Below are 57671 nucleotides of genomic sequence, written 5' to 3' on the forward strand. Positions count from 1 at the left end.
AGAGGAATTGCCACAAGATACGATAAGCTAAAACGTAACTATCAAAGCGCTGTTGCTTTAGCTTGTATATTTATATGGTTGCCTCTTTAGCTCAATTTATCGGCTGTAAATGTCAACACACCCTAATTTAAAAAGACTTATATCTAATTTTTGTAAAAAATTAACATCATAAAATCAACTCCATTGTTAATTACACTTGTCTATATAACTAGTATTTATAAGACTGCTTGTAGATAAAAAAAGCCGATCTAATGATCGGCTTTTTTAAATACTGTATAAACTTAAGCGGCTTTCGCTTTCGCCATCAGCGCTTCAATCTCTTCTACAGATTTCACCACTGCAGCGGTTAAAACACGTGGACCATTTTGAGTTGCTACAACATCATCTTCAATACGGATACCAATACCACGCCATTTTTCATCAACAGTTTCATCATCTGGCGCAATATAAAGCCCCGGCTCAACAGTCACGACCATACCTTCTTCATAGGCACGCCATTCACCGTCTTGTTTATATGAACCAACGTCATGCACGTCCATACCGAGCCAGTGGCCTGTGCCATGCATATAGAACTGACGATAACCTTCTTTTGCGATGATTTCGTCAATATCTCCCTGCATGATGCCCAAATCAAGCAAACCTTGAACTAAAATACGCACTGCAACGTTATGCGGTTCTTTATACGAGTTGCCGATACGCACAGCATCAATCGCCGCAATTTGCGAATCGAGCACGACATTATAAAGTGCTTTTTGTTCAGGGCTGAATTTACCGTTAACAGGGAAAGTACGGGTAATGTCTGAGGCATACAGTTGATATTCACACGCTGCATCAATCAGTACCAAATCACCATCTTTCAATTCTTTGTCATTTTCCACATAGTGCAAAATACAGCCATTTTCACCACCACCAACGATGCTGTTATAGGACGGTACACAGCCATTTATACCAAAGACATAATTCAGTTCTGCTTCTAGTGCATATTCCATCATGCCCGGTTTGACTGTTTGCATGGCGCGGGTATGCGCTTCTGCTGAAATATCCGAAGCAATCTGCATCAATTCGAGTTCATCATCAGACTTATGCAAACGCATTTCATCGATAATGCGGTCCAGTTGAATGACTTGTGCAGGCGCACTTGCACCCTTACGTGATTCACCGCTTGCAGCTGCAATCCACTGCGCCACACGAGCATCAAAATTTGCTTGCTGCCCGATACGGTAAAATAATTTATCTTTATTTTGTAATTTTTCTAAAATTTCTTCGTCTAATAAATCGATAGCAAAGGCTTCATCCGCGTCATAGTCATCAATCGCGCCATCAATACCCGCACGGTAACCATTCCAAATTTCCATTTCACGGTCACGTTCACGGCAGAACAAACTATAGCTATAACCTTCTTCTTCGCTATCAAAGGTTTCAATCACTGCAACCGCTTCAGGTTCAGCAAAACCTGTTAAATAAAAGAAACTACTATCAGCACGGAATTTATAGTCGGCATCACGGTTTCGCATGGCTTCTTTGCTCGTGGCAATAATTGCGATGCTGCGTAAGCCCATTTCACCTGCAAGGATGTCACGACGTTCCTGAAAATCTGCTTGAGTTAATTTCTTCATGGATATGCTTCTTATACGTTTGGACTATGATTGATTTAATAGGATGATGAACTCCTTAGATAGAGTCCATCATCTATTAATTATTAATGCAAAAAGAATGCCTTAACTTGGACGGTGTGGAGTGAACATTTCAACCACATTGCCCGCTTGAGCCGATGAATTTTTAGCACTCAGTTGTAGCAACGGTGTTTCTGAAACATCAACTTTGGTACGTCCCATAGACAGGCTTACTGGGATTAAACGAACAAATTCGTATAATTCCTGATAGCTTTCTTCACCTTCTTCATCATCATCTGAATCTTCAAACTCAACTGAAGCGACATCTTGTAAATGCTCAATCAATTCTTGTTCATTGGTACGCAGATGTCCTGCCGCCAAACCAAAACCAAGAACCACACCTGCACACCAGTCTGCCAAGGCTTGCACACGCTCACCCAGTAAGTGATCATCATCTGGTAATAAAGAAAGATAGTCGAGTTCATCATCTGAAAGTGAATGAGCTACATCTTCTGCTTCTTCAGTTAACAATGCCAATGCATCTTCGTCTAATTCAGCAACATCAAGCGTTGCTAAAATTTGTTGCCACTCTTCACGACTCGGTGGTTGTGACACACAAACTATACCGGTGAGTAGACCATGTAACTCACTTGGGCTTGAAATTTCTTCAATTTTAGAAAAATTCTGGGACCAATCTGACCAACCTGAAATATCGTCTTGCATTCGCTTATCCAATCTCTATACTTCGTATATATTACCTTTGTTTGCAAGACTGTGCGACTACGTTATGTTAGAAGAATTACAGCGTCTCCAAGCGCATATTAGCGTTTTAAAAACGCGACTGGCGCAATTTGAAAGCGAAAATGGTGCCTTACAAGATGAGAAAAACTCATCTAATGAGCAGCATCATGCTCAAATTGTACATAAGAACGGCATTATCACCTCGAAACAAGAAGAAATTGAAACACTGAATGAGCAATTAACTGATTCACGTGCTCAACTTCAACAGCTCAATACTGATGCAACTGCTTTGGCTGACCGATACAGCCGCCTCGAAAAAAGCTGTACTGATCTAAAAAATCGTTTTCAGGAAATTTTGGCAGAGCGTAATGAGTTACGTATCGTCAAAGAAAAAATGCAAAATGAACAACGTCATGCTCAGCAAGAAATTCAAGGTTTAAAGCAAGAACGTGAACGTCTGCTACAAAAAAATGAACATGCCAAGGCCAAAGTTGAAGCGATTATTCAACGTTTAGCAATTTTAGGTACTGCTCAAGATCAACATGCACAAGAAATTCAACAATTGGCACATCCGGCTGAAAGTAATGAGGAAGTTTGATCATGAGTGAACAAATTGCAGTTGATTTAAAAGTTCTAGGTCATAGTTTCCGTTTAGCAACGACTTCTGACCAACAAGCAGATTTAGAACGTGCAGCGCAGCTGCTGAATGACAAATACGATGAATTTCGTCGTAAAGCGCCACGTATGGAACCAAGCAAGTTGATCATTATGGTCGCACTTGAGTTAATGCAAGAAGTCCTGTCGATGAATAAGAGTTTGCAAGAATATGCAAACTGCGAACTTTTGTTGCAAAATATTTTGGAACAAGTTGAAGAATTGACTGATTAATCGGTGGTTTAGTGATTATACTTTGCCCGATTGCTTCATTTTAAACACTTTGTCAGTGTTTGGTGATTTGCCAATAACGCTGAATTCGTTATACTGAGCACATCTCTGAGGTGTTCGCCAGCTAGGTCTAATCCCCTGCCGATACTTAAACTTATGGATGTGTTCTGTATATTCTGAGCGTATGCCCTCCTCGAGTGGGAAACCCAGCGAGTGTACGTCGCGTCCACCTTGAACTCATCGGGTTCAGGGTCACGACATTTGCAGCGGCATCTTCGGAGTGTTTATCTTCCAAGTCATTAAATGAATTTTCAGCATTCAACTCAATTCAAAAATATTCTAAAAAATTCACTATTCTATTTCTGCGCTATTCGACTCCTGTTCTTTTCTTAAAAACTGATGTTACGCACATAAAAGTAATTTCGCATTTTTAAAATAATTTTAAGCCTATTCGACGGAGTCTTACATCTAAGGATTAAATAAAGAGATTAGCCTTCGGCTGGAGATACTTTTGTTTCGGCAAAAGTACCCAAAACCATTGTCATCCGCAAAACTCGTTCACTACCGTCAAATTATTCAAAGCATCACAAAAACATTTTTGATTAGAAGTAGTCCTGTCTTAAACACTTGCGGATGACGTTACCGCGTATCGTTGTTTTATTTGAAGCAAATTGCGCTTTGATGTTACTGCGTAACATCAGTTAAAAATTTTTATTCAAGTTTGTTCACCTTCAAAAGCTGATTTAATCCGCCTTATTCAATTTTTGAGTTGTTCCAATTTAGCTTGCTGCCCATCTAAAAATCGATCCATTTCGGGAAGTATTTGGCGTAAATATTGAATAGATGAAATAGCTTCATCCACGTTCACGACGCCTTTTTCAACCAATCTGTATTGCTGCTCGAGTAAAGCGAGTACTTGATTTTGATTCGGCTGCTGCCCCTGACTCATCTGTGTGTTTATTTGCTGAAATTGTTGAAATACCTGTTCACGTTGCTGTAATAACTGGGTGTGCGTTTCATTATCTTGTCTTTCTTGTTTGGGTTTGGAACTTGAATGCTGTAAAACATTTTCCGTGGTTTGATCTGAATGTGTTTCGGACACTTTTTGCTGATCTAAAGGTAGCTGTTCATGAACCTCCTGCTGCCGTGGTTTTAAAAACTGAATCATCAACCATAAAATTAAACTAAACGTCAAACCTAAAACAATCCATTTTTTATTCATGATGCAGTCTCTAGACACCTTCTGATATTTAAAAAATTCAGAGCCGATTTGACTCTGAATTTACCTTTTTATTTAATTTTATCTAAATTATTAGTTGCCCCATCCTGCTGGCGCATAACCCAAACGAACACGCTGTGGGTGATTGCCAACTGGAACTGTGATGACTTTTTCACCTGTTGCAAAATCAATCACGGTTACTGCATCTGTCGCACTTTCAGAAATTACACAGCGTTTACCATCTGGGCTTTGCGTTGCCCAATACGGTTTGCCTGCAGCAATCAATTTGGCTGCAGTCAAAGTTTTACGATCGACGATAGTGGCATAATCATCCATGGTTCCTGCGACACATAGTTTTTCACCATCTCCACTGATGGAAAGCCCATGATGGCGTGAGTCATTCACCCATTTCGTGCGATCTGAGGGAATCGTTGTACTTCCCGGAAGCTGTGCAATGCGCGTGACTTTGTCTTGATTGAGATCATATTCGACCAGACCATTAAAAAATGAGACCTGCGCATAGATTTTGGATTCATCTTTACTAAATACAATCGGTCGAACTGAGTTTGATAAGTCTTTGCGTCCTACGGCATCTAAAGCAGGTCTAAAATCTATTTTTTTGAGGACTTTATAGTTTTGAGCATCTGCTATCGTGATGTAGCGTTTGCCTTTGGTAAAGTCTTGCCAAGAAGCATCCATGGCTGTTTCGACATTACCAATGGCTGAATTTAGGATTTTAGTACCGTTGGCAAAATAGATATTTTCATGTGGTTTATCGCCCGTCGCAAAACGTCCCAGTTCTTTGCCTGTGTTGATATCGAATATATGTACGACATTACCTGAAGATGCTGAAACAGCAACTTGTTGTCCATCGGGTGAAACCGCCATATGGTCTGCTCGAAATCCTTCAACGGGTGTGCGCCAATTGATTTTCCCCGTTGCTATGTTAATCGAGACTACATCTGCAAAACTTGGGCGTGATGCAACTACCGATTTGCCATCTGGTGTGGAATACATGTCATCGACCAATTGATCATTTCCCTCTCCTGCCGTATTACGAATATAGCTATAAGCGATTAATTTTACTGGGTTGAGGTAAATTTCAGTGAGGCGTTGTTTTTTGTCGGGCACCATATTGATGACACCAACTTTCTGATAGTTTTTTGCAGGATTGATCACTGTAACCGTACCATCCCAATTATTGCCGACAAAAAAGACTTGCTGGCTATTGGGTGGAACGGGTGCAGTGGTTGTCGCTGCGAAAATAAGTGGCGACACCGTAACTGTCATACAAAGAAGTGTCCTGATCCAGAGATTTTTTTCCATTTTTATTGTCCATTCATTTGTTTTTATGCATACCTTTTGACCAAAGCCATCAGATAAGTGTCGCTTTTTTAGCGCAAAGAAAGCTTATTAAATATACAAGTGTAGATATAGCGTATTTGTTTTAATTCCGATGAGTTGTTGATTAAAACCAAGTCTTCAATCTGCATTCACTTTTTTGGAAGCAAAAAAAAGCACCCGAAGGTGCTTTTTTTAGTTCATCAAATGATTAGTAAATAATTTGATTATTGTTGATTAGGTCATCTAGTTCGACTTTGCTCGTTTGATTGAGTAAGACCACGAGATCTTGTGATTCGTATTTCAGACCTGATGTGCCATCACGGTCAATTGAAATCACAGCTGAATCAGTTTCTTCGTCATATTCTACTGTTACAAACTCTGCGAGATTCGCTTCAGTTGCATCGTCAGAAAGTAATGAAGAGATATCGATTTGGTCAGCAATAGAAAAATCATTTACTGTTGTTAATGTATTACCGCCCAAATTGTCATCTGCAAGAAGGTCAAAAACAATATCATCACCAATAAGTAAACTTTCACTTTCTAATGAGAACATCGCAAACGATGCTGTCGCAGTCACTGTTTCCTGAATAGGAAGCACATTGTTACTGTTTCCTAACTCTGTTTCGAGCTGGGTTGTAAGTACATTTACATCTTGAATTGAGGTTTCAGGGACTGTAACTTTCACTACAAAATCTTCAACTTGACTACTTGAAGTGCCTTGATAAGCATAATACCCATCTGAATCTTTGCTTACTGATATATCATTTACCGAAACTTTGGCATCAACTAAAGCATCAAGAGCAGCAGATTTAAATTTCACACCATTTACATTCACATTTTCCTCTGCATCATTTAAAACTTCTGCATGTAAAGTAAATTGTAAAACTTTCTTTGGAGCGTCTGCTTCCGGAGCTACTACACCAAGTTGATCCTGTCCATTTTGATTTTTCTCACCTGTCTTAGCAATTTGAGTTCCATCCGTAAATAGTACACCTTCCAACATATTAATTTGGAAACCACTTACATTTTGGACACCCGTAATACTTAAGTTAAAACCATCAATATAGTTGGTTGTATCAGAGTTGTTTAAAATCATTGAATTGACAGGATATTTTTCACCTGAATACGCTTCATCAAATACAATCCAATCACTCGGAGTACCTTTTTGACCTCCAAAGTCTTTAGGGAAACTATTTGAGAAATTAAGCCCAAGCTCATTCTGAGTCAGAACTTTGTTAATTTTCTCCCAATTGATAATAATAATTTCAGAAACGTTAATTTCACTTTTCAAATTAGTAAAGATTCTTAGCGCATCGTTAATTTTATTGAAATCATTACCATACTGTGGATCATTGATAATAGCTTGCATCTGTGCAGCAATATCTACAATTTTCGCACCCGCAACAAGATCATTAGAAACATAATTACCTTGTGCATCTTTATAAATCGTGCCTAGGTTTGGAACGTTAATCACTGAACTTGACGCACCACCACCAGTTCCACCTGATGTTGAAGTTGATACCGAAATTTCACTTGTTAATGTTGCTTTTAACTCAATGAGTTCAGCATTGCCAGTTACAGGAGTTGTAACCTTACCATCAGTAACTTGAAGACTTATCGAAGGTAGTGCAGCACCTGAATTTAACTGATCCGCACCTTTCTGAGTTAAGGTTACAGATTGATCAGCCACTGATAATTGATAGAAACCGTCGGCACTAACTGTCGAGCCATTAGCAAATGTCACAGTCAGACTATCATTATCTGCATCCGATGCAGCATAAGCAGCAATTTTTTGACCGGCAACAGCTGCACCAACTGTGACTACTTCTGGTTCAATATTTCAATTTCAGGTGCAGCGTTTGTTACAGAAGCAGGATACAAAATTACACCGAACTCTAATTCTGAACTTGCAGTTGAACCATTCGATTTTTCAGTTGCAACAGATTCAAGCTTCACATTCAACTGTAAAGAATTACCTGTAACAACCAAACTTGGTGGTGCAATCGCCACTAAGCTTGAACCTTCGATAATCATGCCATCAGCGACAAAACTTAAATTACCATTTGTATCTGCAGTTCCGAGTAATACTCGAGTTCCATCTATAGTAACAGCGTAAATTTGCATTCCTTCAACCAAGCCTGAGAAATTCAGTGTTAAGTTTTAAGAACCATCTTGGTCATTCAATTTCGTATTAAGTAATCCTAGAGAGATATCCTCTCCAACTTCACCACTTAGGTTGAAATATGATCTATGGAAACCATTTTGATCTTTATCGCTACTACTTCCTTGAATCAAATCAGATACTTGCCATTCCACAGAAGAATTAGTCTGTTGATAAAAATTATTCAGATCTGATACAGCAGCATCAAGACTAGGATAATAACTTATCTTATCACCATGTGACTGATCGATTAATTGGAAATCATAGTTACCCTGACCTGCTTGGTTATGCATGTAGAAATCAAAGGTATAGAACCCTGACTCTTTAGCGGTAAAGCTAAGGTCTACCGATTGGCTCAAGCCTCCCCAACTCACAAATACAGGATCTTGGTTTCCAATAATCAACATACCACTATCATCTGCTTTACCTTTATAGCTATAAGTATGCCCAGCTTCCAAATACACATAACCTGTAATTGCAACGCCTTCATAGGTTGCTACACTTGAATCAACCAAACTTGTAGTTTCACTCGTGCTTGCAGGTGGAAGAGTTGTATTTTTCGAACTGGTTAAGTATTCAAAAACCGTTCTCAAGGTATCTGCTGGCATGCCATTACCATTACCTTGCAATAAATTATAAGATTTTCCATCAACAGTAACAGTTTTAAGATTATTCCAAGTTTGAATATTTAAATTAACTGCCGTTGGGCTCCAATCTAATAAATCTAATGTTAAAGAAGGCTTATCTGCCACTGCATCAACAACAATTTCCAATTCACCTGAAGTCACATGTTTACCATCAGAAACATTAAATTCTAGGCCTGCATATACTCCGCCGTCAGTTGCTGAAGCTTCGTTAGCATCTGGCGCAAATACAACTTTTCCGGCATTAATATCAGCATAAGATAGTGTTTGACCCACGATGATTGGTGTTTTATTCCCAGCAGCATCTACGATTGTCAATACACCGTCTTTTGGCAGATTTGTTACCGTAATAACAAGCTGATCATTTGCTGTATTTGCATCTGAAATACCAAAATGCGCCCATGTTAATGTCACACTTTGATCTTCTATCGTACCACTTGGGTTGTCTCAACTTCAGGAGCGATATTGTCCACTGGGACAGTTTTATCTACTTCCTCACCTGGACTACCTGATTTATCTTCATAACTATCTGTAGGGACAGTTACCGTAACGTTACCATCAACACCCGGAGGTACTTCACCAGTCACCACATATGAGCCATCTGGTTGTTCCACTGGCGGCGTAAATGGTACTTCGATTGGACCATTTGGACCTTCAGCAATGATTTTATCTTCTGTAATTGTCGATGGATCAACATCATCAGGATAAGTCACAGTGATGTTACCATCTGGTGTAATCGTCACTTCTGCTACAGGCGGAACCATATTGATGTTTTCGTTGCCTGTACCTGGTAGACCCAGGTTACCCGAAGTGTCTTCATATGAACCTTCTGGTACATTAACCGTAACTTTGCCTTCAACGTCCTCTGGCACTTTACCCGTTACCGTGATTGAACCGTCTGGTTGAGTCTCAGGTGTACCAAACTCAACCACGATGTCTTTGCCATTTGGATCTTTAACCGTAATTTGGTCAGGCGTAATTGTGGATGGATCGGTGTCATCAGGGTAAGTCTGTACGATGTCACCATTCGGTGTCACAGTCACTTCAACTTGTGGACGCTCAGTTGTCGCATGTTCAACTTTTCCTGGCGTAAATAAGTATGCAAAACCAGATAATTTGTTGTTTCAAAACAATACTATTGATGCATACAAAATACATGTGCAACGTGATGAAAAATTATGCGCAGATGATCAAGCTAAAGACCAAAAATGTGCAACTAAACTCTATATAGATGACTTTAAAGCGGGAGATTTTTATATTAATAATTCTGCTGATTTTTATTTAAAAGAAGGCGAATACCAATTTAAATTGAAAAATTGTACAAATCATTGTGAAAATTATTCAGTTAGCTATTGTGTAAACGAAAAGTCACTTTTGAATAACTTATTACTTACAGTTGATAATAAAGGCAAACCCGTTATATTGAATAATGATGGCACTAGGATTAATAATTGCCCGATTAGAGAAAATGCTCTAAAAAATGTGATAAAACCAATTGAACCAAGTTTAGATAATATAAATTTAGCTGCCGATTCTTTATTTAAATTTAATGGTGGCAAACTAAATGATTTACTTCCTGCAGGTAAATCAAGCTTGAATGAACTAGCAACTAAACTTAATAACCAATATGCACGTATTGATATGATTAAGCTTACCGGACATACCGACCGTTTAGGCAGTGAAAAATATAATCAGCAACTTGCATTGCAACGTGCACTAACTGTCAAAAATTACTTAATGAACCAAGGGATTGCTGCTGACAAATTAAGTTTCGCTTCAGCAGGTGAAACTCAGCCTGTAACCAATGGTTGTTTTGATGTGCAAGATCGAAATGCCTTAAAAGCTTGCTTACAAGCAGACCGCCGTGTTGATGTGCAAATTCTTGGTATAAAAAAACCTTAAATAAGTATGCGTTCCTTAAGCTAACTAGTGTTTAAGGAACGCTTTATATAAAAAAGATAAAACCTATTTTTTCGGACTTTTAAGCTTGAACGCGTTAAAATGCCTTAAGAATTTTGTGCTACTTTGAAATGAATCATGACTTTGAGCACCACCAGCCTTCGTAAACAACTCCGCAAGCAGCGTCGTAGCCTAAACCTATGGACCCAACGACAAGCTGAACAACAAGTCCTCCAGCGTTTAGTCAGACTCAGTCATTTTCAGCGCAGTCAGCATATAGGCGTGTATTTACATGCATTCGGTGAAATTCACACTCAAAAGATCATCCACTATTGTTTTGCGCATCAAAAACACGTGTATTTACCCATGATTTGCAACATGAATCAGCAACTGGTTTGGGTTGAAATCTCACGACATCAATACATCAACAAACGTTTTTCTCATCACCCACTCGGCATGAAAGAGCCTATGGCGAGTCGTGGGAAGCATGTTTCTCATCTTGACCTTTTAATCATGCCCTTGCTCGCTTGCGACAAGTACGGCACACGTATTGGCATGGGGGGTGGCTTCTACGATAAAACATTAGCAACAGCTCACTCTATACCCTACCGTTTAGGACTTGGTCACGATTTTCAACTCATCCAAGACCCCTTAGTCCGAGAAGCATGGGATCAACCGCTAGATGGCTTTATCAGCCCATCTCAAACTTTAAGTTTCAAACGTTAATTTGATATTTTTGACGCTGAGTTACACTTAAAAATCACATATTTAGTCATTTTTTATACATTTTAATTGGCATGACCCTTGTAATTTAAAAAATACACATCACTATAAAAAACATGGCAACACCGTTGTCACTCATTAGGAGTGCCCATGTCTGAGATTATTATGAATGAAGAAAGCTTGGAAACTACAATTCCGAGCGTATTACCGCTTTTAGCGCTACGAGATGTGGTTGTATATCCTCACATGCAAATTGCACTGTTTGTGGGTCGTGAAAAGTCGATCAATGCAGTCAATGTCGCACGTGACAGTGACAATCTTGTATTCGTAGTTGCACAAAAAGATTCGCTTACAGAAGAAATTGATCACGACAATTTATATCAATACGGTACTGTCGCGAAGATTGTGCAAGTTGTGAATCATGAGAATGATGAAAACTGTATAAAAGTACTGATTGAAGGCTTATATCGTGCCAAGCTAGAAAAAATTATCGATGCCGATGATTACCTGACTGCCGAGCATTCATTAAGCCCAATGACGGTTTCTGTAGACTCAGAAACTCAGAATAACCGTGTCGAAGAATTACGTACCTTATTTGCTCAATATGCAGAAGCAAAACTGCGTAATGCACGTGAATTGATTGCAGCAGCCAATAAAATTGATGATTTACTGCAATTATTATTCTTCGTAGCAACACGCGTGCCTTTGAATATTGATGTCAAACAAAAATTCTTAGAGCATGATGAATTTGAAGCACATTTAGCTGAACTCATGACCTACTTATTACAACAGTCAGAAGAACAGCAAATTGAGCAAACCTTACATGATTCTGTAAAACGCCAAATGGAAAAGAATCAGCGTGAATACTTCTTAAATGAAAAAATGAAGGTCATTCAACGCGAACTTTCTGACATGAATGGCGGTGCTGAAGATGACGTTGCAGAAATTGAAAAACGTCTAGCTGAAGCCGATTTACCTGAACATGTACGTAAAAAAGCTGAAAATGAGTTCCGCAAGCTAAAAGCGATGCAACCTGCTTCAAGCGAAGCTGCTGTCGTGCGTAACTACCTAGAAGTTATTTTAGATACGCCTTGGAACAAAGCCAGCAAAGTCAGCATTAACCTTGCGAAAGCTCAAGATATTCTTGATGCCGATCACTATGGTTTAGACGACGTGAAAGACCGCATCGTGGAATACCTTGCTGTTCAATCACGTGTGAAAAAACTTCGTGGTCCAATCCTGTGCTTAGTTGGTCCTCCAGGTGTTGGTAAAACTTCACTCGGTGAATCTGTTGCCAAAGCGACTGGTCGTGAATTTGTCCGTATGGCGCTTGGCGGCGTGCGTGACGAAGCTGAAATTCGTGGTCACCGTCGTACATATATCGGTGCGATGCCCGGTAAAATTGTGCAGTCTTTGACAAAAGTTGGCGTAAAGAACCCACTGTTCTTACTCGATGAAATCGACAAGATGGCGCAAGACTACCGTGGTGACCCTGCTTCAGCATTGCTTGAAGTCCTCGATCCATCACAAAACAGTAAGTTCAATGATCACTATTTAGATCTTGATCTAGACCTTTCTGAAGTGATGTTCATCTGCACTGCAAACAGCATGAATATTCCAGAAGCTTTGCTTGACCGTATGGAAGTGATTCGTCTACCGGGTTATACCGAAGATGAAAAAGTGAATATTGCTGAACGTTACCTTGTTCCAAAAGCCATCAAGAACAACGGTCTACGTGCGAAAGAATTAACCGTTCACGAAGAAGCCATCCGCGATATCGTACAACGTTATACACGTGAAGCCGGTGTCCGTAGCTTAGAACGTGAAGTGTCTAAAATTGCACGTAAAGTGGTAAAAGAAGCAGTGAGCAAGAAAGCGAAAAATCTTCAAATTGAAGTGAATTCGAAAAATCTTCCTGACTACTTAGGTCCACACAAATTCGACTTCGGTATGGCCGAAGAAGAAGCTGAAGTGGGTCGTGTAAACGGCTTGGCGTGGACATCTGTTGGTGGTGAACTACTAACAATTGAAGTTGCAGCAGTGAAAGGTAAAGGCAAGTTCATTACCACCGGTTCTCTTGGCGATGTCATGAAAGAATCGATCACAACAGCGATGACCGTTGTACGTACCCGTGCAGATGAACTGGGTATTGAAGCGATTCGCTTTGAAGAAACAGATGTGCATGTGCATTTACCAGAAGGTGCAACACCGAAAGATGGTCCATCTGCTGGTTTAGCCCTAACTACCGCTCTTGTTTCAGCTTTTACAGGCATTGCAATTCGTCCAGATATCGCAATGACTGGTGAAACCAGTCTGGGTGGCCGTGCAATGCGCATTGGTGGTTTAAAAGAGAAACTTCTCGCTGCTCACCGTGGTGGCATTAAGCTTGTCTTTATCCCACAAGATAACGTTCGTGACTTGACTGAGATTCCAGACAATGTCAAAGAAGGTCTAGAAATTAAACCAGTGAAATCGATTGATGAGATTTTACCTCTAGCCTTAGTTGATATGCCTAAACCTCTTGCAAAGACACCGATTGTCAAAGCAACTGAAGGTGGAAAAGCTGCTCGTCACTAAGCGCTAGCAACTCGCAATAAAAGAAAAAAGCCCTGTTTCGACAGGGCTTTTTTTCATTCATGCTTTCAACTAAATATTCGAAAAATTTCATTCAAATCCTTCGCTATGACAAGACTCAAGACAACAGCTACAACTTTTGATTGGATTACTATTTCAAATTCGACATCAAGATTAAGAATAGTCAATAAGAAAGTCTTACAAAATTTGAATGCTATTACTTGAAATATCGCCCTCTATCCCACATATATAGTAGAGAGATATACGCGCTGTATGTTTCTTTATTGGTTCCAATCACGTCTAAAAGCGTGATGATCATTGGAACAGGATGGTCATCTACATCTCCAGGTAGATGACCTTTTATCGCAGTCCACAGGCTTTCGGGGCTGCGTTTTTTATGTCATGTGTTTAAAGACATGCTATTTCAAATTTAAGATGGTTTTCACCAAACCATCGATCACTTGAGCCATTTTGTCTAAGTTTAATTTATCCAAGGTATCTTGCTCGGTGTGATAGTGCTTATTACGATAAAATGCCGTATCAGTGATCATCATCGCTGGCATATCAAATTGCCAATAATTCATATGGTCTGAAAAATCCACACCCTGAATAAATGAAGGTGAAATCAAGCGCTCACATTGTAGTTGCTTCAAAGACTCCATCGCCGCACAATACGATGAAGTTAAGTCACGAGACTGAATATTCCCCACCGATGCAATAAAATTTGTATGCGATGGATAAATCCATTTCAGTCCAACTGGATATTCTTGGGTGACTTTGGGATCAAAATAACCAATCATTTCCAGAATATATACACCTGAAATTTTATCCTTTTCCTTTGCTACCGATTTTGCATGGATAAAACTGCCCATCGACTCTGTTCTAAAATACGGCGGCTCTTCAAGGGTATAAAATACAAATTCAATATTTTGTTTTAATCGCGCTTTTTCAGCCGAAAGAATCCGAGCAGCTTCGAGTACACCTGCAACGCCAGAAGCATTGTCATCAGCGCCATGCTGCTCCTCAAATACATCGTAGTGCGCGCCAATGATCACTCGGTTGCTATGCCCTGCATTTAAGGGACAGACCACATTACGGTATGGTTGGCTGTTTACGGTATAGGTTTGAAAACGACAATTCACACCAAATAAACGCATCTGCTCACGAATCCAAGCAGACACCCGGTTTAACTCTTGAATATTCTTATAGTTACGATATTCAGCTTCATTACCAATAATTTGCTCTAAATAGACTTTTAAATTATCCGGTTCAGCCGTTCTAATATTGTTGGCATACGCCGCAAATGAACACCATCCAAAAATTGAAAGCATTGCTGCTTGCTTGAGCAAAAATAATTTACCGTCCTGCCATGTTTTTTTCATTGTTATTATTCCAATTTTCATCTTTGATCTAATCTGTTTATGCTGCGTATTTAAACAGCAAGCAGAACACGATTTCAATTGCAAATTGTGTCTGAACATACAAAGCTCAAGCGAACCGTTATAATGCTCTTTTGTATACTTTCAGGCGCTGTATGAAAATTCGTATTCTGACAATCGGTCAAAAAATGCCAGCATGGGTTCTGACGGGTTTTGAAGATTATTTCAAACGTATTCAGCCATTTGTTCAAACGCAAATCATTGAATTACCTATGGCTAAACGTGGCAAGAACGACTCTGAAGCCGATATTTTAAAATACCGTCAAATTGAAGGTGACAGCATTTTAAATGCCATGAAATCGAATGAAGTGCTGATCGCCTTAGAAGTCGGTGGTCGTGAGTTTAGTACCGAAAAACTAGCTGAAACCATGAAAGGCTGGATGCTTGAAGGCAATGATGTGGTTTTAGCCATTGGTGGGCCAGATGGACATTCTGAGGCGGTACGTAAAGCAGCAGCATGGCATTGGTCTTTGTCTAAACTAACTTTGCCACACCCAATGGTTCGTGTCATGCTCATCGAACAGCTATACCGTGCAATGAGTATTAATCATAATCACCCTTACCATCGTGCGGGTTAATCCGAACTAACATCCAGCGTATACAGCAGTTACAGCGTTGCAACAATGAAACAAACCGTTGAAATTATCCGAATTGTTACGCTGAATAATATAGTGCATGATCATCATATTCCTTTAAACAACCAACGGCGACCGCGATGAATTTACATACACTTCCAGGTTTATTTATTTCCCATGGCTCACCTATGCTTGCCATCAATCCTGAGCAAGTCGGTCCTGCGTTGGAACGTTTAAGCCTGAATCTTCCAAAACCGGAAGCCATTATTATCATGTCCGCACATTGGGAAAGTAACGCACTAGAAGTAAGTACCAGTGCCCGTCCTGAAACTTGGCATGACTTCCGTGGTTTCCCTGCGGAACTTTATGATATTCGTTATCCAGCACCGGGTAACCCAGAGCTTGCAGAAGAAATTCTTCATTTACTTGCCAATGCAGGATTATCGGCACATGCCAACAGCACTCGTCCACGTGATCATGGCGTTTGGATGCCGTTGTTGCATATGTATCCTGATGCAGACATTCCTGTGATTGAAATATCGCTGCCGATGACTATGTCTGCGCAAGAGATCTATAAAATTGGACAAACGCTCGCACCTTTACGTGACAAGCAAATCCTGTTGATTGGATCGGGCAGTATTACTCATAACTTACGTGAATTGGCTTGGGATGGACGTGCAGCAACCGTGCCTGAGTGGGCATCTACATTCCGTAATTTTGTGGTCAATAAGCTCACTCATCAAGATTTTGATGCAGTTCTCGATTGGCAAAATATCCCGTTTGTACAACGCAACCATCCGACCATTGAACATTTTGCACCCATCTTCTTTGCGATGGGTGCAGGCCCCCGCTTCTCTATTGTTCACAGTAGCTTTAGTATGGGTTCGCTGGGTATGGATATTTATCGTTTTGATTAAACGTGAAATAAACTTGATAGCTTGACTTATTCATAATTTATATTAATAAGTTAACAAATTATTATTTATGGATACATTTTGCTACTTATTTGAGCTGAATGTATTCATATTCTTTTAAAATGAATGGGTTATGCTACAGGCTGAAATTCACTTAGAACAGTTAGCGTAATGAAATTAAAATATTTAGCGATCGCCCTCTTCCCTTTAGTCCTTGCAGCATGTCAATCAAGCGATATCCAAAAAGCTGGAGATTTAGCCGTGAGCGTATTACAACAACAAAATGCTGATAAAACTTTAGCTTCATATCAATGGAGCACCACCACTGAAAATGCACCAAAACCTTTGGTTTTAAATTTTCTAGAAAATGGCACTTTGGGTATTTCAACCAGCTGTAATAGCATGTCAACCCAATGGAAAGTGGAACACAATACACTTGTAACAGGCAACATTGCATCTACCATGATGGCATGTCCTGATAATGCGATGAAACAAGAAGGACTTGCATCTTCACTCTTTAGTGACCGTAAAGCACCTTTTGTTTTAAATACCACAGATCCACAAAATCCAACGTTAACGATTATTTCTGCAACAGGTGAGAAACTGGTTTTCACTGGAAAATTAACACCTGAAACCCAGTACAACTCACAAGGCGAAACAATTTTCCTTGAAGTCAGCCCTGAAACCAAACAATGTACAGGTGTTGCTCCACAAACTTGCTTACAAGTACGTGAAGTGAAGTACGATGAAAAAGGCTTAAAAACACAAGTTGATAAAGACTGGACTTTATTTTACGATCAAATTGAAGGCTTTAAGCACACTCCTGCAGAACGCCAAATTATTCGCGTAAAACGTTTTGAACGTAAAAACCCTGCTGCTGACCAATCAAAATATGCCTATATTTTTGATATGTCAGTCGAACGTGAAGCCGTAAAAGGTACGTTGTAAGTTACAGCCGATAAAAAACCGAGGTCATCGCCTCGGTTTTTTTATATCTTCACAACTGCAAACGCTAATCAGCCGTGCAAAGTTTTCAAATCACGATGTAATGTTCAGCCAATGCTTTAGCGATGTAAATTTAAAGCTACTACAAAAGCAAAATGCCCTGCCTGAATTCATCCTGAAGAATCGCAATCAACAGACCTATATTTTTAAAGGCATACAGCGAATTACTGATTTACATGATTTTGAAGCAGAACAATTAACTCAAAAGAATCGGGTCTCGTAAAGAATAACGCTCCCCCCAAACCACACTCAAATTAACGATGGCAGTATGACATTCTTAGTGGCCGTAATTACATTGGCCACAATTATGATGTAGAAAAGCATACTTTGCGTTTTATAGGAGATGTAGGGAGTACACTGAAGTTCAGCACACAGTTACATCGGTCAGGGCTTCATTTTTAAACGTTTGCTCGACCAACCCTTAAATTTTCACTTCAGTGTTATGGATAGCGAAATCCAACTTACCCTGATGAGCACTAATTAACAATCCAATATATTCCAAACCATTAAGCCATAAAAAAACCGAGGCTTGAGCCTCGGTTTTCAGTTCAACTTACGGAGAACTTAGTAAACGCCTTGAGCAAGCATTGCATCAGCTACTTTTACGAAGCCAGCAATGTTTGCACCATTTACATAGTTCACAGTACCGTCTTCTTCAGTACCGTATTTCACGCAGTTACGGTGAATTTCTTTCATGATCGCATGAAGACGCTCGTCAACTTCCTCGAAAGTCCAACCCAAACGAATCGCGTTTTGAGACATTTCAAGACCAGAAGTTGCAACACCACCCGCATTCGATGCTTTACCTGGTGCATAAAGAATTTTCGCTTCAACGAATTTCTCAACAGCATCCAAAGTAGAAGGCATGTTTGCGCCTTCAGCAACACAGATTACACCGTTTGCAAGAAGTACAGCAGCATCATCGCCATTCAATTCATTTTGTGTTGCACATGGAAGTGCGATATCACATTTGATTGACCAAGGACGTTGACCTTCAAGGTATTCAAAACCGTGCTTAGATGCGAATTCTGAAATACGACCACGTTTTACGTTTTTAAGTTCCATTACTTCAGCAAGAAGTTCAGTTGTGAAACCATCTTTAACGTAAACAGTACCGTTAGAGTCTGAAAGTGAAACCACTTTCGCACCTAGATACATTGCTTTTTCAGCTGCATATTGTGCAACGTTACCAGAACCCGAAATAGTCACAACTTTGTTGTTGAAGCTATCACCACGAGTTTTTAGCATTTCTTCAGCAAAGTAAACTGTACCGAAACCTGTAGCTTCAGGACGTGCAAGTGAACCACCGAAAGTTAAGCCTTTACCAGTGAATACACATGCAGTGTCGTTGCTTAATTTTTTCATCATGCCGGCCATATAGCCAACTTCGCGGCCACCCACACCAATGTCACCCGCTGGGATATCAGTGTTTGAACCTAAATGACGATATAACTCGATCATCAATGCTTGGCAGAAACGCATAATTTCGCCTTCAGATTTACCCTTAGGATCGAAATCTGAACCACCTTTACCACCGCCCATAGGCAATGTAGTTAAAGCATTTTTGAAAGTTTGCTCAAAGCCTAAGAATTTTAGGATTGAAAGGTTCACTGAAGGATGGAAACGCATACCACCTTTGAATGGACCGATTGCTGAGTTGTATTGAACACGGAAAGCACGGTTAACGTGAGTTTGACCTTTGTCATCTACCCATGAAACACGGAATTGAATCGCACGTTCTGGCTCAACAAGACGCTCAAGCAGACCGTAGTCAGCATACTCTGGGTTCTTTTCAATGAAAGGCCAAAGGCTCGTCATCACTTCTTCAACAGCTTGAAGAAATTCAGGTTGATGTTCATCACGTGTTTTAACGTAGTCTAGGAAGTCGTTAAGGCTGTTATATTTCAACACTTAATCCTCAGCAGATGTATGGATCAAAATTGATCACAATTTTGATCAAAGATATATTTTGGCGCAAAATATTAAATATCTTTTGTAACTAATCAGCAATAGTTTTTTTAAAAAATCTTTAAATTCTTTAAAGAACAGCGATTTAAATTGATTATTCAGATATTTTAGTTATAAATATTATTACTTTTAGGAATGTTTTAATGAATTATTTTGCTCATTTATGATGCATCTATAGACCCATTTTTGCGCACAGCAATTCATACTGAAACATGCTAGAATTCAACGTCCTCTTTGGTTTTTCACTGCCTTCATTTGTACTCGCGACTACCCATGACTTCTGAAATTTCCCTCATCCAACAAATTGATGCCCTATTGCCACAAACTCAATGTGGACTTTGTGGACACCGAGACGGCTGCTTACCCTATGCCAAAGCCATCAGTGAAGGAGAAGAAGCCAATAAATGTATACCCGGTGGTCAACCTGTGGCAGATTCACTAGCAGCGTTATTAAATCGTCCACACTTAACAGCAGAAGCCAGCGTTTGGCCAATCCAAAGTGATGGACGCCCGCAACGGGTTAAAGCTGTGATTCGTGAGGATGAATGCATTGGTTGTACCAAATGTATCAGTGCCTGCCCTGTTGATGCCATTATTGGCTCAGGCAAATTGATGCATACGGTCTTGACGGATTTATGTACGGGCTGCGAACTCTGCATCCCACCGTGTCCAGTGGATTGTATCGACCTTGTCGAAGAGCTTGATCAAGTGCCATCTGAACCTGTTCGAATCGCAGAACAGAATGATTTACGTCGCCGCTACTATGCACATATTCAGCGTGAGGAAAAGCGCCGAATTCATCGTAAAGGCCCTATTGTACGCGCAGAAATTGATACGGAACTTTTTGCCCAATTTTCGACCCAGACAGACTCAGTACCGGTCATTGAAGTCGTAGAAAAAACAACTACGCCAGTCGTTCAACTCGATGCAAAAACCACCATTGAACTTGCAAAAATTCGTACACAAATTAAGAAATTAGAAAAACAACTGAGTGTTCGAGACGATGCAAAAAAACGTGAGTTACTCCATACGCTCACGCAACAATTAACACAACTGCAAGGGGCTTAATCATGGCTGTTAAAAACATGACTAAGAAGCAAATTCAAACTTTTTTTGAACGCTTACGTGAGCAACGCCCCAACCCGAAAACTGAACTCAATTATAGTAGTCCATTTGAACTTTTAGTGGCTGTTACCCTATCTGCTCAGGCCACAGATGTCAGTGTCAACAAAGCCACAGATAAACTTTTTCCAGTAGCAAATACTCCTGAAGCTATTTATGCGTTAGGTGTTGACGGACTGAAGGAATATATCAAGACCATTGGCCTGTATAACTCAAAAGCGGAAAATGTCATTAAAGCCTGCAAGATTCTCATTGAGAAGCACAACAGCATCGTTCCGAATAATCGTGCAGATTTGGAAGCCTTACCCGGTGTCGGTCGTAAAACTGCAAATGTGGTGCTGAATACTGCTTTTGGTCAACCGACCATGGCCGTTGATACACATATTTTTCGTTTAGGTAATCGTACAGGATTGGCTGTCGGCAAAAATGTTCTGGAAGTCGAACACCGACTCGTCAAAGTGATTCCTAAAGAATTTATCGTCGATTCACATCATTGGCTGATTTTACATGGACGCTATTGTTGTATTGCCCGCAAACCCAAATGCGATGAATGTATCGTGTCTGATGTATGTAATTGGAATGATAAGTATGAGTTTGGTGCATTAAGACCGATTAAAACCACCCAAATTGAAGATTAATCTCTTCAATTTCGGGCTAGATGGAATTTGTAAGAATCAATTGATCAAATTGATGATTAATTTTTATCTTGTTCTTTCTGTTTTTTATCAAACTCTTGCTGCAGCTTTGGATGTAAGCGATATTGCTTAGGGTTCAGTTTAGCTTGCTCTGCTTCTTCCACTTGCACCTTACGCAAAATTTTAAAGCTGACAAATAATAAGCCCAATAACACCGCCACAGCGATGATGACCATTATAACCAAAGCAAATTTCATAACAGATTCGCCCTAAAAGCCACATAAAAAAAGAGCCCCACTATGCAGTAGGACTCTTTGATTGTCAAAAATTCAAAAAAGCTGAATTATTTAGACTGATCTAAAATCGCGAACAAATCAGTTTGAACTTGATCGATTGGACGAAGACCATTTAATTTGTCATAAGTCGGTGCGTTTTCGCCAGAAGCTGCACGACCTTGGTAGAAACCAACCAATTGCTCAGTTTCAGCGTGGTAAGAACCTAAACGCTTACGAATTGTTGCTTCTTGGTCATCAGGACGTTGAACAAGATCTTCACCAGTTTCGTCATCTTTACCTTCCACTTTTGGCGGGTTGTAAACGGTGTGATATACACGACCAGATGCTGGGTGTTGACGACGACCAGATAAACGTTGAACGATTTCTTCGTCAGGTACATCGATTTCAATTACGTGATCGATGCTGATACCTTCGTTTTCAAGCGCTTCAGCTTGTGGAATCGTACGTGGGAAACCGTCAAAAATGCAGCCGTTGACACAGTCAGGTTGAGCAATGCGTTCTTTAACAAGACCAATAATAAGCTCATCAGATACAAGGCCGCCATTGTCCATGACGCTTTTAGCTTGTAGACCTAATTCAGTACCTTCACGAATCGCAGCACGGAGCATATCACCGGTTGAAATTTGTGGGATATCGTAGCGCTTACAGATCAACTGAGCTTGTGTACCTTTACCTGCTCCAGGTGGTCCGAGTAATATAATGCGCATAAAAAAACATCCTCATTTTAAACATTGTATATGACGCTATGTAGTGATCTGAACCCAAGATTCAGATCGTCTTCCAGCATCTAATTATAAGAAAGCCACAAACAAATGTATTGTACCCGCGATAAAACCGGTTACACCACCCAAGACAATTAAAATCCATTCGTCTTCCTGAAATGCAGGACGTAATAGATTTTGAAATTCTTTCGGTGTTAGCTCACGAATACGGTCTCTAAACATTTGAAAGATTTTCTGTGCACGGCTCGCATTAAACGCAGGGTCGCATACAGGCACCATCGTAATTTCAATTGAGCGATCGATCAAGTCTGTCTTGAGTTTTGCGTACTCTTTTGGACCTAAAGACAACTGTAATGAGGTACGAACCAGTGGAGATTCCATAATTTCATTAATATGACGTTTCACAATGCGACGAGTCTTATCTTTCTTCCCGCCATACATCATTTCGGTCATGATAGATTTTAACGTAATTAGGTCTTCTGTGACTACACTTGCGAATACATCTGAAACTTCTTCTTGGCGTTTCATAAATGCCCCTTGAACATTGTACGTTCCAATACGTGGAATCACAGGTTTAATCCAAGGGAATTTACGATCTTTAGTTAATTCAAATAATTGCAAATACTTAACAGGGTGCGGCTCTATTGGATTAAATACCATCCAGATGGCAATCCAGTTGGTCAAAAAGCCCCAGATTGCGGCCCAAAATGGAACCGTCCAATGCCATGGCACCACAAACCAAACAACCATCTGGAAGATACCAAAGAACATCCCAATCAAGGCACTAATATGCCAAATAAAGTTGATTTCTTTCTGGCCAACTTTAAGGAACATCCGCACCATCAAGAGACGATCCGCTTCCATTTGACTCACCACCATTTCTCGCATGTCAACAAGTGACTCTACGTTCATGGTCAGTTCGGTCACGAGTTCTTTTAAGGTATTTGGCAGCTGTTTATGTGCTTGGGCATAAATACGGCGTTTAATCGAATACGGTAAGTTTTCCCAAAGCACCGCATTTCGGTCTAGCATGACTTCATCAATCAAATGCTCAAGTTCAAAGCCAACTTGTTCACCAATGATGCGCGCCATGTCCTCAGGATCCATTGCATCCAAAAACTCACGTAAGGAACCCAATTTAGACAATGTATTATCCGTAATAATGCCAGAAATACGTCCAGCTTTTCTTGGCACAATCCCCTGCCATCCTACGGGTAATGGACCTAAATGGAATCCCCAGAAAGTAATCGGGTAAAACACCATTTTCAGTGCCATCCAAACGTGTGCCCAGGTAACGAATGCGGTAACGGGGATAATACTCAGCACAGCCCAAAAATCGGGACGTTGCAAAAAGGTTTGCCACAATTCGTTAACGTACTCAAGCATGCATAACTTCCATATTTAATTTTATTCAGTGAGTGCGGTTATAAAATAAAGTTGATTATTTTCACTACAAACCAAAACTTAAAGTATATGAGATTTGTAGTCTCGGTTCGGTTTCCACAATCACATTACCTGATTTGTCTTCTAATTTTTCACCCGCACCCAAGCCTACACTAAACGTACTAATACGCTCGGCACTCAACATCACATAAGCAAGATCGATACCACCACCTAAACGCGCTTCATCTTCATCATCTACTTTCTTGGAGTCGATGTGGCCCGCATAAGCTCCGATATAATAACCATTTTTATCTTTGCCAGTGAAATGAACGGGGTAACGAAAGCCGACTTGCCCACCAGGTGTTTTATCATCGTTCAAGAAAACACCAGCTTTTGCATAGGCAATGCCATATGGGTTTACCCACTCACCATTCACGTGAATAATTTTTTGAGTAAAACCTGCTCCAACATTCCATGGTTGATAACCCTTACCTGTTAACTTTGCCTCAGGTAAAAATGAATTGTCATTGGCATGTGCGATGCTTCCGAGCATCATAAATGCAAGCAATGGATATAATTTATTCATTGTTTTCACAAACTTCCTTAGTATTATTTTTTGGAATATTCCTTTTTTATACGTTTCGACTTTAGCAGAATAATATGAACTGTTATACACAAAGCCCCATATTTTTCATGTCTGCAAAGTCAAAATATAGACTGCAATCACAGCAGAGTCGTTTTTATTTATCAAAAAAATGTCAGTTGCGCTAGAATATGCCTCTTCCGTTATTTTAGCTCTCAGTCTTTAAGTCGAACGCGTATGAAGCAGCATTATCCTTTAAAAAATGTCCAGCAAGAAAAGCGGATTTATCGTAATCGCGTGGTGATTTCGATAGGGATTGTCTCCTTCTTTATGCTGTTGCTTGTGGCACGTTATGCATATTTGCAAATCAAGAGTTATGAGACCTTTTCAACTGCTGCAGATCAAAACCGAATTCGACTGCAACCACTTGCACCTTCTCGTGGTTATATCTATGACCGTAATGGCGTGTTATTAGCCGATAATTATCCGGTTTTCTCAGCAACCATGAGCCGTGCGGATGTTGAAGATATCGATGATACTGTTGAGCGCCTAACACCTTTATTAGAGCTTACATCTGAAGATATCGAACGCTTTAAAAGTCGAATTAAAACCTCTAAAAAGACTGAACGTGTTTCGATTAAACTGAATTTAAATGAAAATGATATCGCCCGTTTTAGTGAGGTGAAATATCAATTTCCGGGTGTCAATATAGAGACCCAAATGACTCGCTACTATCCACATGGCGAACTGTTTGCCCATGTGATTGGCTACGTAGGTCGTATTAATGACAAAGAACTAAAAACGATTGATAAAGATTTATACGCTGGCTCAAACCTAATCGGTAAAATTGGCGTTGAAAAATCATACGAAGAACTTTTACACGGTATGCCGGGAAATGAGTCGGTTGAAGCCGATGCCTTTGGTAATGTGTTACGTCATCTAGGTCGTAAAGATCCGATTCGTGGTAATGACTTATATTTATCCCTAGATTATGGACTGCAAATGGTCGCTTCAGAGCAGCTTGCAGATCGACGTGGTGCAATTGTGGCGATTGACCCACGTACTGGAGAAATTCTTGCTCTTGTGTCCAGTCCTAGTTTTAACCCCAATTTATTTGTTACTGGCATTAGCAGTAAAGATTATTCTGAACTGCGTGATAGCCTCGATCAACCTTTATATAACCGTGCTGTACAAGGGGCTTATCCTCCAGGTTCAACGATCAAACCGATGTTTGGTCTGGGTGGTATTCATTATGGTCTAGTGGACTGGAGTACTGCCATTTCAGATCCGGGCTATTTCACGCTTCCGGGTGACAGCCATCGTTTCCGTGACCACAAAAAAACTGGTCATGGCTCAGTCAATTTACACAAAGCCCAAGTCGTTTCCTGCGATACCTATTTCTATGTCTTGTCCTATCGTATGGGCATTGAAAAAATGAATACGTGGATGCGTCAGTTTGGCTTCGGTGAAAAAACCGGTGTAGATTTACCAAGTGAAAGCACTGGGCTATATCCAAATCCTGAATGGAAACTTCGCACACGGAAGTCCAACTGGCTCAAAGGTGAAACCATTTCTGTCAGTATTGGTCAGGGTGCTTTTACTGCAACACCATTACAACTGGCGATGGCGACTGCCATTACTGCCAATCAAGGCTCTCATGTTACACCTCACGTTCTGCGTGAGAGTAAAGGTGCTAAAGTTCACAAAGTCCATAACGCCCCGAATGGTCGCATTCAATTTAATGGTAAGCCAGATGATTGGATCAAAATGCGTGATGCCATGATTGATGTGGTTCAAACAGGAACAGGTCGTGGTATTCGTACCCCAATGTATCAAATAGCAGGTAAAACAGGGACCGCACAGGTTAAAAGTATTGCCCAAGGTAAACGTTATAACGAGTCCTTATTGACAGAGCGTCAGCTTGACCATGGTTTATTTGTTGGTTTTGCCCCTGCGGAAAAACCTGAAATTGCGATTGCAGTCGTTTGGGAAAATGGTCGTCACGGTGGTTCTGCTGCTCAAATTGCTAAACCAATGTTTGACTACTGGTTATTAACACGTAAAAAGAATCCAATTCGTCCTGCAGGCCATCAAATTAGCGGTGGTCTCATGACTGCGGGTCTAAAACCGAGTGAGTTACCAAGCGGCTCTAATATTTTATCAGCCGATCCAAATGCGAGCCCAACAGCTCAGCAGAACAACAGTGCCACTCAACAACCGAATACTGCAAATACAACACCTCGTGCTGCCAGTGCCGCACATACAACCGATGAGGAATAATTCATGAAAAATCAATTAAGAATCATTGGTGGTGAATGGAAGCGTCGTCAATTACCTTTTGCCAGTATTGACGGTTTACGCCCTACACCTGACCGTGTCCGCGAGACATTATTTAACTGGCTCATGTGGGATGTTCAAAATGCCAAAGTCCTCGACCTCTGTACAGGTTCAGGTGCTTTGTCATTTGAAGCACTCTCGCGTGGTGCAGCAGAAGCTGTTTTAATTGAACCTGATCGCACCCAAGCGAAATTCCTCATGGACAATTTAGAACTCCTAAGGGTCAGTAAACAACGTGTGCAACTCAAAAACATGACGGCTCAACAAGCCATCCCTAACTTGAAAGATCAATTTGATCTGATTTTCTTAGATCCACCGTATAGTCTTGATTTATGGCAAGAATTTGCTGAATTGGTCGATCCCTGCATTGCAGACAATGGTTTAATTTATATCGAAGCTGACCGTGATCTTGCTCAATTAAAACTCCCGAGCACTTGGCAGCAAATCAAACAAACCAAAGCTGGGACGGTGCGTGCAGGCTTATATAAAAAGGCTTAATGTAAATGCACACAAAAAAGGACGTCAATGCGTACTTTTTTATTACTTGAAAATCGTTAAACCTGTGGTCGAAGTGGACGCTGGCTGTTAAATCCACCTGTGGTTTTAGCTTTATCCACGGGCGTCACTTTTGGACGTTGTTGCTGTGGTTTTTGCTGCTGGGGCTTGCTTGTATTGGGTTTAGCCGAAGTCTGAGGCTTTGCGCTTGGACGCTGCACATTTGACGGATGCTGAGATGAAGAATTGTGTACATTCGGTTTATGCGCATTTGGTTTATATATATTGTCTGGACGGTTATTCGAATTCGGTCGTGGTGAGTTTGGTCGATGTTGCGGGCTATTCACTCGACCATATGAGCGGTCATAACGCTGACTTGAGTCATAGCGCTGTCCGTATGAACCACCATATTGATTTGCATAGCCATATTGATTCGAATGGTATCGGCCATCATCAAATGGCGCCACGACACACCCTGTAAATGTAACTGCAACCACAGATAGCAAAGCAACTTGTTTAAGCATGTGTAGCACTCCTCTTTGATGAAGGGCATTTTCACTTATCGAAATGAATTCAATCGGAAGTCTGTGTACATATGCTGTATTTAAACATTCATGTTTTATTCATCATTTGACATCCAATTTTGCTACATTTGCTCAGTCAGCCACATTTATATAGAAAAATTCACTACAATAGCGCCACGTATTACAAAGCTGTAATTTAATGACTTGGCTGATTTTTATTCTTGGTGCCATCTTTGCGGGATTCGTACAAGGATTAACAGGGTTTGCATTCGCCCTTATCGCAATGTCATTTTGGGTTTGGATACTCCCCCCACAAATAGCCGCACCCTTGGTGGTCTGCGCTTCAGTTTATAGCCACTTCATTTCATTATCATCAGAACGTAAAAGCATTCCGATCAATAAAAAAATCATTTATCCCTATTTAATTGCAGGAATTTTAGGTGTACCACTCGGTACCTATTTATTAGACAGCATTAATCCAGATACATTTAAATTGGTTTTGGGCGCTTTTTTAATGTTTTGGTGCCCAATTTTATTTTTTAATCCTAAATTTTCATTCATCCAAAAATCAGGGAAATGGGCGGATTCTAGTATTGGATATATTGCTGGAATCTTGGGTGGTCTTGGAGGCTTTTGTGGTGCATTACCCTCTGCATGGCTCATGCTGAAAAATACACCCAAAGCAGAACAACGCTATATTTTGCGACATTTCAATTTAGCCATTCAGCTCGTCACACTCATTAGCTATCTGCTACAAGGGATCATCCATCGTGAACATCTGCCCTATTTAGCCGTGCTGTTGGTAATTATGGCTTTTCCCGTGATTTTTGGTGCCAAACTTTTCTATCGTATTTCAGAACGCCAATTTAAGCATATCGTGTTAGGGCTATTATTTTCTTCAGGCTGCTTCTTGGTGACAATGAGTATCTTAACCTGATGACTCAAAACCTAAAGATATTTTGTCCAAATCATTCTAGAAAAACCCCTTCTCAGTTAGATATTCACATCTTGTAACAATGACACAGTTCACATTTAAATAAAAATTAGCCAAATGGTAAAAAAGTAATTAATTTTTCTGACGAAAATTAATAGAATATTGCACCTCATAATTTTGCTTAAAATAAAACCATGAAAAAGTTCATCCTGCTTGCAGGTGTAACTCTGCTTAGCGGCTGTATGTTTGGCACGTCCAGCGAAATTAAAAAAGCTGAAAAACTACTCTCACATTTTCAATGCAATAATATTGAAAGTTCACATATGACTCATAGCTCGATTACAAGTTTTCATGAAGAAAAACTGGCATCAAGTAAACAAAAGGTCGTGTCATATATCGACAGCTATAAAGAAGGCGAAAAATTATTTCGTATCCCGCTCATTGATGTAGTTGATCAGCAATACATTATTTATAAGGCGGCATGTCAAAATCTGGGCGGTATCCATCCCGACTTTAATGATTAAAATCAATATAAAAATCTAAACAGAAGAATCTAAATAGAAGAATCTAAACATAAAAAAGGACAGCCGATGCTGTCCTTTTTTTGGATTGTTGGATTAGTGATAGCGTGTATCGACACTGAATTTTTCAGGAAATTTGGCATGTATTTGCGCGTAAAAATCCATGATTTCAGCCATATCTTTTTCATAATCGCCTGTAGGATAAACAATTTTACCCACCCCAGTCTTTTTCTGCGCATAGTCCATATAGGCTAAAGCAATCGGCACACCCGCTTGCATAGCAACATGGTAAAAACCAGTTTTCCACTTCTCTTGTTTGGCGCGTGTCCCTTCTGGCGTCACCAACATGACCAATTTTGGATGATGCTTGAACAAGTCAGCCATCAGCTCAACCATACTTTGACGAGCTTCACCATCTTGTTTTGGACGTCGATTAATACCAATTCCGCCCATGGCACGTACAAAAGGCCCAAACGGGAATTTCATATAACTGTCTTTAATCGTGATACGAACATTAACCCCTAAAGCTTTCAGGGCAAGGCGTGCATAAAGTGCATCCCAATTACTGGTATGTGGCGCTGCAATCATGACACATTGGTCGATATTTAAATCCCAATGGTTATCAATTTGCCACCCCATTAAGTTCAGACTTTTTTCCGCTGTTTTTTCAAACACAATTTGCACCGACAGTTTTTTCTATGCCACAGAGTTTAACAACGCAAAATAATTATAAAAGCCTATATTGTTCAGTAATCCACCAATTAATATATAAATGTCCTTTAGCGTTCACTTTTAGGTAAATCACCAATATTTCACTATTTACGAATTTTAAAAATCAAATGTCTGTTTTGATGTATTAACCAAACACACAATTGTTAACAAGAATAGGCTATTTTTCTTGCGCAATAAAAGCCACGCTTAGCATTATATTGGGTACGTACGGTGTATAAATCTCATGAAAAAACTAATGCTCGCTCTCTGTATGGTCAGTGCAACCTTAACGGCATGTTCAAAGACTAGCAATGATTCTGAAACTGCGACACCACCAGATAATAACGTCATTGCCAATACCGACGCTGCCTCAGAAAGCCCGATTGCCACAGGTGATAACACCGAAAATGCACTTGATTGGGCGGGTGAATATAAAGGAATTCTGCCTTGCCATGATTGCAAAGGAATTGAAACCGAACTTGAACTTAAACTTGATAAGAGCTATGAACTCAGCCAAGAGTTTTTAGGTAAAGCTGCAAACACTGAAAATAAAGTGAAAGGCAGTTTTAAGTTTTTGCCAGATCAACCTGGGATGATTCAACTTGATGCCCAAGGCGACAATCGAATTTATTTTGTAGGCGAAAACTTTATTGAGCTTCGTGGTGATAAAGGTGAAAAATTGGAAATGCCTGAATTTAATTTCCAGCTCACTAAAAAGCTTGATTAGCGTTTTTATTTAACATTTGTAGTCATATGTTAGTCATAAAAAATCCCCGCAAAAGCGGGGATTTTTTGTTTAATCCAAATGTATTAACGGGTTAATTATTTACCGCCAAATACATAAGAAAGACCTACACGACCACCAACTTCGCTACCACCAGCAACACCGATTGCAGCGCTAAGTGAAGTACGGCCATCAGCAAATACGCTTGCAACACCTAGAGCACCTGCAGATTCACCTTCGTAGTGACCAACACCACCAAATACTGCAAATTGACCTGCACCAATGTTAGGAATTTGTTGTTGAGCAGCTAAAGCAATTGCAACACCACGGTAAGCTGTTTTCTCTACGTCATCAATACGGCTGTTCAATTGGTCAACACGGCTGTTTAAACCAGCTGCAACAGTATTGAACTGAGTTAAACGCTCATCAACTTGTACGATTTTTTGGTCAACTTCAGCAACTTTAGCATCAATAGCTTCTGTTGCACCTGCTACAGCACCATCAACAGAAGATTTGATGTTGTCAACAATACTTACGCCATTGATACGGAAATCACCAGAGTCAACATAGTCAGCAGTGATTTTTGTTGTTGCAGTAGTTTGCTTACCTTCTGAATCAACAGTCGTTTTCTTAACTTCAACGCCATAAACGTTTTGGTCATCTACTTTATTAATCACACCAGTTGAAACTGATTGAGTAGTTTTGATAGTAGCCTCACCAACGTTTTCATTAGCGACTGCAGTAGCACCAGTAGCACCAGTAGTTTTTACAATACCTGCTTGAAGTTTAGATTTATCTACAGATGTAACCGATTCGCTATAAGTTACATTTTTATTAGTAATTGTATTATGAACAACTGCTTGTTCAAATTTACCAGTTGTATATGTTGCTGTACCTGTACGAGTTGGTAATAAATCAGCTACATCTGCTGCTGTTACATCAGCAACTCCTGCCAGTGTATAATTACCATCAGCATTTTCAGTTGCTGCATAGAATTTTGAAGCAACTTCATTGCCAGCGTCATCATTATAAACTTCAAGAATTGTACGACTACCAATAGTATATTGACGAGTTTTTAATGTCGAACTATTTGCTGCACCTACTTGTTTTTCATTTGTAATAACACTGCCGTCATACTGAAGAGTGCCTAAGCTAAGATCAGCTAATGCAATACCATTACCTGTTAATGCAACAAAATTGTTGCCATCTTTAGCACTTACACCATAAATATTTTTAGATACATCTAAAGGCTGACCAGTTACGGCATCATATGCACCAGTATTTCCAATAATACCTGAGTTTACATATTTAGAATTTGAAGTACCTGGAACGATTAGTGTACCTTTAAACTGAGTAGTAACACCTTCTGGATTAATATACGCACCTTGTAATTGTTGATTCAAACCACCAACATTACCTTGATAACCATATACTAAATGTTCATTATTAATTGCTTTTAACTCATAGCCAGTAGTTGTTGTACCAGCTGTAGAATCCATTAATTGACCGCCATTAGATAGCGTGTCAAGTAAAACATCATTACCCTTGTATTCTACTAGTTGATCATTTCCAGCAGCATCTTTAACAAATTCAAAAAAACCTTCAGATGTTTTTGAACCCAACTTTGTTACGCTAACTACTTCTTTACCAGATGCCGTTTTATAGTTAAAAATTTCATAAGTTACTTGAGAACCATTTCCAGTAACTGAACTAACAGCACCAGTCCCCAAGTCAGTCCCGCTAGTACCTTGATTAAGAACTGGTGAGAACACATAACCTGTACTATTAAACAAACCTTCAGATCGCTGGGTTGGATTTGCATTTTTTGCATTTGCACCAACTGCTAAAAATGCCAAACTTGCTGCTAAAAGTGTCTTTTGAAATTTCATACAAATTCCTTCAATTTTTATAAAAAGACTGGTAGACCCTAGGATGATGTTTACCAGCGAAACTTTTACGAATGCGTACTTATCGTCTGGAGAATCCGCAATTCATAGCCAACCGCCCCTGCGGTGCTGTGGCAATAATATACAAAATGAAACATTAATATCAATCAAAATTTGATTTATTTTTAAATAAAAAATATTTTAATTCTTTTTTTTATACAAAAAATACTATAATTTATTGTTTTTTTGATATTTTTTATATAATAAAATTAATATTAAAGAATTATATTTCCTTTAACTTTTACTCTTTAATCAATCAATATTTGATTGCTCGTAAACACGTATCGTTTATCCTCCTTACAAAAAATTACTCTTATTTATCAATAATTAGACGAAAAATGATTGTTATTTATTTGGCTATTTTCTACAATCAACATTTAAATTTACCGGACTCTTATCGACATTCTGTTACATTTAAGAGTCCTTAATTTTTGTAAGCAGAATCAATGAAATATGAGTAATCTACAAGAAAAGTTAGCTTTTAGTGAACGCTTGAAACAGGCACTAATAGATTCAAATCACCCTATTAGCCCAACTTATTTGTCAAAAGAGTTTAATCATAGATATGATGGCGCTCCTGTTTCAGTACAATCGGCAAATAATTGGTTATTAGGTAAAGCGATTCCAAATCAAGATAAACTGGCTATTCTTTCTATTTGGCTCAATGTCACTAGCCAGTGGTTACGCTTTGGCGACAACACATTAGGATCATCCAATCTTGAGTCAAATGATCAATCAGAACTTGATTATTTTTTAAAATTTCGGACATTGAATGCGAGTCAAAAACAAATCATCAAAGATTTAATTGACCAATTCATTCAGAGATAGAACTATCCTTATTCAACAATTTTAAATATTTTTTATTTTCAAGCTCGTAAAAATTAATTCTCTCTTCATAGTCACGTATTGTCTTGTAAAGCATCTGTAACTCTTTTTTACTCACGAGAATTTTTTCACAATTGGGATCGAATACTTTTGAATGTTTATTCATGCATTTTATTCGCTTACCGTCTTGATTTATCATTGCTATTCTTATAAAGAACATGTTGATAAAATCATAAATTAAAATTTTAAATATTCCAATATATAAATCATACAAATCAATAACAATTTCTTATTCTCAATATAAAGAATAAAAATGATCACATGTTTTACATTAATTTGCGTTATGTTATTCAAATAATCACATAATTACAACACACATCACAAAAAAAACCCTGCAAAATGCAGGGTTTAATTTTATCTTGCAGCAATTAGCTTACATCATACCGCCCATGCCACCCATACCGCCCATATCAGGCATAGCAGGTTTATCTTCTGGAATTTCAGTGATCATACATTCAGTTGTAAGCATTAAGCCCGCAACAGATGCAGCATGCTCAAGCGCAGAACGTGTTACTTTCGCTGGGTCAAGAATACCCATTTCTAACATATCGCCATACTCTGAAGTCGCAGCGTTATAACCGAAGTTACCTTCACCGTTTTTCACAGCATTGATTACAACTGAAGGCTCATCACCAGAGTTTGCAACGATTTGACGAAGCGGCGCTTCAATCGCACGACGTAAAATATTGATACCAACATTTTGATCATCGTTAGCACCAGACACACCTTCAAGTGCTTTTGCAGCACGTACAAGTGCAACACCACCACCTGCTACAACACCTTCTTCAACTGCAGCACGAGTTGCATGAAGTGCATCATCAACGCGATCTTTCTTCTCTTTCATTTCAACTTCAGTTGCAGCGCCGATTTTGATTACAGCAACACCGCCTGCCAATTTAGCAACGCGTTCTTGAAGTTTTTCTTTGTCGTATTCTGAAGTTGATTCTTCAATTTGAGCACGAATTTGAGTTACACGTTCAGCAATTTGCTCTGCAACACCTGCACCATCAACAATTACTGTGTTTTCTTTAGAAACAGTCACTTTATGCGCTGTACCTAAGTGCTCAAGTGTAGTTTGGTCTAAAGACATACCAACCTCTTCAGAAACTACAGTCGCGCCAGTTAAAATCGCGATGTCTTGAAGCATCGCTTTACGACGATCACCAAAACCAGGTGCTTTAACAGCACAAACTTTGATAATGCCACGCATGTTGTTTACAACAAGAGTTGCAAGTGCTTCACCTTCAACATCTTCAGCAATGATAAGAAGCGGTTTACCTGTTTTAGCAACAGCTTCAAGTACAGCAATTAATTCGCGGATGTTGCTGATTTTTTTATCAACAAGAAGAATGTATGGGTTTTCAAGTTCAGCTGTTAGTGTATCTTGCTTGTTTGCAAAGTACGGGCTGATGTAACCACGGTCAAACTGCATACCCTCTACAACATCTAGAGAATCTTCAAAGCCTGAACCCTCTTCAACTGTAATTACACCCTCTTTACCGACTTTTTCCATTGCTTGAGCAATAAGTTTACCAACAGTGGTGTCAGAGTTCGCAGAAATAGAACCTACTTGTTCAATCGCTTTAGAGTCAGATGCAGGTTTTGCAGTCGCTTTAATTTCAGCAACTACAGCTTTAACCGCGATGTCGATACCGCGTTTAAGATCCATTGGGTTCATACCCGCAGTTACTGATTTAATCCCTTCATTAAGGATTGCTTGTGCAAGAACAGTTGCAGTTGTTGTACCGTCACCCGCGATGTCGTTGGTTTTTGAAGACACTTCACGAACTAGCTGAGCGCCCATGTTTTCAAACTTATCTTTTAACGTGATTTCTTTAGCAACAGAAACACCATCTTTAGTGATGTGCGGCGCACCGAAAGAACGGTCGATGACAACGTTACGGCCTTTAGGACCTAAAGTCACTTTTACAGCATCTGCAAGTACATTTACACCCGCGATCATTTTTGAACGCGCTGAATCACCAAATTTTACGTCTTTAGCTGACATGTCTAACTCCGAATCTTTTTAAAATTTTTAACAATTTATGATGAATAAAAGGGTCTAAATGCGTGTACGAAACTTAAGCTTCAAGTACCGCTAAGATGTCAGACTCTTTCATAATAAGAAGCTCTTCGCCTGCTACTTTTACTTTTGTACCGGCATAAGTGCCAAACAATACGTTGTCACCAACTTTAACGTCTAATGCACGTACGCCATTGTCAGTTACTTTGCCATTACCTACAGCGATTACTTCGCCTTGAGCAGGTTGTTCAGCTGCTGAAGTACTTAAAATAAGACCACCAGCAGTTTTAGTTTCCTTTTCAACACGGCGAATCACAACGTTGTCATGCAAAGGACGAATATTGCTCATAGTTAACTCCAGACTAAGTCTATTTACTAGATAAAAGACGATGACATTTTGATTTCCGTAAGCCATCGACAAAAAATAATTTAGATGACACTTTTGTGGGGATGGAAAAAAACCCTTCAAGGGCAAAATTTAATTTTTTTCATTTTTTTGTATTTTTTTTCTTCAAAATTTAAATTTAAAGGATTAAAGCTCATCCAAAATATGAGTACTAAGATTTTCTTCGAATATTTTTAACTTTGAATGATAAAAATAATGCTGCACATTCATCTGCTCATCAATGACATTAAAACTGTTGGCAAGGTTATCGTGTAGGCGATATGACATTGCAGTTCCAGCATGAATATCCCAAACTGGATGCGCAGCACCTAAAGCATAAATCTGATTGAGGTCATAGCTGGCTGGAACATGTAAATGCCCATGCAATAAACCATTTAAACCGTGTTGACTCCACTGTTCGAGTGCCAAACGCCCTTGAACAGGACAATCTTTCACACCATGCGGGTCATTGGGCGGCGTATAAAAAGGTTGATGCGCTATGATTAATTTCACTTTATTGGGCGGCGCATGTTTAAGTAATTCCTCGACATGATGTATTTGCTCCAGCGATACATGCCCTCGCGTATGGTAACGACGGCGAATACTATTGATCCCAATTAAATAAAAATGCTCGGTTTCCAGTACATTTTCCATGGCACCAAAAAAAAATTGATAACGTGCAAAAGGGCTAAAAACACGGTTCCATAAATGATATAGCGGAATATCATGATTCCCCGGCACAACGATATAAGGCAGCTTTAAGCTTTCTAAAAATTGCTTACATGCATAAAACTGACGATAACGCGCACGTTGGGTCAAGTCTCCACTGGCAACCACGGCCTCGATACGCTGTTCACGACAAAATTGCTGAATAGCGCGCATACACTCTGGCTTTTCAGTGCCGAAATGCAGATCAGACAGATGCAGTATCATGTGGCACCCGTATCTTTAAGGCTTGTTTTTGCACTCGAATTTTAAGCGGCGGTTTCATTTCTACAATCTCACCATCCACAGCAACGGTCATTTTTTTTCGTTGGGTATGTATGGTGACTTCATCAGCGGCAAAACTATACACATCTGGTGCATTGTCGATATTGCCACGGATCAATTGCCATAAAATTTTAAATAAAGTTTTCTTATCACTTTTTGCGACCACCACACCTGCAACTTTACCTGCCTCTGCATCTTTAGCGATTTGCAAATTTAAATCGGCCAATTGCAATTGATTATTGCCAAAAAAGATCAAGGGCGTTTTGACTGGATAAATATGATGATCGACTTCGATTTCCAATTTTAACTCTTTGCGATCTCGAATCAGCACATCCAAACCTGAGGTATAAGCATGTAATGGAAAACGACCAAACTTTTGATTATAAAACTCTCTTTTTTGTATAAATAATGGATACAAGCCTAAACTGGCATTGTTTAAATAGATATGTTCGTTGATTTGCGCCACATGCACCTGTCGATTAGTGCCTGTCGCAATCACCTGTGCTGCTTGAATTAAATCGAGAGGAATATTGAGTACCCGCGCCACATAATTAAATGTGCCCAAAGGTAAGACCCCCATAGGAATATCGGTATGCATCAACTGATGAGCAACAGCATTTAAGGTTCCATCACCACCTGCAGCAACCACAACCCCCAAATTATCAGGGTCTTGATGGCGTGCAAATACCTTGCTCATTAAAGTATCAAAACTCGCTTCCTGCCCAAGCTCAAATGACTGTATTTCGAAATTATGATCGGATAATATCCGCACAAGTTCCTCGTAGACTTCATCTTTGTTTGCAGCATGAAATCCTGATTTTTTATTATAGATAATAGATAAAGGCTTGGCTTGTTTAATCACTTTTTATACATCTTGGCCGCTTAGTATTGTATTTTGTCGAATTTAACAGCAAATAATAGCGCCTTTATGTAAAAATCGAATTACCACCATTTATTTAATCAATAATAATTCTCAAATACAAATTACATGCAACTTTTTGTTTTTATTAAAAATAACTATATAAAATATTGTCCATCACGTTAATAAATAAAGTGAAAATTCACCACATAATATGTTAAGTTATTGTATTTTATCTATATTTAATATAAATAGCATTAACTACCAAAAAAAATCTACCACTTCTTTAGTCTTATTTTTTTTATGATTTTATGCTTTAATACAGCCACTTTTTTTCATCTTTTATCTGCATGATGTATCCCATGATGCAGATTATACTTTGTACGGTTAGTACATTTTTGAGATAGGCCTCACCATGACCCAAGTGAACGCACCAGAATTCGTTCGTCACCCTAAGCTAATTGCTTGGGTGGAAGAAATTGCCAAATTAACCAAACCAGCAAAAATCGAATGGTGTGACGGTAGCGCAGAAGAATATCAACGTTATATCGACTTGATGATCGCTAACGGCACTATGCAAGAACTTAACCAAGAAAAACATCCTGGTTCTTACCTTGCTAATTCTGATCCTTCTGACGTTGCTCGTGTTGAAGGTCGTACTTACATCTGTTCTGAAAAACAAGAAGATGCAGGCGCAACAAACAACTGGGAAGCTCCAGCTGAAATGCGTGCTCGTCTGAATGGTTTATTTGACGGTTCAATGAAAGGCCGTACTTTGTACGTAGTTCCTTTCTCTATGGGTCCTTTAGGTTCTCATATTGCTCACATCGGTATCGAACTTACTGATTCTCCTTACGTTGCTGTAAGCATGTCTAAAATGGCTCGTATGGGTAAAGCTGTTTATGACGTACTTGGTACTGACGGTGACTTCATTCCTTGCGTACACACTGTTGGTGCTCCGCTTGAAGAAGGTCAAAAAGACGTTGCTTGGCCTTGCAACCCTGAAAAATACATCGTTCATTATCCAGAAACTCGTGAAATCTGGTCTTACGGTTCTGGTTACGGCGGTAACGCATTGTTGGGTAAAAAATGCCTAGCTTTACGTATTGCATCTTCTATGGGTCGTCAACAAGGCTGGTTAGCTGAACACATGCTCATCCTTGGCGTGACTAACCCACAAGGCGAAAAACACTACATCGCAGCTGCATTCCCTTCTGCTTGTGGTAAAACAAACTTCGCGATGTTGATTCCACCAGCGGGTTACGAAGGTTGGAAAATTGAAACTGTAGGTGACGATATTGCTTGGATCAAACCAGGTGAAGATGGTCGTTTATATGCAATCAACCCTGAAGCTGGTTTCTTCGGTGTAGCACCTGGTACAAATACCAAGACTAACCCAAACTGTATGGCGACTCTTCATAAAGACGTAATCTATACCAACGTTGCTGTAACTGACGAAGGTGAAGTATGGTGGGAAGGTCTGACTAAAGAAGCGCCTGCTAACTTGACTAACTGGAAAGGTCAGCCACACGTTGCTGGTGAAAAAGCTGCGCATCCAAATGCTCGTTTCACTGTTTCAGCGGGTCAATGTCCTTCTATTGATGCTGACTGGGAAAATCCAGCAGGTGTTCCGATTTCTGCGTTCATCTTCGGTGGTCGTCGTGCAGACACAGTGCCTCTAATTTCAGAAGCATTTGACTGGGTTGACGGTGTTTACAAAGCTGCAACTATGGGCTCTGAAACAACTGCTGCTGCTGTTGGTCAACAAGGTATCGTTCGTCGTGACCCATTCGCAATGCTTCCATTTGCGGGTTACAACATGGCTGACTACTTCTCTCACTGGTTAGAACTTGGTGAAGAAGTTGCTGCTAAAGCTAAAGCTGCTGGCAATAAACTTCCTGGTATCTACAACGTGAACTGGTTCCGTCGTGATGCTGAAGGTAACTTTGTATGGCCTGGTTTCGGTCAAAACATGCGTGTTCTTGAGTGGATCATTGACCGTTGTGAAGGTCGTGCAGACGCTGTTGAAACACCTATCGGCCTTGTTCCAACATACGAACAATTGAACTGGACTGGTTCAGACTTCACTAAAGAGCAATTCGAGCTTGTAACTTCTCAAGATAAAGATCAATGGATCAAAGAACTTGAAAGCCACACTGAATTGTTCAACAAACTTGGTGATCGCTTACCAAAAGCACTTAAAGTACGTCAAGACGAACTTTTAGAAGCTGTAAAAAAATCTGCTTAATCGGCCTTTAATTTCCCTCCTTTAAAAGAGGGATTAAGAAAGATTTAAAAGACCGCCTTGTGCGGTCTTTTTTATATCCACTAAGCCACATCTTGAGCTTTTTGTTTTATGCGAATTGCCATTAAATATTCATCCAAAACATCAACTTCAGCTGCGCTGAATTGCAAATATAACTTTGTCCGTCTTTGCAAAATATCTTCAGAACTTCTCACCCATTCCTGCTCAACTAAATAATCCACTTCTTGAGCATACAAGCCATGTCCAAAGTTTTGCCCAAGCTCATCAATCGAAGTTAAATGATTCAGCAAAATCCAGACACGGGTTCCATAAGCATGCGCCCAACGACTGGCCAGGCTGCTCGAAACACCTCGCACTTTTTGTTGGATTTCAACTACCAACTGCTCTACCGATTCTAAATTTTCCGCACCAGGCAATGTTGCATCAGCAGTCCAAGGTTTGGATCGATGATGAAAAACCGTTTTAAGCTGATCTAGCGCCGCTTCTGAAAGTTTTCGGTAAGTGGTGAGTTTGCCACCAAAGATTGAAAGTAATGCAGCCCCTTCTACATCGGTCAGTGCCAAGGTGTAATCTCGCGTGACTGCGGCTGGATTATCTGACTCATCATCACACAGCGGACGCACACCTGAATAAGTTGAAATAATGTCCGTTTGCGTCAATTGAGTTTTAAAGTGATCATTTGACACATCAAGCAAGTAATCGATTTCTTCCTGGCTTATCTTTACTCGATTTGGGTCTGCGTGATATTCACGATCTGTCGTGCCGATCAAGGTATATTGTTCTAAATAAGGGATCGCAAAGACAATGCGATGATCATCATTTTGCATAATAAAAGCTTTATCACCCTCAAAAAGTTTTGGAACAATGATATGACTACCCTGTATCAGCCGTATACCATAAGGTGACTCTTGCTTTAACCCCTGTTTTATAAAGTCAGCAACCCAAGGACCTGCCGCATTCACCAAGACTTTAGCCTGCACATTTTGCAATCCCTTGGCATTTTTTAGACATACCTGCCAAATTCCAGCTTTGCTATATGCATTTAAACATTCTGTTCGAGTCAGAATCTGTGCACCATGTTCTCGTGCTTGTATCGCATTCAGTACAACTAAGCGTGCGTCATCTACTGCACAATCGGAATATTCGAACCCTCGGGTAAATTTGGATGCTAAAGGACTAGCTTCCACATCAAATTCAATACCATTTGAGCCTGAAAGCTGTTCTCGCTTACCCAAATAATCATAAAAGAATAATCCAGTCCGAATCAGCCAAGCCGGACGTAAGTGCGGTTCATGTGGCATGATAAAACGCATCGGTCGAATAATATGAGGGGCTTTTTTAAGCAGAACTTCGCGTTCTGCCAGTGCTTCACGTACCAAACGAAATTCTTTATGCTCTAAATAGCGAAGACCACCATGAATTAATTTGCTACTTGCAGATGAAGTGTGGCTCGCGAGATCGTCTTTTTCACAGAGCAAAACACTTAAACCCCGCCCCGCTGCATCACAGGCAATACCAACACCATTTATTCCACCACCAATGACCACCATGTCATATATTGATTGTTGTTGTGTATTCATCGCTCCCTCCCGCTATGTCTTTTTATTCAACAATGCTTCGTTTTCTTTGCTTTATTATTTTTCTCATTGATCATGCTTTTTTGATCAAGTACCTATTTTGATCAAGATATTTGTACGCTGAGTTTTTTATATCCTTCAATAAATGAGAAGTTATATTTTAAATGTACGTTTAAAAGCTTGCTGGCTCAAGCATGAAATCAATCATTTTAAAGTCAGAACCTATATTCAAAGCAAACATAATTACAAGCAGTTGATTTGTATTTTTTTTCAACCTAATCTTTTTTAAAATTTTATTTCAAGCTTTTATATATTGCATGTTCAGCTGCAGAAGCCTTCAGTTTTGATGTACCCCGTTTATGCACTTACAGATACCATCTTTGGTGGTACTGCAGAATTTTTTGCCCTAAGTTTCAAAGAAGCTGGCTATGAGACATGGTTCTTCATCTATGTAACCATCATGATTTTTATTTCATTATTGGTCTACGTCTTTATGAAAGACACCAAACACCATTCCAAAATTCAGGAGCATTGATCAGGTTCATTTGATGATGACTTATTGATCAAGCTGATCAAAAACAGCATGTTTTTCCAATCAAAGCCTCAATCGATGAGGCTTTGTTGTTTTCATTTAGTCGTGAAAAATCTATCTGATCAAAAAAATCGCATTTTATAGACTAAAGTCGCATGATTTTCTGCGACAACAGGAGTATAAATTAAATAAATATAGTTCCATCTCCCATTTCGACAAAATATATTGATTTAAACTTTTCCCAAAGAGTTTAAATGGATATGTTTTGCATTCATTCCTTGGAGAATGATGTGTCAAACTCATCTGAGCCAGTTGTTCCTGAACAATTGGATAGAAAAACTCGTGTCAAATCTATCCTCGGCGGATCTGCCGGCAACCTCGTTGAATGGTACGACTGGTATGTCTACGCTGCCTTTACCCTTTACTTTGCACCGCAATTTTTCCCTGACGGTGACAATACTGTAAAACTCTTACAAGCAGCTGCAGTCTTTGCACTCGGTTTCTTAATGCGTCCAATCGGCGCATGGGTCATGGGTATTTATGCGGACCGTAAAGGTCGTAAAGCAGGTTTAACGCTGTCTGTATCGTTGATGTGTGTCGGCTCACTGATGATCGCATGTGCACCAACCTATGATTCTGTAGGCATGCTCGCACCCGCTATTCTACTTTTAGCGCGTTTACTCCAAGGCTTAAGTGTTGGTGGTGAATATGGTTCTAGTGCCACCTATTTGACTGAAATGGCAGGTAAAAACCATCGTGGCTTCTTCTCAAGTTTCCAATATGTCACACTGATTTCAGGTCAGCTATTGGCACTTTGCGTTTTAATTATCTTACAACGCAATTTCTCAGAACAAGCTTTAACTGAATGGGGCTGGCGTGTTCCGTTCTTCATCGGTGCATTACTCGCTATTGTGGTGTTCTGGATTCGTCGCGGTTTAGTTGAAACTCAATCCTCTAAAGAAGCTCAAGAACAAGCTAAAAATGGTGGTCCAAAATCAGGTGCTTTAGCGTTATTTACCAAATACCCTAAACAAGCCTTCACTGTGATCATGTTGACTGCCGGTGGTACTTTAGCGTTCAACACTTTTACCACATATTTACAAAAATATTTGGTCAACACGTCTGGCTTTGAAAAAACCACAGCAACTGAAATTACCACTGCTGCAATTTTCATCTTCATGCTTTTACAACCTGCTGTCGGTGCGCTTTCAGACAAAATTGGTCGTAAGCCAATTATGATCGCCTTTGGTGTGCTTGGTGTGCTGTTTACCATTCCTATTTTCAATGGTATCGGTTCAACTACCAGCCCAACCACAGCATTTATGCTTTGCATGAGCGGTATGGTGATTGTCACTGGTTATACTGCGATTAATGCCGTAGTAAAAGCAGAGTTGTTCCCTGCACACATCCGTGCCCTAGGTGTTGCATTGCCTTATGCCATTGCAAATACACTCTTTGGTGGTACCGCAGAACTTGTAGCTTTGAGCTTCAAAAATGCAGGCCATGAAAACTACTTCTTCTACTACATTACATTCATGATTGGTTTATCTTTAATTACCTATGTCTTCATGAAAGATACTAAAAAACATAGCATGATCACTGACGATTAATTCGCTCAGCCCTGCTATTCCACTTAAGCTCATCAAAGCCTATTTTGATGAGCTTTTTTTATCTCCATTTCCATCTACTCATCGTTTCGGCTGCATCAAAGATTTAATCAAACTTCTTTGGCTTTCTTTGTTTTCGCCATCGAGTCGACAGACGGACTATGGCATACTGAACATACAAATACACACGGCGAATGAATGATGAAAAATATTTACAAAGTTTTAAGTTTGGGTATTGTTGCAATGTCGATGGCTGCTTGCCAAAGCACTCCACGTGCTTTTAATGGTCAAACGGGCTTTCAAATAGAGTCCAAATCTGCAGATAGCGCAACACTTGCATATACTTTAGCGGGTCGCCAAAACCAACAACTGGATGCCAATAAATTACAACGTGCTTGCCAAAAAGTATTAAATACGCAAAAGACCTATAAATTACAAATCTTAAGCGTGAACGAAATTGCAAATCCTGCTTTGGAAAATACCCAGTACGGCCGTCAAATTGGTAATACACGTGCGAACTTCGGTCTATCAAATACTCCTGATCTACGTAACTCTGAAAACTTAGGCGCGCGTGATGCACTCGATGCTCGCCCTGCCACCTTACGTGTGGTTCGCTATACCTGTTCTTAATCAAATTTGCTGTTCAAAAGATAAAAATAAGACGCTTAAAGCGTCTTATTTTTTATGGGTTTAATATTTATAGGGTTTTATAAAAACTCACATTACGAAACTCAGGTGATTCATCCAAATCAGGCCATGTTGTCGCGCTTCGTTCATCGAGTTTTTCATATTTAGGATGACTAAAGTTTTTCACACGACTGTCTGCCACCCACACTTCAGGAGCAAACTTTAAAAACTCATCCAAAAAGAAACGATTGCATTGGTCATACAGCACATCGGCAGCCAATAAAATATCGACTTGCTCCGCTTTATACAGATCATCTAAATATTCGAGTTCAACATTGTTTAGCTCTGCATTGGCACGGCATGCATCTAGGCTCACTTGGTCGATGTCACAGCAGATCACGCGTTTCGCCCCTGCCATTTTCGCGGCAATCGCCACCACGCCTGAACCTGCACCAAAGTCCAACACGACTTTATCTTTGACATGATGCGGCTCTGCCAACAACCACTGCGCCATTGCAAGCCCTGAAGCCCAACAAAAGATCCAATACGGCGTATCATTCCATATACGACGAATGACTTCATCATCCAATTTATCGGTTGGAAATACAGGCGGTATCAACCATAAAGAAATGGGGGTTTCAGGCAACTGTTGTGCATGTAATTCACAATGCGGAATGACTTCATGCAGTGCTTTCAGTAAATGTTCAGGGGCTTGGGGGAATTGGAAAGTACAGCTCATTAGAATTTTATTTTTCGAATATGCAGAGTTTTAGTGTCATATAAGCCTAAATTAAGATCGGAAGTTCCCTCTCCTTTTAAAGGAGAGGGTTAGGGAGAGGATTATTTATAAAAAAGCACCCTCACCCCAACCCTCTCCCACAGGGAGAGGGAGCAGCATAGAATCAATTTGAGACGATCAGTTCCCTCTCCTTTTAGGAGATGAGAAGCATTGCTTCGCAAGGGAGTGGTCTAAAGATTAACCCAACGCTTTTTCAGCAGCTTCAACAGTTTGACGAATCAACGTTGTAATGGTCATAGGACCTACACCACCCGGAACAGGTGTATAAGCAGAAGCAACTTCTTCAATACCCACCAATTGGATATCACCTACACCGCCGCCATCACGTGGATGGAAGCCAGCGTCAACAACCACTGCACCTGGTTTGATCCAATCTTTTTGAATCAATTCAGCTTTACCTACCGCACCCACAATAATGTCAGCTTGCTTAACAAAGTCAGCTAAGTTTTGAGTACGTGAGTGGCAAGTGGTCACTGTTGCATTCGCTTCAAGTAGCATCGCAGACATTGGTTTACCCAAAATTGCAGAACGACCCACAACAACCGCATGTTTCCCTGCGATTTCAATGTTGTTTTCTTTTAAAATGGTCATGATGCCTGCAGGAGTCGCAGAACCATATGCTGCTTCACCCATTGCCATACGGCCGAAACCTAAGCAGGTCACGCCATCCACGTCTTTTTCAAGAGAGATCGCATCGAAACAAGCACGCTCATCAATTTGAGCAGGTACGGGGTGTTGTAACAAAATACCGTGAACATCTGGATTTGCATTCAATTTTTCAATTTCAGCAAGCAATTGCTCAGTTGTGGTTTCTTTAGGAAGCTCAACTTTTAATGAATCCATACCAACACGGCGGCAAGCATTCCCTTTCATACGTACATAAGTTGCAGATGCACCATCGTCACCTACCAAAATAGTCGCAAGAATTGGGGTACGACCAGTTTTCTCTTTTAGCGCTTCTACGCGAGTCAACAAGTCAGCTTCAATTTTCTTCGCCAATGCACGACCATCTAAAACTAATGCCACGGCACTTCTCCAAGTGATGATATGAATCAATTTTGCACATAATACATGATTATTTTAAATTTTTTACCTTGTATGCTGCTTTTATGCTCATACAGATGAATCTGCTATTGTTTTTTTTTCAGAGCTTGCTAATATACGCATCAACAAGACATGGCGGGGTGGCAGAGTGGTCATGCAGCGGACTGCAACTCCGTGTACGCCGGTTCGATTCCGACCTCCGCCTCCAATCTTGTTAAGCCCGAGTGGTGAAATCGGTAGACACAGGGGATTTAAAATCCCCCGCCCACAAAGCGTGCCAGTTCGAGTCTGGCCTCGGGCACCATTCTTCTACTACTGAAGATGGTGTAATAAAGAACCCAGCGATAAGCTGGTTTTTTTATGCCTAAAGTTTAGTAAGACAATAAAAAAGAGGGACATCGCCCTCTTTTATTATTTTAAAACACCCTGCAAATACATCGCGTTTTAAAAATAATCCTTTAGATCACTTCAACCACAATCTTACCCACATGGTCGCCTGTATCCATGGCTGCATGTGCTTCTTGAATTTGATCAAACTTAAATGTTTTGTAAATCATTGGCAGGCATTCACCTTTAGACCATAACGGAACAACATTTTCCTGAATGCCTTTGGCAATCTCTGCTTTTTCTGCAGTATTACGCGCACGCATGGTTGAGCCTGTAATCGTCAAGCGCTTCATCATGATTTGACCCAATTTCACCTCTTTGGCTTTTGCACCGCCTAAAAATGCGATATAGACCAAACGACCATCACGACGCAATAGATTGAGGTTCTGCGCCAAATACGGTGCTCCAACGATATCTAGAATGACATCTACACCTTGCTCATTGGTCGCTTCATTAATCACTTGCTCAAAGTCTTGAGTCTTGTAGTTAATCGCATGTGTGATATCAGAGATCGCTGCTACTTTTTCATCTGAACCGACCGTAGCAAAGGTTTTCATGCCCAAGGCATTACACAGCATGATTGCTGTGGTTCCAATACCGCTAGTACCGCCATGAATAAGTACCGTTTCACCTGCTTTGGCTTTACCCATTTGGAATACATTGGCCCATACGGTAAAGAAGGTTTCAGGAATGGCTGCCGCTTGGGTAAAGCTGACGCCTTCAGGAATCGCAATGGTTTGGCTTTCAGGCACCACGCAATATTCTGCATAACCGCCACCATTGGTCAGTCCGCAAACCTTATCGCCCACCTTAAACAAAGTGACTTCTGCACCCACAGCAACCACTTCGCCTGCAACCTCTAAACCCGGTACTGGTGTTACCCCTTTCGGCATTGGGTACAAGCCTTGGCGCTGTAAAATGTCTGGACGATTGATGCCAAAGGCATGCACTTTTACCAACACTTCATCCGCTTTCGCTTCTGGGATGGCAACGCTTTCATAGGCCAGTTTATCTACACCGCCTGGCTCAGTAATAATGACCTGCTGCATGCTTTGCTGTGACATTGTTTTTCCTTTTCAATTATTGACTATTCATCTATCTATGCACTATTTGAACATAGAAAGCATACAGATTGAATAACAATGGACTTATGTATAATTGGCTGACTATTTAGCAAATTAATAATAGGCAGCACATGGTTCAGGTTGTTGAATATAACGAAGATAACGCCAGCGACTATGAATGGTTCGATGGTTTTGCCGTGATTCGTTTCTATGCAGACTGGTGCGCGCCCTGTGTGCAGAACTTCCCTGTATTTGAGCAGTGCGCAAGTCAAATGTCCGCACAGCATGCACAGCTCAAATTTGGCAAGGTAAATATTGATTCCTCACCGATACTAACCTTGCGCTATAACGTTTATGGACTACCTTCAACCTTAGTATTTTATCGCGGGCAAGTCATTCAACGTATTGCAGGAGTTAAATCGCTGACTGAATTAACAGCCATCATTCAAGATGCTATGCAGTCACATTCAACTCATGACTAAACGGATGTACCTTTTATTTGGATGCAGACTCATTCGGCAGGCGTACAAACTTCATTAACGTATTACGCACCAATGGCAACACGATCAAAATGAGCGGGAACGCCACCATCCATGACATACCCCAAGCGCGCAGCCAAATACCAAGAAAGCCTTCAACTAAGCCTTTATTCATCAGCATATTAAAGCAGGAAATTGAACCGCTCATAATGCCGGACAGAATTAGAGGCATCAGCCAAGTCATGTGTTTGGGATGAAATTTTGGGAGTTGATTCATCTGTAAATACCTATTATTCGTCTTGGGCTGCGTTCTGGGCTTTTACGGTTTGTTTTAGTGTTTTCATAAATTGGCCGAAATGCGGCATGAAATCTTTAAATAAAGGATGGTCTTTATTTTCCAACAAGGTTTCACCAAACAGTTTCAGACCCACAGCAAAGGCTTTGGTCTTTTCATCATCTAACAATTGCGCTTTGGTCAAATGCTCCAGCACCTTAAACATATCATCATGGTTGTAGGCATTAAACTGCAACGCTTCGGTATAAGTCGAAGGATTGCCCTGCGCATCAGCAATGTGTTTGAGCGTGATTTCATATTGATGCTGTTTCATTGTGTCACCTCCATACGGCTGATTTCGACTGCCGCCTGATCGATTTTTTCTGCAATGGCATAGACCTGTTCAGGTGTTAGTTCACAGTGCTGAATTTTGATGCGCAGTGATGCTTTTAAGTTTTCCATCGCACGTTTGATGTCGACGTATTGTTCGTTGTTATGAATCTGCTTACGGGTATCAAAACGACACAGAATTTTCTCTACTGTGGCTTTTTCGGCATCCAGATGCGCTAAGCCTGACTGCGTAACGCTGTATTGTTTACGGTCTTCCGCATTTAGTTCTGCATGTATGTATTGCTGTTCTTCGAGGTAATTCAGCGTTGGGTAAATTGTACCTGTGCTTGGGCTGTAGCCACCGCCGACGATTGCGCCGACATCTTTAATGATGTCGTAACTAAACTTAGGCGCTTGGGAAATAAGATGCAGCACCAATAGTTTCATGTGCCCTGCTTCAAACAGGCGTTTTCGGGTTTTGACTGGACTATCACTAACGTCCAAAAGGTCTGAATTTGACATTACAAAGATACACCTTAAGATTAATTAAGATATATCTTAATGCACATTTAATGAAAATTATAGTTTTTTCTTTTTTTAATACTAACCCATTGATTGATGATATAATTTTTGTAATTCATCATACAAATATATAAATATGTCTAACAATTTACTCGTGACATTCCATAAATTAAATGCTCAAGTCTTACCATTATCACCCACAGGATTAAAACCCAATGTTGCTTTCAATTTATTAGACTTTTTTGAAAATTTAAAAGCATGGAACTATGAGAATTTTCAATATCCATTTTCCAGCGAACGGTTTTGTGGGCTTCTTGGAGTTATTGACGTTGATCGTTCACAAAACGTTATACGTTTGGTATTTGTAGTTGCCGATAAAGATGCTGATCCACAATGTGCAAGAGATTTAGCAACCAATCAAACTCGGCTACTTGCTCGACATAATAACGAAGCGGCAGATCAACGCGTTCACGTTGTTCTAAAAGTAAATCCCACAGCACCATTTTTAGCAGATGTCGGCATTGAACATATACGTGGCGTTTCTATACGTATTTTGATGAATACTTTAAATTACTTAGCAAGACATGCTCGTTTGGAAAATCCCACTAGCAAGAATTATTTTATTGGTGAACATCCAACAGATAGGTTTGAAAGAGGCGATAAAATTGGTTTACCGAAACCACTTGGTTTTAAAATCAATTTCTTATATGAATCTGTATTAAGTGATGAGATTGTTGACGCATTTATAAATGGCAAAGTTAAAAATGTGGAATTTTCTCAACAACCTCAAGTTGCTCAACAATGGGATAATCAAGGAATTTTTACCCAAAACTTAGTACGAGTTAATCTAAAAGTTTCTGCTATAACACTTCCAAGTAACATTCAAAATGATCAACAAAAGGAAAATGCAGTTAAAGGTTTTTTTAGAAATTTAATTGGCCAACACAGCAACCTTCAAGGTACACTTTTCAAAATTAAATTTGAGGACGCAAAAGGTGATCCTCGTTTAGCTGAATACAATCCTGATGACGATGTTTTTGTTTTAGTAAAAAAAGATAAATTACCAGACTCTTTACGACAAGCTATGACCGCCCACATTACTCTAAACCGCCCCTTGTGTGATAAAATTCAAAGTAAATTATGATACATAGCGGAGGTATATAAATGCTTAGTTTAGTCTTTAAACCTCTGAATTACCTAGATATAAAATGGGAAGTTCAAGGCCGTATATCAAAAAAACAGTTTGATATATTAATTCCAATATGTGTATCACTTATCTTAAGTATAATTCTTAGCTTTGTAGATTTTTTTACATATGACACTATAAAAAAAGTAGAACCTAATATATTTAAGAATGAATTTATTGGCCTTCTTATTGGTTTTCTACAAACTATACCTGGATTTTATATTGCAGGTTTAGCCGCAATTTCAACTCTTAACAGTGAGACAATGGATCGCCCAATGTCAGGCAATCCCCCAACAGAAACAATTATTGAAACAAATCCTTATGCTAAAAAAGAAATGCCACTAACACGACGTATGTTTCTTTCTAGATTATTTTCATATTTATCATTCATCAGTCTTAGTGCTTTTTTAGTAGCTATAATTTTTAAGTATTTTTATAGTTTAAACTTCATCACTGTCAACCCTATAATTTATGCAATTATCTATGGGGCTTGTCTATTTATTTTATTATTCTGTTTATGTCAATTAGTTCTTTTAACTGCATTAGGCCTATACTATTTAGGTGATAGAATTCATAAAAACTAAAAAAACCCGCCTTTCGGCGGGTCTTTTTTAAATAAATTCAATCTATTACAGACGAACCAACTCAACAATTTTCTCAGCAACTTCTTCAGCAGTCTCGACTGTATAAGTCACATCAGTACCTTCAGCTGTATCTGTAATCACAACCACACCAGTTTCACGAACTAGTGCAACTTGCTCTACAGTTAAACCTGCTTTCGCAATCGCAACCACACCTTGCTGAATCAACAAGCTTTCAATCGCTTGCGCATTTTTAAGTGCTTTTGCAGTCACAGTTACCGCAGCAGGTTTTTGACCTAAACGTGCAGCACGCGCTTCAGCAGTTACAGGTTCGTTGTGCGCAGTCCATTCAACCGCAGACTCAACCATACCCGCACCAACGGTCACGTTGCTTAAACGGTCAATAAAGATGAATGAACCTGTGTAACGACTGTCTTGGTAACGGTCAAATACCACTGGCGCATCAAACTCAATCGTTACATCTGCAATCGCATTCAGTTCAAGCTGTTCAACTTCCGTTTTTTCCAATGTGTTTACATTGGTACGGTAGTTGATTTTCGCAACTTTCGCAGGAATGGTTTGTGTACCAAACTTCACGTTATACAGTTTACCAACCACTAAAGGCGCATCTGTCATCCATACCACAGAGGCACGTGCAGAACGTGAAATTAATGGCTGTTCGCCTGCTTTAACTAAAACGTTACCACGTGAAATATCAATTTCATCATTTAGCGTAAGTGTTACCGCTTGACCTGCAACAGCATGGTCTAAGTTACCGTCAAAAGTCACGATTTCTTTAACAGTCGAAGACTTACCAGATGGTAATGCAGTAATGGTATCGCCAACTTTCACTTCACCAAGTGCAATCGTACCGCAGAAGCCACGGAAATCGAGGTTCGGACGGTTGACATATTGAACTGGGAAACGGAATTCGTGCTTGCTCGTATCATGCGAAATTTCAACAGTTTCCAAAGTCTCCATTAAAGTCTGACCTTGGTACCACGGTGTATTTGGCGATTTGTTTACAACGTTATCACCATTCAACGCAGAAATAGGCGTGAAGATAATGTTCGCAGGTTTACGGTCGCCCAATTGGTTTACGAACTCATTGTACTCTGCTTGAATTTCATTGAAGCGCGCTTCAGAGAATTCAACCAAGTCCATTTTGTTCACTGCAACCACGATATTACGAATACCCAAAAGACTCGCAATAAATGAGTGACGACGAGTCTGGGTTTGAACGCCATAACGCGCATCAATCAAGATGATCGCTAAATCGGCAGTCGACGCACCAGTTGCCATGTTACGTGTGTACTGCTCATGCCCCGGGGTGTCAGCAATGATGAACTTACGTTTTTCAGTAGAGAAATAACGGTAAGCCACGTCAATGGTAATACCCTGCTCACGTTCCGCTTGCAGACCATCTACAAGTAAAGCCAAGTCAGGCGCATCACCCGTAGTACCGACTTTTTTAGAGTCACGAGTCACGGCTTGCAATTGATCTTCATAAATCAATTTTGAATCGTAAAGCAAACGGCCGATTAAAGTCGATTTACCGTCATCAACGTTACCGCAAGTGAGGAAACGTAGAAGGTCTTTATTTTCGTGTTGTTTTAAATACGCCAAGATGTCTTGGCTAATTAAATCTGATTGATGAGACATTGCTCAAAGCTCCACATATTCTTTTGAAATCGGTTTCTGAATCTTTTTAATCCCTCTAAATCTCCCTTTAAGAAAGGGAGACTTTGCTCCGTTATTTCTCGGGAGTTCCCCCTCTTTAGTAAAGAGGGGGTTAGGGGGAGATTATGAGATTCTTAGAAGTAACCTTCCTGCTTTTTCTTTTCCATCGAACCTGCTTCATCATGGTCGATCATACGGCCTTGACGTTCAGAGGTGGTGGCTAAAAGCATCTCTTGGATAATTTCCGGTAAAGTTGTTGCAGTTGATTCAACAGCACCTGTAAGTGGGTAACAACCTAAAGTACGGAAACGCACCGATTTCATTTGTGGCACTTCACCTTCGTTCAAACGCATACGCTCATCATCAACCATGATCAGAGTACCGTTACGCTCAACCACTGGACGTTCAGCAGCCAAGTACAAAGGAACCAATTTAATATTTTCGAGGTAGATGTATTGCCAAATATCCAACTCAGTCCAGTTAGACAATGGGAACACACGAATACTTTCGCCTTTGTTCACTTTACCATTGTAAAGATTCCAAAGTTCAGGACGTTGGTTTTTAGGGTCCCAACGGTGTTTAGTATCACGGAATGAGTAAACACGCTCTTTGGCACGAGATTTCTCTTCGTCACGGCGCGCACCACCGAAAGCCGCATCAAACTGATATTTATCAAGTGCTTGTTTTAAGCCTTGAGTTTTCATAATGTCAGTATATTTTGAGCTACCGTAATCGAACGGATTCACGCCTGCGTCTTTACCTTCTTTGTTTTGATGCACGATCAAATCAAAGCCATGCTCTTTTGCCATGTTGTCACGGAAAGTAATCATGTCTTTAAATTTCCAACCCGTGTCTACATGCAGTAGTGGGAATGGAAGTTTGGCAGGATAGAATGCTTTTAAAGCAAGATGCAGCATGACCGCTGAATCTTTACCGATTGAATACAGCATGACTGGGTTTTCGAACTCAGCAGCAACTTCACGGATGATATGAATACTCTCAGCTTCAAGCTGTTTAAGATGAGTAAGTCTTTCCTCATTTAATGACATGGACAACACCAGCTTAGAATATGTGTACTTATTACACTTTTAAAGATATATATACATTATAGTGATTAAGCTTTCATAACGATTGCTTGTTTTGTGATATTGATATTCTTATTCGTCATATACAAATTGTCTGATACTGCTTATCAATTTTAATTAATTTAATACGATAGACTTATCAATTTCATTATTATTCTAGTCCGAGATCCCTAAGTTTACGCAATTTTTTATCAATTAACTAATCGCTAAATCCTCTAAACAATCGGTATTCAAACTCGCTCAAAGTACCTAAAGTAGCTATATCACTCTCCAATAGTTATTGATATGCCATATAGTCACTATACGCTTGAAACCTTAAAGTCGCTGATTGAAGCAGCAGGTCTTGCTGGCTATATTTATCAGCATTCTTCACACATGCTTGTGCTCCAAGAAGCCTTAAATGATGACGGCAGCCCGCTGAATAACTTTATCCAACATGAGCTGAGTGCTGACCAAATTGGCCTTCAGTTCGGCCTACGACTTTTGGACAATAAACTCGAATTTTTGATTGGGGTGACTCACAGTAACCAAGATCGCGGCTACGAAATTGGCGCTGGCAATTTAAAGGCCGATCAACGTGCATTTAATCTGCTCTATGCTTTTTATAATTTTCCCAAAGCATTTCACTTAATCCATTTCCCGCTCGCAGCCAATAGCACCCAGTTAGAGGAAGAGATCGAAAAGCAACTGTTTCAACTTGAAAGCATGGGCTTTTTAGACACTGCGATTAAAACCAATCCGATGGGCGAACAAGTGAAGTGGATGAAAAAATTTATTGTTCAAGCGGCTTTAGATATGAAAGTACGCATTCAAACTTCATTGTTATAAAAAGGGTTAAAGCTTACTAAAAAGCGCTCTATTGAACGCCAGTTCAAATCTTCATATGACATCGAAAGTCACGGCAAAGCCCTCAGCACTGCTGTGACGCTTATAAATTTACATTTCCTAACATTGTTTTCTGTGCCGTTTAACAGGCCATTTCTCTCCCTTGAGCACGACCACTTATATATCTGCAATTAGACTGAAAATTTGATTGATCACAATGACTTAAATCTTAAATGTATAAACGTAGATGCGCCATCCTCTTTGGATTTAGTTCATCCAAATTAACTGATAAACTATTTTTGAAGAAAAACTTAGTAATAGCTCACATAAAAGCCGACTTTTTGTTAATCTGATCTGTAATTTTTTTACACAATTTCGACAGATAATGTTATTTTATTTACTGAAAAAAATTCAGCCAGAATTATTTTTTTTGATTTTTTATAAGCATAAATATAGAGATAAATATAATGTGGGAATTGTTTACTCACCCGTCTAATATCGTGTTTAGCATCAGTCTCTGCTTAATGTTCTTGTTTGGACTTTTTGAGATTGTGTTAACAATTTTAGGGGGGGGTTCTCAAGGCTTCTTAGATCAATTCCTACCTGAGGATGTTGGTCATAATGCAGAGCTAGGTGTAGATGCCGATGCAGGTATCGTGACACGTGTGCTCGATTGGTTGTATTTGGGTCGTATTCCACTGTTTGTATGGCTCATCATTTTCTTATGTGTCTATAGTTTGTTGGGCTTTGCTATTCAAGCCATCGTTAACCAAATGACCAGTATGATGTTCAGTGCATGGATTATTGCACCAGCCTGTATTTTTCTGTGCATGCCCTTCGTACGTTTTAGCGCAATGCTCATTGCCCGTATTTTACCGCAAGATGAAACAACCGCCATTTATAGTGATGAATTGATCGGTAGAACGGCCACGATCATTTTGGGTGATGCACGACCACAGTCTCCTGCTCAAGCCAAAGTCAAAGATCAACACGGATTGACCCATTATATTTTGGTTGAACCTGAACAAGATGAAATTTTCAGCCAAGGTCAATCAGTGGTTTTAACCCAAAAAACAAATGTAGGCTTTCAAGCCACCATGCTCTAAATTTTGAATGAATTGATGCTCGATCAGTTCTTTTAACACCATATAAATACATTTAACGCGTCATACGTTCAGCAAATCTCGAAGTCATGATGAGTCAACAAAATACTGATTTTTAAACCAAACTTGTTAGCACTTTAGAGGGTTAACTTGAACTACAACAAAAGAGATAAACGTCCATGTTAGACATTATTCCAAGCGGTATCCTTGTTTCAGTCGGGATAATTTTTGCCGCACTTATTTTTATTGGTTTTATTATTGCTCGACTTTATCGTCGCTCAAGTAAAGAAATTTCATTTGTGCGTACAGGCTTCGGCGGTGAAAAAGTGATTTTAGGTGGCGGTGCTATTGTGCTTCCGGTGCTGCATGAAATTATCCCTGTCAATATGAACACCCTACGTCTTGAAGTTCGCCGTGCAGATGACCAAGCGCTGATTACACGTGACCGTATGCGTGTCGACGTGATGGCGGAGTTCTATGTCCGTGTGAAACCAACCGCAGATTCGATTGCTACAGCAGCACAAACGTTAGGTCAAAAGACCATGTCACCAAATGAGCTTAAAAATTTGGTCGAAGGTAAATTCGTTGACTCTCTACGTGCAGTTGCCGCAGAAATGGCGATGGAAGAATTGCATGAAAAACGTGTCGACTTCGTTCAAAAAGTTCAGCAAGTGGTGTCTGAAGATTTACATAAAAATGGTTTGGAACTTGAAACCGTTTCATTAACTGGCTTAGACCAAACAGGCTTTAAATACTTCAACCCACAAAATGCGTTCGATGCTGAAGGTTTAACTAAACTGACAGAAACCATTGAAGACCGTCGTCGTAAACGTAATGCGATTGAGCAAGATGCAGATCTTGCAATCAAGACCAAGAACTTAGAAGCAGAACAAGCACGTCTACAAATTTTGCGTGAAGAAGAATATGCAAAACTGCAACAAGAACGTGAAATTTCAGTTCGTCGTGCAGAACAGCTTGCAGAAATTGCATCACAAGAAGCTTCGAAAAAACGTGAAGCCGAAGAAGCGCGTATTGCTGCTGAACGTGAAGTTGACTTAAAGCGTATTACTGCTGCACGTGACGTTGAAAATCAAAATATTCAAAAGTCACAAATTATTCAGCAAGCCCAAGTGGAACAAAAGAAAACCATTGAACTCGCTGAGCAAGACCGTGCTATTGCCATTGCTGAAAAATCTCGTGCTGAATCTGAAGCTAAAGCGCATGCCGATCAAGCCCGTGCTCAAGCGGTAAAAGCCGAAGAAGAAGTAATTACCGTGCGTCAAATCCAACAAGCTGAACGTCAAAAAGCTGTTGAATTGGTTTCTGCGAAAGAAAAAGCAGAGAAAGATGCGATTGCCATTACTGTCGCGGCTGAAGCGGGTAAACAAGCAGCAGCAGATGATGCAGAAGCTATCCGTATTGCAGCTGAAGCCGAAGCTGAAAAAGTTCGCTTAAAAGCCAAAGGTGAAGCTGACGCAAAAGTTCTCTTGGCTCAAGCGATGGAAAAACAATACCAAGTTGATGCTGAAGGTACACGTGCAGTGAACGAAGCAAACAACGTATTGTCATCTGAACAGGTTGAAATGCAAATTCGTTTAGCGATGCTGAAATACTTACCTGAAATCATTCGCGAAAGTGTGAAACCAATGGAAAACATTGATGACATTAAGATTTTGCAAGTGAATGGCCTAAATGGTGGTCATGCAGGTTCTTGCCAAGGTGATGCTCACCACGAAGGCAGCGGCAATGTTGCCTTGTCAGACCAAGTGGTGAATAGTGCCCTACGCTACCGCAGCCAGGCCCCACTGATTGATAGCTTGATGAGTGAGCTTGGTATCCAAGGTGGCGATATTAACGGTTTAACTCAGAGCTTAAAAACCAGCAAAAACTAAGTTTTTGATTGAGATAGGGCTCCATCAAATCT

55 protein-coding genes, 2 tRNA genes, 1 other RNA gene and 2 pseudogenes are annotated in these 57671 nt (G+C 40.0%); 30 read left to right on the top strand and 30 right to left on the bottom strand.

Translation table 11 applies throughout. The annotated features are described in order from the left end of the window. A pseudogene (locus FTU77_RS10955) lies at positions 1 to 90 on the top strand (IS5/IS1182 family transposase); the annotation flags it as partial. A 191-nt stretch (positions 91 to 281) separates the two neighbouring features. Here FTU77_RS10955 and pepP read toward each other — a convergent pair. Continuing rightward, entirely contained in the window at positions 282 to 1616 is a 1335-nt protein-coding gene (gene pepP / locus FTU77_RS10960) for a Xaa-Pro aminopeptidase (RefSeq protein ID WP_168378080.1), read from the bottom strand. Positions 1617 to 1718: 102 nt separating this feature from the next. Next, positions 1719 to 2336: a UPF0149 family protein gene (locus tag FTU77_RS10965; RefSeq protein WP_180055783.1), complete on the bottom strand. Its 618-nt coding sequence runs from the start codon at positions 2334 to 2336 to the stop codon at positions 1719 to 1721. Positions 2337 to 2400: 64 nt separating this feature from the next. Between FTU77_RS10965 and FTU77_RS10970 the strand changes: the two genes are divergently transcribed. The 3 genes from FTU77_RS10970 to ssrS all read left to right on the top strand — a co-directional run bounded on the left by FTU77_RS10970 (position 2401) and on the right by ssrS (position 3524). Further along, on the top strand, positions 2401 to 2952 hold the full coding sequence (locus tag FTU77_RS10970; RefSeq protein ID WP_180012162.1) for a hypothetical protein: 552 nt from the start codon (positions 2401 to 2403) through the stop codon (positions 2950 to 2952). Between the two features lie 2 nt (positions 2953 to 2954). Next, positions 2955 to 3242 carry a cell division protein ZapA gene (locus tag FTU77_RS10975; protein WP_168378082.1) on the top strand — a complete coding sequence of 96 codons (288 nt, stop codon included), beginning with the start codon at positions 2955 to 2957 and terminating at the stop codon, positions 3240 to 3242. A 99-nt stretch (positions 3243 to 3341) separates the two neighbouring features. Next, a non-coding RNA gene (gene ssrS / locus FTU77_RS10980) (6S RNA) lies at positions 3342 to 3524 on the top strand. A 472-nt stretch (positions 3525 to 3996) separates the two neighbouring features. On the opposite strand, the gene FTU77_RS10985 is transcribed toward ssrS, so the two are convergent. From FTU77_RS10985 to FTU77_RS11010, 6 genes are all read right to left on the bottom strand, one after another. Next, entirely contained in the window at positions 3997 to 4461 is a 465-nt protein-coding gene (locus FTU77_RS10985) for a hypothetical protein (RefSeq protein WP_168378083.1), read from the bottom strand. 90 nt (positions 4462 to 4551) lie between these two features. Further along, on the bottom strand, positions 4552 to 5748 hold the full coding sequence (locus tag FTU77_RS10990) for a YncE family protein (protein ID WP_257222264.1): 1197 nt from the start codon (positions 5746 to 5748) through the stop codon (positions 4552 to 4554). Between the two features lie 262 nt (positions 5749 to 6010). Next, positions 6011 to 7546, bottom strand: coding sequence for a type I secretion C-terminal target domain-containing protein (locus tag FTU77_RS16110; protein ID WP_180055785.1), 1536 nt, complete (start codon positions 7544 to 7546; stop codon positions 6011 to 6013). Positions 7547 to 7623: 77 nt separating this feature from the next. Then, complete coding sequence (locus FTU77_RS11000) at positions 7624 to 7926, bottom strand: hypothetical protein (protein ID WP_180055786.1); 303 nt, start codon at positions 7924 to 7926, stop codon at positions 7624 to 7626. 36 nt (positions 7927 to 7962) lie between these two features. Next, positions 7963 to 9021: a cadherin-like domain-containing protein gene (locus FTU77_RS11005; protein WP_180055787.1), complete on the bottom strand. Its 1059-nt coding sequence runs from the start codon at positions 9019 to 9021 to the stop codon at positions 7963 to 7965. A gap of 11 nt (positions 9022 to 9032) precedes the next feature. After that, a complete protein-coding gene (locus FTU77_RS11010) occupies positions 9033 to 9644 on the bottom strand; it encodes a hypothetical protein (protein WP_180055788.1) in 612 nt (203 codons plus the stop codon). Here FTU77_RS11010 and FTU77_RS16030 point away from each other — a divergent pair. The 3 genes from FTU77_RS16030 (at position 9625) to lon (ending at position 13806) form a co-directional block, all read left to right on the top strand. Beyond that, on the top strand, positions 9625 to 10509 hold the full coding sequence (locus tag FTU77_RS16030) for an OmpA family protein (protein WP_257223627.1): 885 nt from the start codon (positions 9625 to 9627) through the stop codon (positions 10507 to 10509). The genes FTU77_RS11010 and FTU77_RS16030 overlap by 20 nt on opposite strands. Positions 10510 to 10644: 135 nt before the next feature. Beyond that, complete coding sequence (locus tag FTU77_RS11020) at positions 10645 to 11232, top strand: 5-formyltetrahydrofolate cyclo-ligase (RefSeq protein WP_180055789.1); 588 nt, start codon at positions 10645 to 10647, stop codon at positions 11230 to 11232. 147 nt (positions 11233 to 11379) lie between these two features. After that, a complete protein-coding gene (gene lon / locus FTU77_RS11025) occupies positions 11380 to 13806 on the top strand; it encodes an endopeptidase La (RefSeq protein WP_180055790.1) in 2427 nt (808 codons plus the stop codon). A 416-nt stretch (positions 13807 to 14222) separates the two neighbouring features. On the opposite strand, the gene FTU77_RS11030 is transcribed toward lon, so the two are convergent. Further along, entirely contained in the window at positions 14223 to 15185 is a 963-nt protein-coding gene (locus FTU77_RS11030; protein WP_373684069.1) for a M20/M25/M40 family metallo-hydrolase, read from the bottom strand. Between the two features lie 152 nt (positions 15186 to 15337). Here FTU77_RS11030 and rlmH point away from each other — a divergent pair, with 152 nt between their 5' ends. From rlmH to FTU77_RS11045, 3 genes are all read left to right on the top strand, one after another. Then, complete coding sequence (gene rlmH, locus FTU77_RS11035) at positions 15338 to 15820, top strand: 23S rRNA (pseudouridine(1915)-N(3))-methyltransferase RlmH (RefSeq protein WP_078189858.1); 483 nt, start codon at positions 15338 to 15340, stop codon at positions 15818 to 15820. A 137-nt stretch (positions 15821 to 15957) separates the two neighbouring features. Next, positions 15958 to 16734 carry a dioxygenase gene (locus tag FTU77_RS11040; RefSeq protein WP_180055791.1) on the top strand — a complete coding sequence of 259 codons (777 nt, stop codon included), beginning with the start codon at positions 15958 to 15960 and terminating at the stop codon, positions 16732 to 16734. 168 nt (positions 16735 to 16902) lie between these two features. Then, positions 16903 to 17679 (top strand): META and DUF4377 domain-containing protein, encoded by a 777-nt coding sequence (locus FTU77_RS11045; RefSeq protein ID WP_180040690.1) that lies wholly within the window; start codon positions 16903 to 16905, stop codon positions 17677 to 17679. 621 nt (positions 17680 to 18300) lie between these two features. Here FTU77_RS11045 and gdhA read toward each other — a convergent pair. Then, entirely contained in the window at positions 18301 to 19647 is a 1347-nt protein-coding gene (gene gdhA, locus FTU77_RS11050) for an NADP-specific glutamate dehydrogenase (protein WP_373685822.1), read from the bottom strand. 330 nt (positions 19648 to 19977) lie between these two features. Between gdhA and FTU77_RS11055 the strand changes: the two genes are divergently transcribed. Together FTU77_RS11055 and nth are read left to right on the top strand one after the other, a co-directional pair. Further along, positions 19978 to 20772 carry an RnfABCDGE type electron transport complex subunit B gene (locus FTU77_RS11055; protein WP_180055793.1) on the top strand — a complete coding sequence of 265 codons (795 nt, stop codon included), beginning with the start codon at positions 19978 to 19980 and terminating at the stop codon, positions 20770 to 20772. A gap of 2 nt (positions 20773 to 20774) precedes the next feature. Then, the gene (gene nth, locus FTU77_RS11060; protein ID WP_180020700.1) at positions 20775 to 21464 is read left to right on the top strand and encodes an endonuclease III; all 690 of its coding nucleotides are present in this window, start codon (positions 20775 to 20777) and stop codon (positions 21462 to 21464) included. Positions 21465 to 21520: 56 nt separating this feature from the next. Here the strand turns inward: nth and FTU77_RS11065 are convergent, their stop codons facing one another. From FTU77_RS11065 to FTU77_RS11080, 4 genes are all read right to left on the bottom strand, one after another. Next, on the bottom strand, positions 21521 to 21718 hold the full coding sequence (locus tag FTU77_RS11065; protein WP_180055794.1) for a hypothetical protein: 198 nt from the start codon (positions 21716 to 21718) through the stop codon (positions 21521 to 21523). Positions 21719 to 21804: 86 nt separating this feature from the next. Beyond that, on the bottom strand, positions 21805 to 22464 hold the full coding sequence (gene adk, locus FTU77_RS11070) for an adenylate kinase (protein ID WP_078189866.1): 660 nt from the start codon (positions 22462 to 22464) through the stop codon (positions 21805 to 21807). Positions 22465 to 22548: 84 nt separating this feature from the next. Continuing rightward, positions 22549 to 23865 (bottom strand): hypothetical protein, encoded by a 1317-nt coding sequence (locus FTU77_RS11075; RefSeq protein WP_078189867.1) that lies wholly within the window; start codon positions 23863 to 23865, stop codon positions 22549 to 22551. 64 nt (positions 23866 to 23929) lie between these two features. Further along, entirely contained in the window at positions 23930 to 24448 is a 519-nt protein-coding gene (locus tag FTU77_RS11080; protein WP_180055795.1) for a hypothetical protein, read from the bottom strand. A 234-nt stretch (positions 24449 to 24682) separates the two neighbouring features. Between FTU77_RS11080 and mrdA the strand changes: the two genes are divergently transcribed. After that, on the top strand, positions 24683 to 26725 hold the full coding sequence (gene mrdA / locus FTU77_RS11085; protein ID WP_180055796.1) for a penicillin-binding protein 2: 2043 nt from the start codon (positions 24683 to 24685) through the stop codon (positions 26723 to 26725). 3 nt (positions 26726 to 26728) lie between these two features. Continuing rightward, on the top strand, positions 26729 to 27280 hold the full coding sequence (gene rsmD, locus FTU77_RS11090; protein ID WP_180055797.1) for a 16S rRNA (guanine(966)-N(2))-methyltransferase RsmD: 552 nt from the start codon (positions 26729 to 26731) through the stop codon (positions 27278 to 27280). Positions 27281 to 27336: 56 nt separating this feature from the next. Here rsmD and FTU77_RS11095 read toward each other — a convergent pair whose 3' ends face one another. Next, a complete protein-coding gene (locus FTU77_RS11095; RefSeq protein ID WP_180055798.1) occupies positions 27337 to 27801 on the bottom strand; it encodes a hypothetical protein in 465 nt (154 codons plus the stop codon). Between the two features lie 199 nt (positions 27802 to 28000). On the opposite strand from FTU77_RS11095, the gene FTU77_RS11100 reads away from it, so the two are divergent. Next, positions 28001 to 28738: a sulfite exporter TauE/SafE family protein gene (locus tag FTU77_RS11100; protein ID WP_180055799.1), complete on the top strand. Its 738-nt coding sequence runs from the start codon at positions 28001 to 28003 to the stop codon at positions 28736 to 28738. A 191-nt stretch (positions 28739 to 28929) separates the two neighbouring features. Next, a complete protein-coding gene (locus FTU77_RS11105) occupies positions 28930 to 29259 on the top strand; it encodes a hypothetical protein (protein WP_078189873.1) in 330 nt (109 codons plus the stop codon). A gap of 93 nt (positions 29260 to 29352) precedes the next feature. Here FTU77_RS11105 and FTU77_RS11110 read toward each other — a convergent pair whose 3' ends face one another. Continuing rightward, complete coding sequence (locus FTU77_RS11110) at positions 29353 to 29931, bottom strand: 1-acyl-sn-glycerol-3-phosphate acyltransferase (RefSeq protein ID WP_171262613.1); 579 nt, start codon at positions 29929 to 29931, stop codon at positions 29353 to 29355. Between the two features lie 280 nt (positions 29932 to 30211). On the opposite strand from FTU77_RS11110, the gene FTU77_RS11115 reads away from it, so the two are divergent. Further along, positions 30212 to 30694 carry a copper resistance protein NlpE gene (locus FTU77_RS11115; RefSeq protein ID WP_180055800.1) on the top strand — a complete coding sequence of 161 codons (483 nt, stop codon included), beginning with the start codon at positions 30212 to 30214 and terminating at the stop codon, positions 30692 to 30694. Between the two features lie 95 nt (positions 30695 to 30789). Here the strand turns inward: FTU77_RS11115 and FTU77_RS11120 are convergent, their stop codons facing one another. Continuing rightward, positions 30790 to 32580, bottom strand: coding sequence for a YadA C-terminal domain-containing protein (locus tag FTU77_RS11120; protein WP_180055801.1), 1791 nt, complete (start codon positions 32578 to 32580; stop codon positions 30790 to 30792). Between the two features lie 510 nt (positions 32581 to 33090). On the opposite strand from FTU77_RS11120, the gene FTU77_RS11125 reads away from it, so the two are divergent. Then, a complete protein-coding gene (locus FTU77_RS11125; protein WP_180024135.1) occupies positions 33091 to 33465 on the top strand; it encodes a hypothetical protein in 375 nt (124 codons plus the stop codon). Positions 33466 to 33895: 430 nt separating this feature from the next. On the opposite strand, the gene groL is transcribed toward FTU77_RS11125, so the two are convergent. The 4 genes from groL to FTU77_RS11145 all read right to left on the bottom strand — a co-directional run bounded on the left by groL (position 33896) and on the right by FTU77_RS11145 (position 37782). Further along, positions 33896 to 35530 carry a chaperonin GroEL gene (groL, locus tag FTU77_RS11130; RefSeq protein ID WP_078192965.1) on the bottom strand — a complete coding sequence of 545 codons (1635 nt, stop codon included), beginning with the start codon at positions 35528 to 35530 and terminating at the stop codon, positions 33896 to 33898. A 73-nt stretch (positions 35531 to 35603) separates the two neighbouring features. Further along, positions 35604 to 35894: a co-chaperone GroES gene (gene groES / locus FTU77_RS11135; RefSeq protein WP_078192966.1), complete on the bottom strand. Its 291-nt coding sequence runs from the start codon at positions 35892 to 35894 to the stop codon at positions 35604 to 35606. A 183-nt stretch (positions 35895 to 36077) separates the two neighbouring features. Beyond that, entirely contained in the window at positions 36078 to 36863 is a 786-nt protein-coding gene (locus tag FTU77_RS11140; RefSeq protein WP_180055802.1) for a metallophosphoesterase, read from the bottom strand. After that, complete coding sequence (locus tag FTU77_RS11145; protein WP_180055803.1) at positions 36844 to 37782, bottom strand: diacylglycerol kinase family protein; 939 nt, start codon at positions 37780 to 37782, stop codon at positions 36844 to 36846. The genes FTU77_RS11140 and FTU77_RS11145 overlap by 20 nt, the downstream gene beginning before the upstream one ends. Before the next feature lie 412 nt (positions 37783 to 38194). On the opposite strand from FTU77_RS11145, the gene FTU77_RS11150 reads away from it, so the two are divergent. Next, the gene (locus FTU77_RS11150; RefSeq protein WP_180055804.1) at positions 38195 to 40027 is read left to right on the top strand and encodes a phosphoenolpyruvate carboxykinase (GTP); all 1833 of its coding nucleotides are present in this window, start codon (positions 38195 to 38197) and stop codon (positions 40025 to 40027) included. Between the two features lie 80 nt (positions 40028 to 40107). Here the strand turns inward: FTU77_RS11150 and glpD are convergent, their stop codons facing one another. Then, on the bottom strand, positions 40108 to 41625 hold the full coding sequence (glpD, locus tag FTU77_RS11155) for a glycerol-3-phosphate dehydrogenase (RefSeq protein WP_180055805.1): 1518 nt from the start codon (positions 41623 to 41625) through the stop codon (positions 40108 to 40110). 355 nt (positions 41626 to 41980) lie between these two features. On the opposite strand from glpD, the pseudogene FTU77_RS11160 reads away from it, so the two are divergent. The 3 genes and pseudogenes from FTU77_RS11160 to FTU77_RS11170 all read left to right on the top strand — a co-directional run. Further along, a pseudogene (locus tag FTU77_RS11160) lies at positions 41981 to 42157 on the top strand (alpha-ketoglutarate permease); the annotation flags it as partial. Between the two features lie 287 nt (positions 42158 to 42444). Beyond that, positions 42445 to 43764 (top strand): MFS transporter, encoded by a 1320-nt coding sequence (locus FTU77_RS11165; protein WP_078190125.1) that lies wholly within the window; start codon positions 42445 to 42447, stop codon positions 43762 to 43764. A 198-nt stretch (positions 43765 to 43962) separates the two neighbouring features. Then, the gene (locus FTU77_RS11170) at positions 43963 to 44391 is read left to right on the top strand and encodes a hypothetical protein (RefSeq protein ID WP_078193296.1); all 429 of its coding nucleotides are present in this window, start codon (positions 43963 to 43965) and stop codon (positions 44389 to 44391) included. A gap of 67 nt (positions 44392 to 44458) precedes the next feature. On the opposite strand, the gene FTU77_RS11175 is transcribed toward FTU77_RS11170, so the two are convergent. Further along, a complete protein-coding gene (locus FTU77_RS11175) occupies positions 44459 to 45127 on the bottom strand; it encodes a methyltransferase (RefSeq protein WP_180003940.1) in 669 nt (222 codons plus the stop codon). A 237-nt stretch (positions 45128 to 45364) separates the two neighbouring features. Continuing rightward, a complete protein-coding gene (gene folD, locus FTU77_RS11180; protein WP_078192972.1) occupies positions 45365 to 46213 on the bottom strand; it encodes a bifunctional methylenetetrahydrofolate dehydrogenase/methenyltetrahydrofolate cyclohydrolase FolD in 849 nt (282 codons plus the stop codon). A gap of 152 nt (positions 46214 to 46365) precedes the next feature. Here folD and FTU77_RS11185 point away from each other — a divergent pair. Together FTU77_RS11185 and FTU77_RS11190 are read left to right on the top strand one after the other, a co-directional pair. Beyond that, positions 46366 to 46439: transfer RNA gene (locus FTU77_RS11185), tRNA-Cys, on the top strand. Positions 46440 to 46449: 10 nt separating this feature from the next. Continuing rightward, positions 46450 to 46535 (top strand) — tRNA-Leu (locus FTU77_RS11190). A gap of 154 nt (positions 46536 to 46689) precedes the next feature. On the opposite strand, the gene FTU77_RS11195 is transcribed toward FTU77_RS11190, so the two are convergent. Beyond that, positions 46690 to 47682, bottom strand: coding sequence for an NAD(P)H-quinone oxidoreductase (locus FTU77_RS11195; RefSeq protein WP_180041692.1), 993 nt, complete (start codon positions 47680 to 47682; stop codon positions 46690 to 46692). A gap of 131 nt (positions 47683 to 47813) precedes the next feature. Between FTU77_RS11195 and FTU77_RS11200 the strand changes: the two genes are divergently transcribed. Next, positions 47814 to 48164, top strand: coding sequence for a co-chaperone YbbN (locus FTU77_RS11200; protein WP_180041690.1), 351 nt, complete (start codon positions 47814 to 47816; stop codon positions 48162 to 48164). A 13-nt stretch (positions 48165 to 48177) separates the two neighbouring features. Here the strand turns inward: FTU77_RS11200 and FTU77_RS11205 are convergent, their stop codons facing one another. The 3 genes from FTU77_RS11205 to FTU77_RS11215 are packed head-to-tail and all read right to left on the bottom strand — an operon-like array spanning position 48178 to position 49287. After that, the gene (locus FTU77_RS11205; RefSeq protein WP_111885646.1) at positions 48178 to 48438 is read right to left on the bottom strand and encodes a DUF2798 domain-containing protein; all 261 of its coding nucleotides are present in this window, start codon (positions 48436 to 48438) and stop codon (positions 48178 to 48180) included. 13 nt (positions 48439 to 48451) lie between these two features. Continuing rightward, entirely contained in the window at positions 48452 to 48769 is a 318-nt protein-coding gene (locus FTU77_RS11210) for a DUF3861 domain-containing protein (protein ID WP_180011006.1), read from the bottom strand. Continuing rightward, entirely contained in the window at positions 48766 to 49287 is a 522-nt protein-coding gene (locus tag FTU77_RS11215) for a PadR family transcriptional regulator (protein ID WP_180055806.1), read from the bottom strand. Before FTU77_RS11215 ends, FTU77_RS11210 begins: the two co-directional genes overlap by 4 nt. Positions 49288 to 49423: 136 nt before the next feature. On the opposite strand from FTU77_RS11215, the gene FTU77_RS11220 reads away from it, so the two are divergent. Next, positions 49424 to 50431 (top strand): hypothetical protein, encoded by a 1008-nt coding sequence (locus FTU77_RS11220; RefSeq protein ID WP_180055807.1) that lies wholly within the window; start codon positions 49424 to 49426, stop codon positions 50429 to 50431. A gap of 20 nt (positions 50432 to 50451) precedes the next feature. Continuing rightward, positions 50452 to 51057, top strand: a complete 606-nt coding sequence (locus FTU77_RS11225) for a hypothetical protein (protein WP_180055808.1) — start codon at positions 50452 to 50454, stop codon at positions 51055 to 51057. Between the two features lie 45 nt (positions 51058 to 51102). Here the strand turns inward: FTU77_RS11225 and cysN are convergent, their stop codons facing one another. Continuing rightward, positions 51103 to 52716 carry a sulfate adenylyltransferase subunit CysN gene (cysN, locus tag FTU77_RS11230; RefSeq protein ID WP_180055809.1) on the bottom strand — a complete coding sequence of 538 codons (1614 nt, stop codon included), beginning with the start codon at positions 52714 to 52716 and terminating at the stop codon, positions 51103 to 51105. 152 nt (positions 52717 to 52868) lie between these two features. Then, positions 52869 to 53783 carry a sulfate adenylyltransferase subunit CysD gene (cysD, locus tag FTU77_RS11235; RefSeq protein ID WP_078189893.1) on the bottom strand — a complete coding sequence of 305 codons (915 nt, stop codon included), beginning with the start codon at positions 53781 to 53783 and terminating at the stop codon, positions 52869 to 52871. 321 nt (positions 53784 to 54104) lie between these two features. On the opposite strand from cysD, the gene FTU77_RS11240 reads away from it, so the two are divergent. From FTU77_RS11240 to FTU77_RS11250, 3 genes are all read left to right on the top strand, one after another. Next, on the top strand, positions 54105 to 54647 hold the full coding sequence (locus tag FTU77_RS11240) for a hypothetical protein (protein ID WP_180003924.1): 543 nt from the start codon (positions 54105 to 54107) through the stop codon (positions 54645 to 54647). A 464-nt stretch (positions 54648 to 55111) separates the two neighbouring features. Beyond that, positions 55112 to 55750, top strand: a complete 639-nt coding sequence (locus tag FTU77_RS11245; RefSeq protein ID WP_180007473.1) for a YqiJ family protein — start codon at positions 55112 to 55114, stop codon at positions 55748 to 55750. Positions 55751 to 55926: 176 nt separating this feature from the next. Then, on the top strand, positions 55927 to 57639 hold the full coding sequence (locus FTU77_RS11250; protein ID WP_180011015.1) for a flotillin family protein: 1713 nt from the start codon (positions 55927 to 55929) through the stop codon (positions 57637 to 57639). Positions 57640 to 57671 lie beyond the last annotated feature (32 nt).

The organism is Acinetobacter sp. YH12142, from assembly GCF_013418435.1.
In the GTDB taxonomy this organism is placed as follows: domain Bacteria; phylum Pseudomonadota; class Gammaproteobacteria; order Pseudomonadales; family Moraxellaceae; genus Acinetobacter; species Acinetobacter amyesii.

Bases quoted from the DNA above. Each gene is read 5' to 3' on its own strand.
- pepP (WP_168378080.1), bottom strand. From the start codon at position 1,616: ATGAAGAAATTAACTCAAGCAGATTTTCAGGAACGTCGTGACATCCTT.
- FTU77_RS10965 (WP_180055783.1), bottom strand. From the start codon at position 2,336: ATGCAAGACGATATTTCAGGTTGGTCAGATTGGTCCCAGAATTTTTCT.
- FTU77_RS10970 (WP_180012162.1), top strand. From the start codon at position 2,401: ATGTTAGAAGAATTACAGCGTCTCCAAGCGCATATTAGCGTTTTAAAA.
- FTU77_RS10975 (WP_168378082.1), top strand. From the start codon at position 2,955: ATGAGTGAACAAATTGCAGTTGATTTAAAAGTTCTAGGTCATAGTTTC.
- FTU77_RS10985 (WP_168378083.1), bottom strand. From the start codon at position 4,461: ATGAATAAAAAATGGATTGTTTTAGGTTTGACGTTTAGTTTAATTTTA.
- FTU77_RS10990 (WP_257222264.1), bottom strand. From the start codon at position 5,748: ATGACAGTTACGGTGTCGCCACTTATTTTCGCAGCGACAACCACTGCA.
- FTU77_RS11000 (WP_180055786.1), bottom strand. From the start codon at position 7,926: ATGCAAATTTACGCTGTTACTATAGATGGAACTCGAGTATTACTCGGA.
- FTU77_RS16030 (WP_257223627.1), top strand. From the start codon at position 9,625: ATGTCACCATTCGGTGTCACAGTCACTTCAACTTGTGGACGCTCAGTT.
- FTU77_RS11020 (WP_180055789.1), top strand. From the start codon at position 10,645: ATGACTTTGAGCACCACCAGCCTTCGTAAACAACTCCGCAAGCAGCGT.
- lon (WP_180055790.1), top strand. From the start codon at position 11,380: ATGTCTGAGATTATTATGAATGAAGAAAGCTTGGAAACTACAATTCCG.
- FTU77_RS11030 (WP_373684069.1), bottom strand. From the start codon at position 15,185: ATGAAAAAAACATGGCAGGACGGTAAATTATTTTTGCTCAAGCAAGCA.
- rlmH (WP_078189858.1), top strand. From the start codon at position 15,338: ATGAAAATTCGTATTCTGACAATCGGTCAAAAAATGCCAGCATGGGTT.
- FTU77_RS11040 (WP_180055791.1), top strand. From the start codon at position 15,958: ATGAATTTACATACACTTCCAGGTTTATTTATTTCCCATGGCTCACCT.
- FTU77_RS11045 (WP_180040690.1), top strand. From the start codon at position 16,903: ATGAAATTAAAATATTTAGCGATCGCCCTCTTCCCTTTAGTCCTTGCA.
- FTU77_RS11055 (WP_180055793.1), top strand. From the start codon at position 19,978: ATGACTTCTGAAATTTCCCTCATCCAACAAATTGATGCCCTATTGCCA.
- nth (WP_180020700.1), top strand. From the start codon at position 20,775: ATGGCTGTTAAAAACATGACTAAGAAGCAAATTCAAACTTTTTTTGAA.
- FTU77_RS11065 (WP_180055794.1), bottom strand. From the start codon at position 21,718: ATGAAATTTGCTTTGGTTATAATGGTCATCATCGCTGTGGCGGTGTTA.
- adk (WP_078189866.1), bottom strand. From the start codon at position 22,464: ATGCGCATTATATTACTCGGACCACCTGGAGCAGGTAAAGGTACACAA.
- FTU77_RS11075 (WP_078189867.1), bottom strand. From the start codon at position 23,865: ATGCTTGAGTACGTTAACGAATTGTGGCAAACCTTTTTGCAACGTCCC.
- FTU77_RS11080 (WP_180055795.1), bottom strand. From the start codon at position 24,448: ATGAATAAATTATATCCATTGCTTGCATTTATGATGCTCGGAAGCATC.
- mrdA (WP_180055796.1), top strand. From the start codon at position 24,683: ATGAAGCAGCATTATCCTTTAAAAAATGTCCAGCAAGAAAAGCGGATT.
- rsmD (WP_180055797.1), top strand. From the start codon at position 26,729: ATGAAAAATCAATTAAGAATCATTGGTGGTGAATGGAAGCGTCGTCAA.
- FTU77_RS11095 (WP_180055798.1), bottom strand. From the start codon at position 27,801: ATGCTTAAACAAGTTGCTTTGCTATCTGTGGTTGCAGTTACATTTACA.
- FTU77_RS11100 (WP_180055799.1), top strand. From the start codon at position 28,001: ATGACTTGGCTGATTTTTATTCTTGGTGCCATCTTTGCGGGATTCGTA.
- FTU77_RS11105 (WP_078189873.1), top strand. From the start codon at position 28,930: ATGAAAAAGTTCATCCTGCTTGCAGGTGTAACTCTGCTTAGCGGCTGT.
- FTU77_RS11115 (WP_180055800.1), top strand. From the start codon at position 30,212: ATGAAAAAACTAATGCTCGCTCTCTGTATGGTCAGTGCAACCTTAACG.
- FTU77_RS11120 (WP_180055801.1), bottom strand. From the start codon at position 32,580: ATGAAATTTCAAAAGACACTTTTAGCAGCAAGTTTGGCATTTTTAGCA.
- FTU77_RS11125 (WP_180024135.1), top strand. From the start codon at position 33,091: ATGAGTAATCTACAAGAAAAGTTAGCTTTTAGTGAACGCTTGAAACAG.
- groL (WP_078192965.1), bottom strand. From the start codon at position 35,530: ATGTCAGCTAAAGACGTAAAATTTGGTGATTCAGCGCGTTCAAAAATG.
- groES (WP_078192966.1), bottom strand. From the start codon at position 35,894: ATGAGCAATATTCGTCCTTTGCATGACAACGTTGTGATTCGCCGTGTT.
- FTU77_RS11140 (WP_180055802.1), bottom strand. From the start codon at position 36,863: ATGATACTGCATCTGTCTGATCTGCATTTCGGCACTGAAAAGCCAGAG.
- FTU77_RS11150 (WP_180055804.1), top strand. From the start codon at position 38,195: ATGACCCAAGTGAACGCACCAGAATTCGTTCGTCACCCTAAGCTAATT.
- glpD (WP_180055805.1), bottom strand. From the start codon at position 41,625: ATGAATACACAACAACAATCAATATATGACATGGTGGTCATTGGTGGT.
- FTU77_RS11170 (WP_078193296.1), top strand. From the start codon at position 43,963: ATGAAAAATATTTACAAAGTTTTAAGTTTGGGTATTGTTGCAATGTCG.
- FTU77_RS11175 (WP_180003940.1), bottom strand. From the start codon at position 45,127: ATGAGCTGTACTTTCCAATTCCCCCAAGCCCCTGAACATTTACTGAAA.
- FTU77_RS11195 (WP_180041692.1), bottom strand. From the start codon at position 47,682: ATGTCACAGCAAAGCATGCAGCAGGTCATTATTACTGAGCCAGGCGGT.
- FTU77_RS11200 (WP_180041690.1), top strand. From the start codon at position 47,814: ATGGTTCAGGTTGTTGAATATAACGAAGATAACGCCAGCGACTATGAA.
- FTU77_RS11205 (WP_111885646.1), bottom strand. From the start codon at position 48,438: ATGAATCAACTCCCAAAATTTCATCCCAAACACATGACTTGGCTGATG.
- FTU77_RS11210 (WP_180011006.1), bottom strand. From the start codon at position 48,769: ATGAAACAGCATCAATATGAAATCACGCTCAAACACATTGCTGATGCG.
- FTU77_RS11215 (WP_180055806.1), bottom strand. From the start codon at position 49,287: ATGTCAAATTCAGACCTTTTGGACGTTAGTGATAGTCCAGTCAAAACC.
- FTU77_RS11220 (WP_180055807.1), top strand. From the start codon at position 49,424: ATGTCTAACAATTTACTCGTGACATTCCATAAATTAAATGCTCAAGTC.
- FTU77_RS11225 (WP_180055808.1), top strand. From the start codon at position 50,452: ATGCTTAGTTTAGTCTTTAAACCTCTGAATTACCTAGATATAAAATGG.
- cysN (WP_180055809.1), bottom strand. From the start codon at position 52,716: ATGTCTCATCAATCAGATTTAATTAGCCAAGACATCTTGGCGTATTTA.
- cysD (WP_078189893.1), bottom strand. From the start codon at position 53,783: ATGTCATTAAATGAGGAAAGACTTACTCATCTTAAACAGCTTGAAGCT.
- FTU77_RS11240 (WP_180003924.1), top strand. From the start codon at position 54,105: ATGCCATATAGTCACTATACGCTTGAAACCTTAAAGTCGCTGATTGAA.
- FTU77_RS11245 (WP_180007473.1), top strand. From the start codon at position 55,112: ATGTGGGAATTGTTTACTCACCCGTCTAATATCGTGTTTAGCATCAGT.
- FTU77_RS11250 (WP_180011015.1), top strand. From the start codon at position 55,927: ATGTTAGACATTATTCCAAGCGGTATCCTTGTTTCAGTCGGGATAATT.